The organism is Parasphingorhabdus sp. (assembly GCF_036963705.1).
Classification (GTDB): domain Bacteria; phylum Pseudomonadota; class Alphaproteobacteria; order Sphingomonadales; family Sphingomonadaceae; genus Parasphingorhabdus.
Window position 1 is genome coordinate 1 of sequence record NZ_JBALUT010000010.1, and the last position, 57,671, is coordinate 57,671.

Annotated in this window: 44 protein-coding genes and 2 tRNA genes (1 of these 46 running past the window's edge); 15 read left to right on the forward strand and 31 right to left on the reverse strand. The window is 55.1% G+C overall.

Features of this window, described 5'->3' with window-relative positions; all coding sequences use genetic code 11:
- The first annotated feature begins 490 nt into the window (after positions 1-490).
- From V7680_RS03835 to V7680_RS03850, 4 genes are all read left to right on the forward strand, one after another.
- Positions 491-1,459 carry a hypothetical protein gene (locus V7680_RS03835; protein WP_335651972.1) on the forward strand — a complete coding sequence of 323 codons (969 nt, stop codon included), beginning with the start codon at positions 491-493 and terminating at the stop codon, positions 1,457-1,459.
- Between the two features lie 21 nt (positions 1,460-1,480).
- A complete protein-coding gene (locus V7680_RS03840; protein WP_335651973.1) occupies positions 1,481-1,945 on the forward strand; it encodes a hypothetical protein in 465 nt (154 codons plus the stop codon).
- Positions 1,946-2,009: 64 nt separating this feature from the next.
- Entirely contained in the window at positions 2,010-3,080 is a 1,071-nt protein-coding gene (locus tag V7680_RS03845) for a hypothetical protein (protein WP_335651974.1), read from the forward strand.
- Positions 3,081-3,221: 141 nt separating this feature from the next.
- Positions 3,222-8,258, forward strand: coding sequence for a hypothetical protein (locus tag V7680_RS03850; protein WP_335651975.1), 5,037 nt, complete (start codon positions 3,222-3,224; stop codon positions 8,256-8,258).
- Positions 8,259-8,314: 56 nt separating this feature from the next.
- On the opposite strand, the gene V7680_RS03855 is transcribed toward V7680_RS03850, so the two are convergent.
- From V7680_RS03855 to thyA, 5 genes are all read right to left on the reverse strand, one after another.
- Positions 8,315-9,634, reverse strand: a complete 1,320-nt coding sequence (locus V7680_RS03855; RefSeq protein WP_335651976.1) for a dihydrolipoamide acetyltransferase family protein — start codon at positions 9,632-9,634, stop codon at positions 8,315-8,317.
- Positions 9,631-10,653 carry an alpha-ketoacid dehydrogenase subunit beta gene (locus V7680_RS03860; protein WP_335651977.1) on the reverse strand — a complete coding sequence of 341 codons (1,023 nt, stop codon included), beginning with the start codon at positions 10,651-10,653 and terminating at the stop codon, positions 9,631-9,633. The genes V7680_RS03855 and V7680_RS03860 overlap by 4 nt, the downstream gene beginning before the upstream one ends.
- Positions 10,641-11,915, reverse strand: coding sequence for a 3-methyl-2-oxobutanoate dehydrogenase (2-methylpropanoyl-transferring) subunit alpha (locus tag V7680_RS03865; protein ID WP_335651978.1), 1,275 nt, complete (start codon positions 11,913-11,915; stop codon positions 10,641-10,643). Before V7680_RS03865 ends, V7680_RS03860 begins: the two co-directional genes overlap by 13 nt.
- A gap of 172 nt (positions 11,916-12,087) precedes the next feature.
- The gene (locus V7680_RS03870; RefSeq protein ID WP_335651979.1) at positions 12,088-15,339 is read right to left on the reverse strand and encodes an autotransporter domain-containing protein; all 3,252 of its coding nucleotides are present in this window, start codon (positions 15,337-15,339) and stop codon (positions 12,088-12,090) included.
- Between the two features lie 202 nt (positions 15,340-15,541).
- Entirely contained in the window at positions 15,542-16,474 is a 933-nt protein-coding gene (gene thyA / locus V7680_RS03875; RefSeq protein WP_442954963.1) for a thymidylate synthase, read from the reverse strand.
- Between the two features lie 186 nt (positions 16,475-16,660).
- Between thyA and V7680_RS03880 the strand changes: the two genes are divergently transcribed.
- Positions 16,661-16,737: transfer RNA gene (locus V7680_RS03880), tRNA-Pro, on the forward strand.
- A gap of 32 nt (positions 16,738-16,769) precedes the next feature.
- Here V7680_RS03880 and V7680_RS03885 read toward each other — a convergent pair.
- Positions 16,770-18,668: a caspase family protein gene (locus tag V7680_RS03885; RefSeq protein WP_335651980.1), complete on the reverse strand. Its 1,899-nt coding sequence runs from the start codon at positions 18,666-18,668 to the stop codon at positions 16,770-16,772.
- 477 nt (positions 18,669-19,145) lie between these two features.
- Here V7680_RS03885 and V7680_RS03890 point away from each other — a divergent pair, with 477 nt between their 5' ends.
- A complete protein-coding gene (locus V7680_RS03890) occupies positions 19,146-21,305 on the forward strand; it encodes a putative bifunctional diguanylate cyclase/phosphodiesterase (RefSeq protein ID WP_335651981.1) in 2,160 nt (719 codons plus the stop codon).
- A gap of 416 nt (positions 21,306-21,721) precedes the next feature.
- On the forward strand, positions 21,722-23,905 hold the full coding sequence (locus V7680_RS03900) for an ATP-binding response regulator (RefSeq protein ID WP_442954966.1): 2,184 nt from the start codon (positions 21,722-21,724) through the stop codon (positions 23,903-23,905).
- Here the strand turns inward: V7680_RS03900 and V7680_RS03905 are convergent.
- From V7680_RS03905 to V7680_RS03950, 10 genes are all read right to left on the reverse strand, one after another.
- The gene (locus V7680_RS03905; protein ID WP_335651982.1) at positions 23,881-24,834 is read right to left on the reverse strand and encodes a crotonase/enoyl-CoA hydratase family protein; all 954 of its coding nucleotides are present in this window, start codon (positions 24,832-24,834) and stop codon (positions 23,881-23,883) included. The two genes, V7680_RS03900 and V7680_RS03905, sit on opposite strands and share 25 nt — an antisense overlap.
- 285 nt (positions 24,835-25,119) lie before the next feature.
- Entirely contained in the window at positions 25,120-26,121 is a 1,002-nt protein-coding gene (locus V7680_RS03910) for an NAD(P)H-dependent glycerol-3-phosphate dehydrogenase (RefSeq protein WP_335651983.1), read from the reverse strand.
- A 62-nt stretch (positions 26,122-26,183) separates the two neighbouring features.
- Entirely contained in the window at positions 26,184-27,113 is a 930-nt protein-coding gene (locus V7680_RS03915) for an alpha/beta fold hydrolase (RefSeq protein WP_335651984.1), read from the reverse strand.
- Between the two features lie 9 nt (positions 27,114-27,122).
- On the reverse strand, positions 27,123-27,986 hold the full coding sequence (locus tag V7680_RS03920) for an alpha/beta hydrolase (protein WP_335651985.1): 864 nt from the start codon (positions 27,984-27,986) through the stop codon (positions 27,123-27,125).
- Positions 27,983-29,455 carry a DUF3336 domain-containing protein gene (locus tag V7680_RS03925; protein ID WP_335651986.1) on the reverse strand — a complete coding sequence of 491 codons (1,473 nt, stop codon included), beginning with the start codon at positions 29,453-29,455 and terminating at the stop codon, positions 27,983-27,985. The genes V7680_RS03920 and V7680_RS03925 overlap by 4 nt, the downstream gene beginning before the upstream one ends.
- Before the next feature lie 81 nt (positions 29,456-29,536).
- Positions 29,537-31,123: a WS/DGAT/MGAT family O-acyltransferase gene (locus V7680_RS03930; RefSeq protein WP_335651987.1), complete on the reverse strand. Its 1,587-nt coding sequence runs from the start codon at positions 31,121-31,123 to the stop codon at positions 29,537-29,539.
- 25 nt (positions 31,124-31,148) lie between these two features.
- On the reverse strand, positions 31,149-33,491 hold the full coding sequence (locus tag V7680_RS03935; protein ID WP_335651988.1) for a glycerol-3-phosphate 1-O-acyltransferase: 2,343 nt from the start codon (positions 33,489-33,491) through the stop codon (positions 31,149-31,151).
- Positions 33,492-33,511: 20 nt separating this feature from the next.
- On the reverse strand, positions 33,512-35,221 hold the full coding sequence (locus tag V7680_RS03940) for an HAD-IB family hydrolase (protein WP_335651989.1): 1,710 nt from the start codon (positions 35,219-35,221) through the stop codon (positions 33,512-33,514).
- Between the two features lie 207 nt (positions 35,222-35,428).
- Positions 35,429-36,289 carry a hypothetical protein gene (locus V7680_RS03945; protein WP_335651990.1) on the reverse strand — a complete coding sequence of 287 codons (861 nt, stop codon included), beginning with the start codon at positions 36,287-36,289 and terminating at the stop codon, positions 35,429-35,431.
- A 99-nt stretch (positions 36,290-36,388) separates the two neighbouring features.
- Positions 36,389-37,687, reverse strand: coding sequence for a S8 family serine peptidase (locus V7680_RS03950; protein WP_335651991.1), 1,299 nt, complete (start codon positions 37,685-37,687; stop codon positions 36,389-36,391).
- A gap of 130 nt (positions 37,688-37,817) precedes the next feature.
- Between V7680_RS03950 and V7680_RS03955 the strand changes: the two genes are divergently transcribed.
- Complete coding sequence (locus V7680_RS03955) at positions 37,818-38,306, forward strand: RNA polymerase sigma factor (RefSeq protein ID WP_335651992.1); 489 nt, start codon at positions 37,818-37,820, stop codon at positions 38,304-38,306.
- Positions 38,303-39,028: an anti-sigma factor family protein gene (locus V7680_RS03960; protein WP_335651993.1), complete on the forward strand. Its 726-nt coding sequence runs from the start codon at positions 38,303-38,305 to the stop codon at positions 39,026-39,028. The genes V7680_RS03955 and V7680_RS03960 overlap by 4 nt, the downstream gene beginning before the upstream one ends.
- 123 nt (positions 39,029-39,151) lie before the next feature.
- Here the strand turns inward: V7680_RS03960 and V7680_RS03965 are convergent, their stop codons facing one another.
- The gene (locus V7680_RS03965; RefSeq protein ID WP_335651994.1) at positions 39,152-39,457 is read right to left on the reverse strand and encodes a hypothetical protein; all 306 of its coding nucleotides are present in this window, start codon (positions 39,455-39,457) and stop codon (positions 39,152-39,154) included.
- Between the two features lie 104 nt (positions 39,458-39,561).
- On the reverse strand, positions 39,562-39,936 hold the full coding sequence (locus V7680_RS03970; protein WP_335651995.1) for a hypothetical protein: 375 nt from the start codon (positions 39,934-39,936) through the stop codon (positions 39,562-39,564).
- A 311-nt stretch (positions 39,937-40,247) separates the two neighbouring features.
- Here V7680_RS03970 and V7680_RS03975 point away from each other — a divergent pair.
- A tRNA-Ser gene (locus V7680_RS03975) sits at positions 40,248-40,337 on the forward strand.
- Positions 40,338-40,643: 306 nt separating this feature from the next.
- Here the strand turns inward: V7680_RS03975 and V7680_RS03980 are convergent.
- The gene (locus V7680_RS03980) at positions 40,644-41,582 is read right to left on the reverse strand and encodes a LysR family transcriptional regulator (protein ID WP_335651996.1); all 939 of its coding nucleotides are present in this window, start codon (positions 41,580-41,582) and stop codon (positions 40,644-40,646) included.
- 262 nt (positions 41,583-41,844) lie between these two features.
- Between V7680_RS03980 and V7680_RS03985 the strand changes: the two genes are divergently transcribed.
- The gene (locus V7680_RS03985; protein ID WP_335651997.1) at positions 41,845-42,348 is read left to right on the forward strand and encodes a hypothetical protein; all 504 of its coding nucleotides are present in this window, start codon (positions 41,845-41,847) and stop codon (positions 42,346-42,348) included.
- On the opposite strand, the gene V7680_RS03990 is transcribed toward V7680_RS03985, so the two are convergent.
- On the reverse strand, positions 42,345-42,527 hold the full coding sequence (locus V7680_RS03990; RefSeq protein WP_335651998.1) for a hypothetical protein: 183 nt from the start codon (positions 42,525-42,527) through the stop codon (positions 42,345-42,347). The genes V7680_RS03985 and V7680_RS03990 overlap by 4 nt on opposite strands.
- 222 nt (positions 42,528-42,749) lie before the next feature.
- On the opposite strand from V7680_RS03990, the gene hspQ reads away from it, so the two are divergent.
- Positions 42,750-43,130 carry a heat shock protein HspQ gene (gene hspQ / locus V7680_RS03995; RefSeq protein WP_335651999.1) on the forward strand — a complete coding sequence of 127 codons (381 nt, stop codon included), beginning with the start codon at positions 42,750-42,752 and terminating at the stop codon, positions 43,128-43,130.
- A 19-nt stretch (positions 43,131-43,149) separates the two neighbouring features.
- Here the strand turns inward: hspQ and V7680_RS04000 are convergent, their stop codons facing one another.
- Positions 43,150-44,007, reverse strand: coding sequence for an ABC transporter permease (locus V7680_RS04000; protein WP_442954964.1), 858 nt, complete (start codon positions 44,005-44,007; stop codon positions 43,150-43,152).
- A 142-nt stretch (positions 44,008-44,149) separates the two neighbouring features.
- Here V7680_RS04000 and V7680_RS04005 point away from each other — a divergent pair, with 142 nt between their 5' ends.
- The 3 genes from V7680_RS04005 (at position 44,150) to V7680_RS04015 (ending at position 48,244) form a co-directional block, all read left to right on the forward strand.
- Positions 44,150-44,824: a GcrA family cell cycle regulator gene (locus V7680_RS04005; RefSeq protein ID WP_335652000.1), complete on the forward strand. Its 675-nt coding sequence runs from the start codon at positions 44,150-44,152 to the stop codon at positions 44,822-44,824.
- A gap of 96 nt (positions 44,825-44,920) precedes the next feature.
- The gene (parE, locus tag V7680_RS04010) at positions 44,921-46,909 is read left to right on the forward strand and encodes a DNA topoisomerase IV subunit B (protein ID WP_335652001.1); all 1,989 of its coding nucleotides are present in this window, start codon (positions 44,921-44,923) and stop codon (positions 46,907-46,909) included.
- A 27-nt stretch (positions 46,910-46,936) separates the two neighbouring features.
- Positions 46,937-48,244 carry a serine hydrolase gene (locus V7680_RS04015; RefSeq protein ID WP_335652002.1) on the forward strand — a complete coding sequence of 436 codons (1,308 nt, stop codon included), beginning with the start codon at positions 46,937-46,939 and terminating at the stop codon, positions 48,242-48,244.
- 18 nt (positions 48,245-48,262) lie between these two features.
- Here the strand turns inward: V7680_RS04015 and V7680_RS04020 are convergent, their stop codons facing one another.
- The 10 genes from V7680_RS04020 to V7680_RS04065 form a co-directional block, all read right to left on the reverse strand.
- Positions 48,263-49,594, reverse strand: a complete 1,332-nt coding sequence (locus tag V7680_RS04020; protein ID WP_335652003.1) for a caspase family protein — start codon at positions 49,592-49,594, stop codon at positions 48,263-48,265.
- 55 nt (positions 49,595-49,649) lie between these two features.
- Positions 49,650-50,447, reverse strand: a complete 798-nt coding sequence (locus V7680_RS04025) for a LysR family transcriptional regulator (RefSeq protein ID WP_335652004.1) — start codon at positions 50,445-50,447, stop codon at positions 49,650-49,652.
- Positions 50,444-50,842 carry a Co2+/Mg2+ efflux protein ApaG gene (apaG, locus tag V7680_RS04030; RefSeq protein ID WP_335652028.1) on the reverse strand — a complete coding sequence of 133 codons (399 nt, stop codon included), beginning with the start codon at positions 50,840-50,842 and terminating at the stop codon, positions 50,444-50,446. Before apaG ends, V7680_RS04025 begins: the two co-directional genes overlap by 4 nt.
- A 15-nt stretch (positions 50,843-50,857) precedes the next feature.
- Positions 50,858-52,066: a trans-sulfuration enzyme family protein gene (locus V7680_RS04035; RefSeq protein ID WP_335652005.1), complete on the reverse strand. Its 1,209-nt coding sequence runs from the start codon at positions 52,064-52,066 to the stop codon at positions 50,858-50,860.
- Positions 52,067-52,093: 27 nt separating this feature from the next.
- Entirely contained in the window at positions 52,094-53,074 is a 981-nt protein-coding gene (locus V7680_RS04040) for a threonine dehydratase (RefSeq protein ID WP_335652006.1), read from the reverse strand.
- Positions 53,071-54,117 (reverse strand): 3-isopropylmalate dehydrogenase, encoded by a 1,047-nt coding sequence (gene leuB / locus V7680_RS04045; protein ID WP_335652007.1) that lies wholly within the window; start codon positions 54,115-54,117, stop codon positions 53,071-53,073. Before leuB ends, V7680_RS04040 begins: the two co-directional genes overlap by 4 nt.
- Before the next feature lie 46 nt (positions 54,118-54,163).
- Positions 54,164-54,898, reverse strand: a complete 735-nt coding sequence (gene recO, locus V7680_RS04050) for a DNA repair protein RecO (protein ID WP_335652008.1) — start codon at positions 54,896-54,898, stop codon at positions 54,164-54,166.
- The gene (gene uvrC, locus V7680_RS04055) at positions 54,891-56,828 is read right to left on the reverse strand and encodes an excinuclease ABC subunit UvrC (protein ID WP_335652009.1); all 1,938 of its coding nucleotides are present in this window, start codon (positions 56,826-56,828) and stop codon (positions 54,891-54,893) included. Before uvrC ends, recO begins: the two co-directional genes overlap by 8 nt.
- A 136-nt stretch (positions 56,829-56,964) precedes the next feature.
- Positions 56,965-57,492 (reverse strand): F0F1 ATP synthase subunit B family protein, encoded by a 528-nt coding sequence (locus V7680_RS04060; protein ID WP_335652010.1) that lies wholly within the window; start codon positions 57,490-57,492, stop codon positions 56,965-56,967.
- 23 nt (positions 57,493-57,515) lie between these two features.
- Positions 57,516-57,671 carry the 3' portion of a F0F1 ATP synthase subunit B family protein gene (locus V7680_RS04065; RefSeq protein ID WP_335652011.1) on the reverse strand. The gene runs 330 nt beyond the window's last position, so the window shows 156 of its 486 coding nt (coding positions 331-486); the start codon falls outside the window, past its right edge; its stop codon occupies positions 57,516-57,518.

Genomic DNA, 57,671 nt, shown 5'->3' on the forward strand with positions numbered 1-57,671 from the left:
ACTTGAACTCGCGACCTCCGGCGTGACAGGCCGGCGCTCTAACCAACTGAGCTACACCCGCTTATGTGCCTCTATAGGCGGTGGAGCAGCGCAAGTATAAGAGCGCTGCATCCCTGTCAACAACACTCTTTCGAATATTCCAGATAATTATCTTCATGGCGCGATTTGCCATGCCATTTGACGCACTCCGATCATGACGCCAGAAGCAGATTCAGCAAATCCCAAACCACTCTCGGGCCGTGGACAAACATCGATCTTTACAATTTGTTACACTTAACAAGGCGTTAATCACAATGAAACGACTTCTTAATTAACCAAAATTTTTGGCTGATTTGCGCTGTTTTCGACGGTAAGAACCGCATGACGTCATTTAGTGGCTGTTTACGAAATATTTTCCTTTCTTCGTCATATAGGCCGCATGAATTGTCCAAAAAAACAGATTTGCGAATATCGTGAGCACCCACATGCGGCGCTTTCCATCAGCCGACGTTTGTCGATTGCAGTTGGTGCTGCCGCCCTTTTTCTGGCGTCAACATCTGCTCATGCAGCGGGCACGATTGCCGGAACCGATATCATCAACGTTGCACAGGCGACCTATGACGGACCGCCAGGCGACCCTCCGGTCATAATTGATTCGAACATCGTCACGATCAAGGTCGACGAGCTGCTAGATGTCACGGTCGTTTCCACCGACCCGGGCGATGTTGCGACCTCACCCGGATCGACTGCCCAGGCTACAACCTATCAGGTCACCAATACCGGCAATGGGTCGGAGGCTTTTACCCTGTCCGCGGATACGGCGAAGCCCGGCGACGAATTTGATACGGCATTCGAGCAGATCATTCTCGATACCAATGCCAACGGAGTTTACGATCCGGGCGTCGACACTATCTATACGCCAGGCACCAATGATCCGGTGCTCGCGCCCGATGAAAGCGTCACGGTCTTCATCCTTTCCACTATTCCGGCCTCCGCCAATGACGCTGATCGCGCCGAAATCGAGCTTTCTGCCGTGGCCAACACCGGTAGCGGGACGCCCGGCGACATATTCGCGGGACAAGGCGACGGCGGCGGCGACGCGGTTGTCGGTTCAACCGGTGCAAGCGATGAAGATAGCGGGTTCTTCGTGATTCAGTCCGCAGAAGTCACTTTGGTAAAAAGCGCAACCATTACCGATCCGTTCGGCGGAACGACCGCCGTCCCGGGCTCGGTCATTTCCTATCAGCTGGTCGCAACCGTTGCCGGCACCGGTGATCTGACCAACCTGGCAATCTCCGACGATATTCCGGACGACACTACCTATAATGCCGGGAGCATCACCCTGGAGGGCGCAGCGCAGACCGACAATGCTGGCGACGCCGACGCCGGCTCATTCGACGGCAGTTCGATCGCCGTCTCTCTGGGCACGGTTCCGGGCGGGCAGACGCGCACCATCACATTCCAAGTAACCATCGACTGATAATAATCGGGGGACCAGACCATGTTCAAAAGATTTTTTGTCGCAATAGCACTGATGTTGCCGGGCACCGCCATGGCAGCCAACAATGTCAGCCTGTCGAGCGATGTGTTTATCGAACGCAAAGTGGCAAAGCCTAACGGCACCACCGCTGTGGTTCTAGAACAGCCAAAAACCGTCATTCCCGGCGACAATCTCGTGTTTGTCGTCAAATATAAGAATGTCGGCAGTGCGCCGGCATCCGATTTCTCTGTCACCAATCCGCTTCCAAAAGCGGTGGCGTTCAATGGAACGTCTGATGGCACCGAAATTGTCTCCGTTGACGGAGGCAAAACCTGGGGGCCACTTTCGGTCCTCACCTACCCGAGCGCGAATGGCGAAGTTCGCCCAGCACTCATGACCGATGTGACTCATGTAAAATGGAAATTCAATCGCTCCCTGTCCGCAGGATCGGAGGGGAAATTGGTTTTTCGTGGCACTGTGAAGTGACCAAAAACCGTACCGGATTGCCGCGGGGTTAGGCGATCCAAAAAGAGTAAAACAGGAGACAGTTATGACCAGTAAACTGAAACTTCTCGTTGCTACAAGTGCCCTCTCGATGGCGGCGCTGGGTGTAAACCCGGCGTTTGCTGCGGATCTGGGTACTGATGCCGGCACGAGCATTACCAACAACGTTAGCGTTGCGTTCAATGTGGGGGGGACTGCTCAGACCGCAGAAACCGACAGCGATACATTTGTCGTCGATAGGGTAGTCAACCTTGTCGTAACCAAAAGCGATGGGGTGAACACTTCCGTTGCCCCGGGTTCAACGCAACAAGCAGTGACCTACACGGTCAGCAACCAGACCAATGACACGATTGACGTGTTGTTGACGTCTGAGCAGCTCGGTGGAGACGATTTCAACGTCACCGGCACTGTCACTTATTATCTCGATGATGGCGACGGGATTTTCGATGCCGGCGACTCTATCATCACATCGGTCAACAATTTGGCGGAAGATGACACAGTTGTGGTGCACGCAGTCGCCAATATCCCGGGAACGGTTGTAACCGGCAATGTTGCAGACCTTGTTCTGATCGGCCAGGCTGCCGATGCGGCAACCGGCGTAGCCTTCGTTAATAACTCGGGTGATGCGGACGATGCCGCGGTTGTCCAGAACGTCTTTGCAGACGGCGCTGGTACGGCAACCGGCGACGTCGCAGGCGACGGTTATCACAGTGATACAGATCGCTACGAAGTTGCTGCCGCTGACATCACGGTGACCAAAATCAGCACCGTGCTGTGGGATCCGATCAACGGAAGCTCGAATCCGAAAGCGATTCCCGGTGCTGTTGTTGAATATTGTATCGCAGTGGCCAACGCTTCTGGCGGTGCTGCAGCAACAAGTGTCGCGATATCGGATACGATCCCGGCTAATCTGACCTACTACGACACGCTTGTCACAGGACCAGCCACTATTCCGGGTCTCATTGGCGTCGTAACCGAAGGTACAGTCACGGGAGCCGTCTGCAACGCTGATGGCGCAGGCACCGGCACGGAATCCGGCGGTGCCGTTTCCGGCAATCTTGGTACAGTAGCCTCGGGCGCGACAGAAACCCTGATCTTCCGCGTAACGGTAGACTAGAGGCTTTGAAATATGGCGGCAGACTGGCAATATTTGCCGGTTTGCCGCTGTCTTTCGGCATTATTTGTGGGTTTGCTTCCAAACTTTTTTAGGCCAATCGGCCTAGCACTTGCTGCAAGCGCGTTAACCGCGCCTGCCTCTATGGCACTCGCGCAACAAGAGTTTGCCGAGCAACAGCCGCAAGCGCAAAATCTTCCGCTGATCACCAATATCGCTCAGGCAGAATGGGATATCGGTGGTCAAAGGCTCCGGAAACCGTCCAATCGCATCGATATTCAGGTCGTTCCACCGCCCAATATACCGCCCAAGATCACGATTTTTCACCTTTCCGACCCGCCAGGAGCCGAACAGCTTCCGATCATGGGCACCACGTGCCGTGGTTCAGGCGGTAATGTCATGGTCGAACTCGGTGGTGTGTTCTCCAACACGCCCAATCCGGCTCCGGTTGTACCGACCGACAGTATCAGGGCTGGCGAACCGCTGATCATGTCACTTCTCGCGCCCGGCAGGAACCTTAATCCGCTGGCGATCGACAATTTCGATATAGTCCTGACGACGCCCAGCGGCGACCGGGAACAGTTGAATATTGTCGAAACCGCACCCGATAGTGGACGATTTGTCGGTATGATCAATACTGCGGCCGTGCCGCCTGCACCGGTGCAGGGTGATTGTATATTGTCGGTCAAACGCGGCGACACGGTCGACATCACTATCTACGAAATCAGCGGAAACCCGATAGGTACAGCGAATGTCGGAATCCTCGTGGATCCTTTCGGCGAAATCTTCGACAGCGGCGACGGCACCCCTGTTTCAGGCACTCGCGTGACCTTGATCGACGATGTGACCGGCCTGCCAGCGGACGTTTTCGGTGATGACGGCGTTTCAATCTATCCAAGCACGGTGATCGCGGGCGGAACCGTGACCGATAGCGGTGGGAACGTCTATGACTTCACCGACGGCTTTTATCGTTTCCCGTTCGCCAGACAGGGCCGTTATCGCCTGCTCATCGAGCCGCCGCAGCCTTATAGCTACCCGTCAGCGGCCACGCCCCAAAATCTGGCTAATTTCCGCCGGACAGACGGGCTTCCCTTCACCATTGTCGACGGATCTTACGGCGGCATTATCGTCCTGGATAACCCGGCCCCCGTGCGCGTAGACGTCCCGCTGGACCGGCCCGGGACACCTCTGGTGCTGACCAAGGCGGCTTCGGTTGCGCTAGCCGCTCCGGGAGACGCAATTCAATATCGGATCACGGTGCAAAACACCGATCCGGTCCGAAACACCGGCCAAATTACGATTTCTGATCAGCTACCGGGTGCGATGCGCCTGAAAACCGGCACCGTCCGCTATAATGGCGATCTGATCACACCCGTTATCGAGCCCAATGGCCAGAATTTCAGCGTTGAAGTGCCGCCCCTGCTCGCTGGCGGTAGAGGTCTGCTGACCTATATCGCGGAAGTGCGTCAGGATGCGCAGCCGGGAGACGCGCTCAACCTCGCTTCGGCCCGCGATGATCGCGGCGCATCCAGTGCGACCATCGACGCCCTGGTGACCATCGAACGCGACGGAATTTCCGAAAGATTCACGATTATCGGGCGAATTACCGACGGCGGCTGCAATGTCGACCCCCGGGAAGCCTCCGGGATTGCCGGTGTTCGCGTGATGCTGCAAGACGGTACCTACGCGGTCACCGACCGTGACGGTCGCTATCATTTCGAAGGCCGGCGCCCTGGCCTGCACGTGGTTCAGATCGACCCGTCGACCTTCCCTGCCGATCTCGCACCGGTCGACTGTGCACAGAATACACGGGCTGCCGGCAGCAATATCTCCCGCTTTGTCGAAGGCCGCGGCGGCGCGCTGAAACGCGCGGATTTCCGCGCCATAAAGGTTGCCCCGAGAGAAATGCGGGAGCACCATATCTACCAGAAACCAGAAGTCATGTCGGACCCGGAGGCTGCCGGAGCAGGTCGTGACTGGGTATCGAACCAGGGACCCGGCATCGCATGGCTCTTCCCCGAAGAAGACCATAACCCGCGCGTCAAAGCGCTGCGCGTAGCGATCAAGCATTACACCGGGCAGAGCGTCGAACTGTCGATCAATGGCAAAGCGGTTAACCCCCTCGCCTTTGACGGAACGAAAAAGAGCGCGAACGGCACAGTACAGGTCAGCACGTGGCGTGGCATCGAAATCGGCGACCGGACCAATGTCTTCGTCGCACGGGTTGTCGACCGCAACGGCAAACTGGTTCAGCAGCTTGAACGCAAAGTCCATTATGCCGGCAGCCCGCTCCACGCGGAATTGCTCAAGGAACGGTCGATCCTGATTGCCGACGGCGTGACCCGTCCGGTGATTGCAGTGAGGCTAACCGACCGTACCGGCAAGCCCGCCCGCAACGGCATGGTAGGCGACTTTAGCGTCCCTGCCCCTTATGCTCCGGCTATCGAAATCGATGCCCAGCAAGCCAATCAGCTCGCCGGTCTCGAACGCGGCGCGCCGGTATGGCGGGTCGAGGGCGAAGAAGGAATCGCCTATATCGAATTGGCGCCGACAACGGCTTCCGGCTCGCTGAGCATCACCTTTCCCTTCCGCGATGGCGAAGTAGAACGTTCGCAGCGCGTCGAAACCTGGCTTGATCCTGGCGACCGGCCATGGACCGTCGTCGGCTTTGCCGCCGGTACGTTTGGCTTCAACACGCTCGATGAACGGCTTGAAGACCTGGTCGAAGATGATGACAATATCAATGTTGACGGTCGTATCGCGCTTTACGCCAAGGGCCGTGTGACCGGCAAATGGCTGATGACCCTCGCTTATGACAGCGACAAGGAAGAAGACGAAACCCGCTTCCAGGGTGTTATCGATCCGCGCCGCTATTATACGGTTTACGCAGACCGCAGCGAGCAGCGCTATGACGCCGCTTCGGTGCGCCGCCTCTATATCAAACTGGAAAGACCGCAATTTTATGCGCTTTTCGGCGATTATGAAACCGGCATCAACGAGCCAGAACTGGCACGATATCAGCGCGCCTTCAATGGCATCAAGGCGGAATATAAAAGCGATCAAGTGCATCTCAACGCCTTTGGTGCAGATTCGCCCAACCGGTTCCGCCGCGAAGAAATCCAGGGCAACGGCCTGTCCGGCCCTTATGCCCTCGCCACCCGCGACATATTGGCCAATAGCGAACGCATCACGCTGGAAACGCGCGACCGCTTCCGTTCGGACCGGATTGTCGAACGGCGCGAGCTGACCCGTCATATCGATTATGATATCGATTATCTTGCGGGCACTTTGCGGTTCCGCGAACCGATTCTCAGCCGTGGCAGCGGTCTCGACCCGCAATTCATCATTGCCGAATATGAAGTTCTCGGCGTTGGTGATCGCAACATCAACGTTGGTGGCCGTGCTACCTATCAGACCACCGACGAAAAGCTGAAAATCGGCGCGACTGCGGTTCATGACGAGAATGAAAGCGTCAAGACCGACCTGCTTGGCGTCGACGTCCGCTATCGGCCGGATCTCAAAACCGAAATCCGTGCGGAACTTGCGGTAACCGACAATGAAGCAAAAACCGTCGCCACAACCGGCACCGGACGTGCAGCAACCGCCTGGCTGGTGGAAGCGGAACATCACGGTTCGAAATTCGACATTCTCGCTTATGTCCGTCGTCAGGCGACCGGCTATGGTCTGGGACAGCTCAATGCAGCCGAAACCGGTACCCGCAAGTTCGGTATCGACGCACGGGTAAGGGTTCGCAAGAATTTGTCCCTGGCAGTCACCAGCTATCAGGAAGACTTCCTGATGTCGGGCGCTCGTCGCCGCGCAGGTACCGCAGAACTCGAATATCGCGCCAAGGACACGTCGTTCCGCGCGGGTATCGTCTATGCCAATGACCGGCTGTCCGACGGTACGGTGAACGAATCCAAACTCGTCCGGCTGGGCGCAACCCATCGGCTCTTTGACGGCAAGCTGGAACTGGATGCCCAAACCGAATTTGCTATGGGTGGCCAGGATGAAAGCGTCGACTTCCCGGCCCGACACAGCTTCTCGGCTCGCTATGCGGTTACCAAGGATATCAAGGTCATCGGAACGTACGAGATAGCCGATGGCGAGAATATCGATGCCCGGACCGCACGGATTGGCGTCGACGTTACCCCGTGGGATGGCGGACGCATCGTCAGCAGCATGAACCAGCAGGAAATTACCGAATTTGGCCCACGTACCTTTGCCGCTTATGGCTTGACCCAGAGCATTCCGCTGGATGAAAAATGGACGATCGATTTCTCGCTCGACGGCAATGAAACCATCAGCGGATTTGATCGCGGTGACGTGATCAATGAACAGCAGCCTGTCGCATCAGGCGGTTTTCTCGGCAATGACACAACGCTGACCGAAGACTTCCTGGCGGTGACCGCCGGCTTTACCTTCCGCAGTGATGACTGGAGCTGGAACGGGCGCGCCGAATATCGCGACGGAGACGTCACCGAACGTTACGGCGTTACCACCGCGCTGCTCAAACAGATCGGCGAAGGCAGCGCCGTGGGTGCGCTGGCCAGTGTCTTTGTCGCCAAGGATCAGACCGGAATTAGTACGCGGGTGGTCGAGGCCGAAGCCAGTTGGGCCCATCGCCCGGCGGACAGCCAATGGTCGTGGCTCGAGAAGCTGGAATTCCGCGAAGATCGCGTCCGCAACGCCGTCGCCGGCGCATCCGGTCCGATCGGCGGCGCGCCGTTGCTAGTCGATGGGAACGTCACTTCACGTCGGATTATCAATAGCTTGAGCGTGAACTATACACCGATTGATGCCGACGATGGCACTTTCACCGAAGTCGGAGAATATGGTTTCTTCTGGGGCAGCCGCTACGTTTTCGACCGGTTCGGACCAGATGATGTCGAAGGCTGGAGCAATGTTGTCGGCGCCGACATCAAGTTCGACCTTTCCGACACGATCGACGTCGGCGGACAGGCCACCGCGCGGATCGGCAATGACTTTGACAGCATCGCCTATTCGGGCGGACCGAGCGTCGGCATCACCCCGTTCAAGAATGGCTATATCTCGGTTGGCTATAATGTCGTCGGCTTTGCAGATCGCGACTTTGAAGAAAGCCGCTACACCCGAGACGGTCCGTTCATCACCTTCCGCCTGAAATTCGATCAGGAAACTTTGGGAAGCCTGGGGCTCTAGAGGTCTGGGCCGCATTCAAATATCTTCTCCCGTGAGGGAGAAGGATATAGAGCTCTTCAGTCAGCGAACAGCAACACCGGCGTTTCCAGAAAATGCTTGAGCGCCTGCACATAGCTGGCAGCATCATAGCCGTCGACCACCCGGTGATCGCACGAGATCGACAGGTTCATCAGTTTGCGCGCATGGATTTCGCCGTCGATGATCATTGGCCGTTCGACAATCTTGTTCGGTCCGATAATCGCCACTTCGGGTCGGTTGATGACTGGCGTCGTGGCGATCCCGCCCAATGGTCCGAGCGAGGTCAATGTCAGCGTCGATCCGGATAATTCCTTCGCCGTCGCGCTACCATCGCGCGCGGCCGCTGCCAAGCGGGTGATTTCCGACGCCAGTTGCCAGATATTCATATCCTGCGCATCACGCAAAACCGGCACCATCAGACCTTGCGAAGTCTGCGTTGCCATGCCCAGATGAACCGCGCCATGGCGTGTCACAAAGCCGGCTTCGTCGTCATAGGTTGCATTGAGCATCGGAAATTCGCGCAGCGATTTGCAGATCGCGGAGATCATCAGCGGCAATATTGTGAGCTTCGCCCGCTCGCCGCGATTGGCGTTGAGGTCTTCGCGCATGTCCTCGATCTCGGTCATGTCGATTTCGTCGACATAGGAGAAATGCGGAATATTCCGTTTCGATTCTGCCATGTTCTGCGCAATTTTGCGGCGCATTCCGATGACTTTTATTGTCTCGTCGTTACGTTTTTGCGATGCGCCGGACGGACGATATCCCTGCCCGGATCCATAGTTCAAAAAGGCATCAAGATCACTGTGACGGATATGATCGCCCTGCGCTTTGACCTGACCGAGGTCGACACCGAGATCAGCCGCGCGCTTGCGAACGGCGGGCGTCGCGAGTGGTTTCGGCTGGTTGTCCGGCGTCTGATTGACGTCAGTTTCTGGCGTCTTTACCGACGAGTCTTCGGACTCTTTATCAAGAGTTGCATTTGCGGAATATTCTGAACTATCAGGTTTGTTTTCAATAACTTGCCGTGACGGCAAGCCATCATCCTCGGTGGAAGCAGGCGCATCGGCAACCGTACCAGATGCTTCCAACTCTTCCATTTTATCGGCGTCAATATCACCCTCGACTTCGATCTCGACCAGCATCGAACCGATAGCGATAATGTCGCCTTCTTCACCGGCAAGGCCAATGACCTTGCCCGAAACCGGCGCTTCCATTTCGACAGTCGCCTTGTCGGTCATGACGTCGGCAATCTGGTCATCTTCGGTAACAACGTCACCGATTTTGACATGCCATTTGACGATTTCCGCTTCGGCGATACCCTCGCCAATGTCAGGAAGGTTGAATATATATTTGCTCATGATTTCAAGTCCCCGACAATTTTTTCCAGCGCTTCACCGATCCGCACCGGTCCTGGGAAATAGGCCCATTCCAGACTATGCGGATAAGGCGTATCAAATCCCGTGACCCGTTCAATCGGTGCCTCAAGATGATAGAAACAGCGTTCCTGTACCAGAGCCGACAGCTCCGCACCAAATCCGCTGGTCCGCGTTGCTTCGTGCACGATCAGGCAGCGACCGGTTTTTTTGACCGACTCCTCGATCGTTTCGATGTCGAGCGGTACCAGGGTGCGTAGATCGATGACCTCGGCGCTGATACCATGTTCCTCGACCACCGCCTTGGCGACATGGACCATCGTGCCATAAGCAAGAACCGTGACCGCGTCGCCTTCGCGCACGATTTTCGCCTTGCCCAGCGGCACCGTGTAATGGCCCTCCGGTACTTCTGACTCGGCAAATTTGGACCAGGGCGAGACCGGATTGTCATAATAGCCGGTAAACGGACCATTGTAGATCCGCTTGGGCTCGAGAAAGAGCACTGGATCATTATCCTCGATCGAGGCAATCAGCAGGCCCTTGGCATCATAAGGCGTTGACGGGATGACCGTTTTCAAACCCGAAACATGGGTGAACATTGCTTCTGGAGACTGGCTGTGCGTCTGCCCACCAAAGATACCGCCACCGACCGGTGACCGGACGGTCATCGGCGCGGTATATTCGCCAGCAGAACGGTAGCGCAGCCGGGCAGCCTCTGAAATCAGCTGATCCATGCCCGGATAAATATAATCGGCAAACTGGATTTCCGGCACCGGCCGCAAGCCATAAGCGCACATGCCCACCGCTGCACCGATGATCCCGCATTCGGAAATCGGCGTATCGAAACAGCGGGTCTTGCCGAACTTTTCCTGAAGACCGGCAGTCGCGCGGAATACCCCGCCGAAATAGCCAACATCTTCGCCCATGATCACGACATTGTCGTCGCGTTCCATCATTGTCGCGAGGCCGCTGTTGATGGCCTCTATCATGTTCATGACGGCCATTTGATTTCCCGTTCCTTATTGGCTTGCGCTGCCTGTTCCTTGAGATGCCAGGGCATTTCTTCAAACACATCCTGAAACATGGTTTCAAAAGGCTGGTGCAGGCCGTGACCCAAAATGCCGTTCTTGGCTGCTTCCTTGACCGCTTCCTTGACCGCTTCGAGACATTCTGCGTCCAGCGCTTCCTGTTGCTCGACGCTCCAGATACCGCGATGGATCAAATGCCGCTTGAGCCGCATGATCGGGTCACCCAGCGGCCATTCTTCCCGTTCCTGCGCGCTCCGGTAGGCGGTAGGATCATCCGAAGTACTGTGCGCCTCGGAACGATAGGTGAAATGTTCTATCAGTGTCGGCCCCTGGTTGGTTCGCGCCCGTTCCGCTGCCCAACTGGTTGCGGCATAGACAGCCAGTGGATCATTGCCGTCGACCCGTAGAGCAGCGATGCCATAGCCAGCTCCGCGAGCAGCGAAAGTAGCACGCTCTGCACCAGCGAAACCGGAGAAGGAGGATATGGCCCACTGGTTGTTGACAACATTCATGATCACCGGCGCGTTATAGACTGCGGCAAAGGTCATCGCCGCGTGGAAATCTCCCTCGGCAGTAGACCCCTCGCCGCACCACACAGCAGCAATCCGGCTGTCGCCTTTGCTGGCGCTGGCCATCGCCCAACCCACGGCTTGCGGATATTGGGTGGTCAGATTCCCCGATACAGTGAAGAAGTTCAGTTCCCGCGAACTATACATGATCGGCAGCTGGCGCCCCTTGAGCTTGTCCGCCTTGTTCGAGAAAATCTGATTGACCATCTCGGTCAGCGGATAGCCGCGAACGAACAATATGCCTTGCTGGCGATAGCTGGGGAAGCACATGTCATCCGCGTGCAATGCCATGGCGGCGGCAACCGATGTCGCCTCCTCGCCAGTGCATTTCATGTAGAAGCTGGTTTTTCCTTGGCGTTGCTGCCGGTGCAACCGGTCATCGAATGTGCGCACCTGCACCATTGTCCGGAGCATCTTGAGCAAAATTTCGTCGTCCAGCTTTGGATCCCAGGGGCCGACCGCGACATGATCGTCATCGAGCACGCGGATCATATCATCCACCATATCGCGCATTTCTTTGGGCGCGGTATTTATGTCCGGACGCGCCTGGGCGCCTGCCGGGGGAATGTCGAGATTGCTATAGTCAACCGTGTCACCCGGACGGAAATTGGGCTCTGGTATGTGCAGAGTCAGGCGTGGCAAATTGCTTTTGGGTTTTTCGTCAGCCATCCAAACTCTCCTGCTGCAACGCAACGTTGCAGTGCAATATTTATTTCACTCGGTTGTTATATTATTTCATCTGCTCATAAAGGTCAATGTCTCTGTCCTATGCCGATACATAAAAAAAGGGGGAGCGAAACAATGCCCCCCCGTTTCTTATTCTGTCGGAAGATGTCGATATCTAGAAGCGCAGGGCCATATTCATCATCGCTCGATCATCACGATAGATTTGTTGCCCAATCCGGCTTTCAACCGCAGCACCAAAGCTCAAATCACCCTTCGCAAAACTGAACCCGCCTTTTATTTCTCCATAAGACGCGTCCTGCAGACCGATGGGCAATAGCAGTGATACATTTTCAGCATCCAGGAAGCGAACCCGGAAGTTCGTGTCATTCCCGATGATCCGGTTCACATAGTCGAGCTTCATTGATGGCTGGAACGACCATCCCGATGCGAAACTCAATTTGGTGCTGCCAGATAATTTCAATCCAACCTTGGCTTCCATACCCGAGCGGCTGATCTCATCCACCGCCAGCGCCAAACTACCGGCGCTGTCACGGAAACCGTCAACATTATAGGAGGAGTAACCGATGCTGGCCCGCGGTGTCAGCATCAGACCATCAACATCGATATTATAGCCAGCTTCGATCTCACTCGCAAACGCCATCGAATTGGTATTCAGGTTGCTGGATGAAAGCCCAGCCGCGATCCGGCTATTGGAGTCCATCTGTGAATAAGACATGGAAGCCTGACCGCCGATGTAGAAATTGCCACCAAGACGATAATTACCGTAAACCGATGCCTGACTTGTTTCTACATTGGCAACGCTGCCGCCGACCTCTTGCACACCATTGGCATAACCGAAGGCCGTACCGAATGTCGTGCGCTCGTTCAGGCCGAATTCCAGCCCCATCGCGATATGCCAACTATTTTGCTCTACCCCGCTATTATTGTCAGAGAATGCCAGCGATGACTGCTCAAATCCAGCAGACATGAAACCGCTCATATTCTCCGGCAGTGTCACAGCGTTCCAACTGGAAGACTGATAGTTTTTGGCAAAACTGATCTGCGACGCAGCGCTGCCAGTCAACTGGCTGCGCCCATCGAAGACCTCGGGCGCACCCACAATCTGGATTTTACCCGCAACGCCCGGTCCCGAACCGAGCAATGAAAGGCGATCGGAAACCAAAGTCCGCATTGTCGAGCTTTGCCTTTCGTCCAGAGTGGTTGTCCGACCAGCTTGCGAGGCTGACAGACTCTGGAAGGTCGCGTTCAGTTCAGGTGCTTCCATGACATCAATCAGACCGTAGACATTGGCGAGATCGGTATAGGAGTGACCGCGCGCACTATCTAGCGCATTGCCGAACGCCAGCGAGAACGGGTTGGTAATACCGCTGCTTCCGAAGAAATCGGAGAAACGAATAGCCCGCATCCTCGCGATAACATTATTCGATCCGTAGCTCAGCTCCGGATAGAGAACGCCGATCCTGCCTACAACATTGTCGAAGGTGTTTTCGACGCCGCCTTCAGCCGTGATTATCTCAAAAGTCTGGCCATAGCGGGCACTGCGACGGCCAAATGCATTGATCACGGCAGCAGTACCACCCAGTGAAATAATACCGAGATTGTCGGCATCCCCAACCACAGCCAACTGGTCATTGCCATAACGATTAACATCAAAAAGTGACAATGTACCGGATGCCAGGATGACATCACCAGCGATTGTCAATGTTCCGGTATCGCCGAAGTTATCACCGGGCGCTATAGAACCGTTGACCGACGTCAGATATGTCGGATCAAAGAAACCGTTACCCGTCAAAAGTCCGGAACCGATGAAAGCTTCGCCGGTTGTCAGACTACCCTGAAGGTCGAGCCATCCGCCGGTCTGGGTATAGTCACCCCATACTTTGAGATTGCCGTGGCGGCGAATATCAAGCCGCGCGGCTCCTTCCAGGTTAAGCCGATCAATCGTAACGTCATCGCGCAATCTTGTCGTTCCGTGCGCAGCGAGCGTTACTTCATAGTATCGCGCTTTTATGCCAGCTGATGGATCAGCAACGATGTTGTTCGGGACGAAATAACGGCTGCCGGGACCACCCTCGATAGGGACACTATTCGGCGTTCCTTCATCAAATTCGACGCTTAAAGTCGACAGGTCGAGACAGTCATCCAGGAAACAGACATTGCCAAATTTCGGTGTATCTCCGGTAATACCAGGCGCTTCAAATCCTGGAAGTGCGTTGACGAGTTCACCATCAACACTAATGCCGTAATTGGGGTCCATATCCTGCACCCAGTGGCGCGGATTCATCCAATCACGTTTGCCGGCGCGGCTCGAAGCATAAACATAGCTGTTATTTGCCACGATCTCATCCCAGAACAGATAAAGGGGCTGATAGAAGCTTTGAGTTCCGTAGGATGAAAATGGCTGGAAGGTCAGCGGGTCTGCCGGATTATTTCCAAAGAACCTTGAACCGCCAGACAATACCGCCGTGACCACCGGTCTGTCGAACAGCTCGTCCGCAACCAATGCGCTTCCGGAATCGCCCCCTGCAGTAGTGCCTTCCCGCGGCAATGCGGCACCGTCATAAAGATCGAAATCAAACATGCCGTTCGTTTCATCAAAGGCATCCTGACCAGCCGGACTGTCAAAGTCTGTATTATACAATGTCTGCGGCAACCCGTAGTCGTCCGGGCCGAAGAGAAAATTATTTCGATCATTGAGAGAACTTGCGGACGAGATCATATTCTCTGCAATGCGGCGCCGAAAATCAATGCCGAGATTTGAACCATCAGGCCCTAGGCCCCTCGCGCCGTAGCCGTTTATAATACCATGTGTTTCGGCCGTTAACGGCGAGAACAACATAGTCCAGGTCGGAACTCCATCGGCATGGGTATCAAGCGTTGCCAACGCAACGTCCGCTTCAAGAAAACCGGTTGGAAGAGAGCGTTCGTCATACCAGACTTGCTCGACATTATAGATGTTGAAATCCACGTCGGTCTGGTTTGCTATCCCACCGTCAAGCCCAACCCAGCGACGTACCGCGGGAAGATTGTTCGCACTGAATCCGAAGGCAATTGCCGTTCCTCCTGTCGCGAAACCATATGTGTTGGCAGCTTGGTCATTCACGCAGTGAGCCGCAAAAATAACCGTGCGTGGATTGATCAGGGTTCCGGTGCACAGCCCTAGAGACGTAGTGCTCTGATCAGGCCTTACGGTCATCTGCCCCACACCGGTGACATCCACAATATTGTCAAAGACACCAACCGGAGGCGGATCGTTCAAAGTCAGGTCATCTCGAATAACAATAGCAGGAGCATCTTCTACCATGGTGGGCCCGGTTTGGGCGTGGGCCGCTACCGATAATCCCGAGATACAGGCTGCTGAAGACGCCGTGACTAATAGTGAACGGCTGATGGAACGAAATGACATTCTATGATCTCCCCAAAGAGTTGGTTGGAATACTCCTTAACTACTAGTTAATTACTACAAGAACAAAGCGCGCGACTCAGCGGCACCTTATTGGTATCATATTTTACTAGAAATATAAATTGCCTCCCAAAACAAAGTTTGGAGAACCAGGCTTTGCGGCCACCATCGCACCTGATATTGGCGCGTTCCTGTGACTTTGAGCCTAGACGGCTACAGGCGCAGCAATATGAGGTTGCGGGGAATAATCTTCCACCTCGAAGTCGGCAATTTGATAGTCAAAAATCGACTCAGGATTGCCAAGTATTTTTAATTTCGGCGCTCCCGAAGGCTCGCGCGAGATCTGTTCTTCTACCAGATCAGCGTGGTTGAGGTAGAGATGGACATCGCCGCCGTTCCACACCAGCTCACCCGGCTCGAGATCACATTGCTGTGCGATCATCCGGATCAACAATGCTGCGGAGAAAATATTGAACGCAAAGCCGAGCCCCAGGTCGCAACTGCGTTGATAAAGGATACCGGACAGTTTGCCGTCCGATACGTAAAATTGATAGGTCTTGTGGCAGGGTGGCAAAGCCATCTGATCGAGTTCGGCAACATTCCAGCCGGTAAAAATATGACGCCGCGAACCCGGGTTATTCTTGATCCCGTCGATCAGCAGCTTGATCTGGTTGATGCCTTTTTCTTCCCGGCGGAACAGCCCCTCGCCAACCGGTGTATAACGCGGCCAGTCGACCCATTGCTTGCCGTAAACCGGCCCAAGGTCGCCCCATTTGGCAGCGAACATATCATCCTCGATGATCCGCTGCTCAAACGCGTCGCGGTCAATTTCCTCGCCGGTTTCCTTGCGATATTTATCGAGCGGCCAGTCTGTCCAGATATGAACTTTCTGCTTCACCAGCTCGCGAATATTGGTATTCCCGGTGAGAAACCAGAGCATTTCCCGCGTTGCCGTTTTCCAGAATACCCGCTTGGTCGTCAGCAGCGGAATGGCATCCTCGGCGAGATCGAAGCGCATCGTCACGCCGAATGTCGCCCGCGTACCCACGCCGGTGCGATCAACACGCTCGTCTCCGTGCGTCCAGATTTGCCGCATCAAGTCGAGATATTGCTGCTCATAATGTTGTCCGGGAATCAAACCATCATCCTCCATCCAGTTGTTGTGCAAACGCTAGACCGCTCTGCTCATATCCTCAACCAAATCCGGTTGGCACACGATCAAGATCGAGAATTTCCAGGCGCCATGGTGATTGCTTGAAGCGAAAACCGGATTGGCATATTATCTGCCGATCTTTTTCGCCGATGCGGAAAAGAAGCAACGGATCGGGAAGTAGCTCAGTCTGGTAGAGTATTGCGTTCGGGACGCAAGGGCCGGAGGTTCGAATCCTCTCTTCCCGACCAATAGTTTTCCGAAACCTCGAGCCGAACCAATGCTAGGCCATGAGCGTATAATTTTTCTCTCCGGCACCACGGCACATTTGCTTGGCTATTTTTGTTTCCTCGCCATCGATGATCGCGACATCGGTGATATTCAGACATTTCCGACCATCGGGTTCGGCAGTCAATGCGGTAATTGTCGACGAACCTGAAACATCGGCGCGGGTCGGGCTCTGCCATTTTGCAACGGCCCCAACCTCTTCTTTTTCTACGATAGCCAGTGTGGCTTCCGCTGCCTTTTCCTGTTCTTTTTCGTCAAGCTGGCAAGCGATTTCCGCACCGATGACTCCACCCACACCACTCGCGATCAATGTTCCAACCTGACCGAGACCTGCTGCATTTCCTAGCGCACCGCCGAGTAGCCCACCAATCAAACCACCCCCGGTTCTGGCGCCCTTGCATTTTTTTGAATTGGATTTCTTTTTCTTTTTTCTAGACTTATCGGAGCCATTGTCTGCTTTGCCTATTTGCGTACTATCTTCCATGGTCCCAGCCGATCGGTCCATTCTTAGCTTCGGCCGAGCGAGCGCCAGTTCCACGTCAAACTCGGGTACCGGATAACCGCCGCAGCCGGTGTTGAAACAGAAGCGATCCTGGAGATACTCGCGATCCTTTTGATATTGCGCCTCTGCCGTGCGATATTCAGCCAGATTGATTCCGTCGGGATCGGAATCGGCATGTTCTTTCATCATCATCGCGTAAAAGCCGTCCTGGCTCTTGGGCGAATATTGCATATTTCCACCGACCTTATCGACATAGAGTTCGGAGATGGATTTCTGATGCTCGATCATCCGTTCTCGAAACGGGGTGAGGACCTCACTATAATATTTGTCCAGCTTGACCGTGCACTCGTTGATGTCATCCGCTTTATCGAACGGCATTTCGAAAACTTGATGGCTCTCCCGGCAATCGGGATAGCCATTTTTGGCCAGCAATGGTGTTGGCGGCAAAGCGGGCAAGTCTGGCTCTGTCGTTGTCGGTGGAACATAAGCCAACTCGGCTGAAGACCTCTCAGCCGGAGCGATTGACTCCCCGGAAAATTCCGGCACGCTCGGTTTCGTACTACCGGGTTCAGGAACGGAAGATTGAACAGGGCTGGATTGATTGGTTGCCGCGATCTCGGTCGGCCGCTCAATTTCCTTCGGTGTCGCTCGAACAAGATAGATTGGCGTACCAGTTATACCGACGCTCACAAACGGACGCTGCGCTCCTCCGGTGAACTCCGCCACATCATCCCGAACCATACCACCCAACATCTGAAGCGGCAGATCTTGCTGCGGCAGTCGTCTGGCTAGAGATTTGGCGAACGGACTATTAAACTCGCTTCCTTCAATTGATATTTGTTCAGGAGCTGCCGCATAAATGACCAACACGCCGTCGGCATCACGTTCCGCTAACCCTTGTGCGACAGTACGTGTTCCAGGAGCCCAAGCATTACCAAACCGATTTTTACGCGACGCATCCAGTATGACCATCCTGATCTTGGCCCCGGAAACCGAGTCCATCAATCCGTCCAGGCTGATCGATTCAGAGGTCAGGTCATCGACCGCGTCAAGCTTGGCATCAATTGGTATGAGCCAGTTATTCCCCTGTGCCTCCATGCCGTGACCGGCATAGTAAATCATTGCCACATCCGCGCCGTTGGCTTGTTCGCGGAATGTAAGAAGCGCGCGCTGGAAGCTACTGATCGTAAGATCCAGCGCAACGACCACATCGTCAAAGCCCGATTTCCGGGCTGAATCAGCAACAACGTTCGCATCATTGACCGGATTGGAAAGCGCGTTCGTGTTGACATAAGCAGAATTGCCAATGACCAGCGCAACGCGTTTCGCATCGACCATTGCTGGCCAGATTGAAGCTGTGAATATGACTAACAAGATCCCTAGTCGGATCATCGTATTCCCCTCATGGTCCCACCGTAACGAGCAAGCGGGCATTCGCCTATTGCGCAACGATGAGCGGCCGTTGTGAAGAGCGGCCCCCTCCTCCACAAAATGCTAGGCCGCTTTAGCCAATAATTGCAGCAAATAGCAACGCCGGTAACCAGAAACGCAGTTGAACCGCCATTATGCGACAGCAGCTAACGACCCGCTTGGGCTAATGTCGGCGAGATATTAATTCGCGGCGCAATTCGGCTGAAAAGGAAAGGCCGATCATTCCTGGGCTGAGGGTCGAAGGTAAGGCTAACCGATTCGTCAGCGGTATGTCACGACGTGTAAAGTCGGTGCAGCGAGTCGGGATACACCCCGGCCAAGCCCTTGAGACGGATTTCGGTCACTATGCAGACGTTATAACATGCTGAGATGTATAGCTATTGACTCGTAATTGGGCGTTAACCTTATCTTGAGCATCGACCTGTAGTGCATATCAACATGAACACGTGCGTTTTGATAGTCGATGACCGACCAACCAATCTGAGAATCTATGCTCAGTTCGTGACCTTAATGGGGGAACGATATTCCGCCGTCACATATGCTGACCCGGTAGAAGCGTTGCATTGGCTACGCGACAACCAGGCCGATTTGATGGTGGTCGATTACCGCATGCCGCAAATGAACGGTGCGGAATTTATCCGGAAAGTCCGGATGATGCCTGGCACTAGCGAGATCCCAGCAATCGTCATCACCGCGCATCAGGACCGCGAATGTCGTCTTGCTGCTCTTGATGCCGGTGCCACGGATTTCCTGCAAAGCCCTGTTTCGCACGTTGAATTCTGCAGTCGTGCATTGTCACTACTGACGAAAAGCAAGAAGAGTGTGACACTGCGCCAACGTGCATCGGAAACCGAGCGCAAGCATGCGAAGGTTGGTGAAACGACTTCAACCGACGGCCCCTCGGGCAAAAGCATGCTCGAGCAGATTATCGATACGATCCCGATCATGATCAATGCGACAGATCGTTCCGGGAATTGCCTGTTCACCAACGCCTATCAATCGGCTTTGTTTGACAAAGATCCCGATGAAATGGTGGGCGCGGATTTTGCGAATTTTTTCGAGCCTGCTTTGGCCGCCAATTCGCGGCGCAGAAATGAACTTGTGCTCAAATCCGGGCTCGCGATTCCGCATTATGAAGAGAAGATCACCAGCGATGGAGTTGACCTGATCTTTCATTGCAATAAATCGCCCCTGCTCAACCACAAGGGTGAAGCCATTGGTGTTTTGACTACAGCGGTTGATATAACCGCCCGGAAATTTGCAGAAGAACATAGAACCCACTTGGCGCTGCATGACATGCTGACCGGGCTACCAAACCGGGTACTGCTTGCCGAAAACGTCAAATCCACGATCGATCATTGCAAGAAATCAAATAGCGAAGCAGCGCTTCTACTGCTTGATCTGGATCGTTTCAAAATCATCAACGACACCCGCGGCCACCACAGCGGCGATGCGCTTTTACGAGAGGTCGCTGACCGCATTTCAAGGGTTATCGGTTCTGAAGATTTCGCGGCGCGCATCGGTGGCGACGAATTTGCGATTATCCTGAACAAGTTTGACAGCGTTGATTCGATCAACTCTCGCTGCACTAAAATTCTTAACGCCATCAACGAGCCCTACGCAATCAGTGGCGTAGGCCAGGTTATCAGTGCATCTATCGGCGTCAGCCTTATCCCTGGCGACGGGGATGAATATGAGGAAGTTCTGCGTATGGCAGATCTTGCTATGTATGATGCCAAGGCCAACGGCCGCAATTGTCATCGTTTCTTCTCGGAAGACATGAATGAAATCGCGCAAGCCGATGCCGCTCTTGAAAACGAACTGCGCGATGCGCTTAACGAGAACCAATTCTCGCTCGAATATCAGCCCATCGTTGACGCACAAACGCTCGAATATGTCGGTTTGGAAGCTCTCATCAGATGGGATCATCCCGTCCGGGGACGGCTGTTGCCGATCCAGTTCATCCGGGTTGCCGATGACAGCGGACTTATGGACCTCTTGGGCAATTGGGTGATTGGCGAAGTATGCCGTGAGATCAAGGCCCATGCCGACGACGGCATCGATCTGCCGCGCGTTGCGATCAACGTTTCACCGAGGCAGTTTCAGAACCATAATCTTTGCGAAGAATTGCTGGCCTGTATCGAAGCCAACGGGATTGAACCTTCCAAAATTACCATCGAGATCACCGAAGAACTGCTGATCGACAATAACGAAGAAGTCAGAGCGACGCTCGAACGTATCCGCAGCCATGGCGTAGGAATTTCGATTGACGATTTCGGTACCGGCTATTCATCGCTGCAATATTTGCGAGATCTGCCGGCTAACTGCCTTAAAATCGATCGTACTTTTATATCACGCATCGAACATAGCGCAGCGGACCGCGCCATCATTGGTACCATTGCCCATCTGGCCCATGCTCTGGGAATGCGCGTCGTCGCGGAAGGCGTCGAAAATGATGCGCAATTGGATCTGCTGCGGATTTCCGGATGCGATGAGATCCAAGGATTCCAGATTGCACGTCCGCAGCGGGCGGAAAATCTCCGCAAATTATTCGATGGGCGAAAGGTTCATCAGCCCAGCCGATCGGCCGAAGGCTAACCAAAGTGTTACCTCGAAGATCCAGCGCTTCCCCAAAATCGCATAACCATCACATAGACTCTCCCTATGGCATGGATGGCCAAGCGCGGGATCGTGAACATGAGATGATCAAAAACCGGATCATTTTGATCATTCTGGCTTGGTCAGCCTGCGCTATTCTGGGTGCACCTTCCGGATTAATCATCGGCTTCGGCGTCTATTTCGTCATCGGCATCACTATCGCGATCGCCTATCACGTTGATCGAAAATCTTCGAATGTGCGACGGTTCATTGGCCTTTGTACCGATTTTGGTGCAGCAGCCTTCATATTCCAGATCGGCGGAGCAAGCGTCGCTGCCCTTTATCCGCTGATGCTGTGGGTCATTCTCGGAAATGGCTTTCGCTTCGGGGTGACCTGGCTCTTTCTGGCTTCGGCTATGGCCGCTATCGCCTTTGGGTTTACCATCTATACCGTCGACTTCTGGCGTAACAGCCCCTCTCTCTCGATCGGCCTTCTTGTAGGACTGTTGGTAATACCAGCCTATTGCTCGACGCTGATTACCAAAATCTCCCAAGCCAAGGAAGAAGCCGAGGAAGCGAGCAAGGCCAAAAGCTTGTTCCTCGCGAGCATTAGCCATGAATTGCGCACGCCGTTGAACGCAATCATTGGCTATGGCACGCACCTCCTTGACATGAAGATGCCGGAGAAACAGCATCAGATGATTGCGACGAGCGTATCTGCCGGCCGCCATTTGCTTCATTTGATCAATCAATTGTTGAACTTTGCGCAATCCGACTCCCGCGATGAACTGCCTGAACCAAAAGATTTTTCCCTTGTCGAGGTTCTTTCCGAAGTTCGCGAGATCATGCAAATTGCAGCCGATGAAAAAAATCTGAAGATCATTCTTCAGGCGGATCCATGCAGCGACCAGATTATCTGTGGCCAGCTAGATTATGTCCGCAACATTCTTATCAACCTTACTAGCAACGCGGTAAAATTTACCAAATCTGGATCGATCACCCTGCGATGCGGCTTCGGGATGGAGGATCACCACCAGAATGACTGGATGTGGATGTCTGTGACCGATACAGGCCCCGGAATTCCGGGAGAAGCCCATCAGAAGATATTTGATGTTTTCCATCAAGCAAATGATACGATCGCGAGCGAATTCGGTGGAACCGGGCTGGGACTGGCAATTTGCCACAAGCTAGCCATTCAGATGGGCGGGCATATTTCAGTAGAGAGTGAACTTGGCTCGGGCAGCACTTTTACCCTGGCTTTCCCGACCGGAGTGCCAAAGGCCGATACTCATAACCCTGATCCGAATACTGTCAGAATATTATCGCTGACGAGAGATAAACATGCGCCGATCATTTGCAACGACGATAATCAATCGATTATCATCGACCACATCCAATGCCGCCGTTCAGACAATATCCTAGAAATTCTCGAGCAACGAAATACTCGAGACTATGACATAGCGCTGCTGGATGAGGCCATCGCGGACGATCATGGTGACGAATCTCCATTATGGGCCGCATTCCGCGAAGCCAAGCTTCCTCCGGTTTTGTTTGCGCAAGGCAAGGAGAAAAACCTTAAAGACCTGCAACTGCGCGCGGCCTTCGCTACGCTTCTCCCCGCGGGTTCAGACTTTAGCACCATCCGTAGTGCAGTTCAGATTGGTTGTTCTTTTGCGGATACGGGCTCTCAACACAAGTCAGATCCGATAGATGATAGCTCGCCAGCCAATGTTGCGCCTGTTCGCGTCCTGATAGCTGACGACAACCGCACAAACCAGATGGTGCTTGAGACGATTTTGTCCAACGCGGGTCATGAAGTCACCGTGGTGGCAGACGGAGAGAAAGCGCTGGTTGAGCTCGAGCAAGGGTCCTTTGATATTGTGTTTCTGGATGTCAACATGCCGATCATGGGAGGCATCGAATGCTGCCAGCTGTGGCGTCAGATCGAGGGCCCGAGGAAACATATCCCGATCATAGGTTTGACCGCGGATTCAACCGAGGAAACCGAAAAGAAATGTCTTGATGCGGGCATGGACCTTCGGATGACAAAGCCAATCGAGGCAAGAGAGTTGATCGAAGTTATAGCCTCCCAGACGGCCAATGCTGTCGGTCAGGCGAATGACAATATCGGCTCCGATCCATTGGGGGTTGTGAGCAATCTCGATGGTAAAAAGCATCTGCTGGAGTTACCCGCGATTGATCAGACCCAGCTGGATTATCTTCTTTCGATCGGAGACGAAGCCTTTGTCCAATCGATTATCGAGACCTATCTCGAAGATGCCAGTGAAATCCTGATTGCATTCAAAAAGTCAGTCGATGACGATTCTGTTGAAGATTTCCGGTTCCACGCTCACGCATTCAAGAGCGGAGCCGCCAATGTCGGCGCCACATATCTTGTAGAGACTTGTGCGAAGCTAGAGGTCATCAGCGAACCAGAATTCAAGAGTCGACGGTTCATCTATCTGGCAAAAGTCGAACAGCTAGTGACCGACATCCGTAATTGTCTGGATAATTCTTCTGCAAAAGATCACGACGCTATGACTACCGGCGACACGACCGTTGATCCGCTTAATCGTCAAACCGCCCGCAACGACCGCTGAATGCGGCGATCCTGTGCCGTAGCCAGCCGCTCCATCTTCCGGACATCTGCCTCTTCCAGATAAAGCGCGGTTTCCGCCCATGTATCGGTAATCTCAAGCAGTTCTTCGAGACTGACCGGGCTCGCGATTTTCCTTGCACGATAGACGGCTCGTTCGGCGTGGAACCGTTTACGATTTTCCTTGGTATATTCGATTATCGCCGCTTCGCCCATGCCATCTTCGGCCAAAATGTCGACCACGCCCATATCATATAGCTCGGTAGCGGTGAAAAGCTTGCCCTCGAGAATGAAACGCTCGGTATCTTTGCGACCAAGACGCTGTCGCAGAAAGCTATAGGCACCCATGCCCGGGAAGAGATTGAATAATATTTCCGGCAGTCCCAGTCGCGCGCTTTTTTCCGCGACAAGAATGTCGAAAGCCAGTGCGTGCTCGAAGCCACCACCCAATGCGTCTCCCTGCACCAGAGCCATGGTTATGATGGGCGCGCCAAAGCCCGTGCTATTTTCATATTGCATATGAACGCAGGTGCGGGCGTATTTCTTCAATGCGCCCAGATCACGTCGCCGGATACAGGCCGCAAAATGTTTAAGATCCCCACCGAGATTGTAAATACCAGGAGTGCGTGAGCCACAGACAAAATAACGCAAGGGATCTTCGCTTTTTGCACCATCCATCGCATAGTTGGAATGGATCCAGTCCTGGACCTGCTGGATCTCGTCTCCCAATTCGTAGGTATAGCTTGGACGTGATTTCTGGTTCATGTAGCACCAGAAAATCTCGTCGGAGCGATCAAATCGCAGTTCGATTTCCTTGAACTGTTTTTGAAAAATATCCCGTTCGGAGGTAGATGCGGTCTGGTCCAGCAAATCGTTCGCCTCGATCCGCAGACTCTCTTCCGCATCATTGGCCGCCTGGCTGCGAAATTCCATACTCTACTCCTCGGGTGGAAAACGTGTTTGACAGTATTTAGTCTAACTAATTTCTCAGCCTACAGTATCGAATTTTATGATATGCCCCATTTCAAAGCAAGTAAAACAAAGAAGATTTCCTAACATGCTTAATTGACTCGGAAATTTGCTTATCTTTGAGTCGCTTGAGACAAATTGGGCGGATAAATATCGTCAATAGCTGCACAAAATGTCACAGTTTTTTCGTCCCGCCATTCCGACCAGAGGTCATTTGCGGATGTTTGAATTGCCTGAAGCCAGGAACCATCATCCCGCGTCGGACTCCGCTCCGGCTGATTGATTTACCAATCCACGAAACGCGCGGGCAGCAGAACGATTGCCTTTGGTGACTTCAAACACATCCTCGGCTATCGGCATCTCGACGCCATATTTCTTGGCCAGTGCGATCACCGTCGGCGCACTCTTGACACCCTCAGCGACCATCAGCATTTCGTCGATAATTTCATCGATATGACGCCCCTTGCCCAGCTCGACACCGACATGACGATTGCGGCTGAGCGGACTGGTACAGGTGGCGATCATATCTCCCATGCCGGTCAGGCCGGAGAATGTTTCCGGTTTGCCGCCCATGGCGACGCCGAGCCGGGTGATTTCGGCCAACCCCCTGGTAATCAATGCTGATCGGGTATTATCCCCTGCCCCGAGACCGTCACCCATGCCGACCGCGATCGCGATTATATTCTTGAGAACACCGCCCAGTTCGCAACCGAGCAGATCGGTATTGGTGTAAACCCGAAACACGCCCGAGTGAAAAAGTTGCTGCAGCTGTTTCACGATAATCTCGTCTTCCATCGAGATCACGCTGGCTGCAGCCTGCCCTGCCATGATTTCGCGCGCAAGATTGGGGCCGGTCAGGACGCCTACCGGGTGACCGGGGAGAACTTCCTCGATAACTTCGGTCATCCGTTTGCTGGTTGCAAGTTCCAGGCCTTTGGTCAGGCTGATAACAGGAACCCACGGCCGAAGATGGGGCTTGGCTTGCTCCAGCACATTGCGGAAATTGCTCGATGGAATTGCCATGACGAGCACGTCAGCACCCGAAACAGCCTCGCCAATTTCAGATGTTGCAGTCAGAGCTGGTGGTAATTTTATGTCCGGGAGATATTTGCTGTTGCAATGATTGTCATTGATGTCGCTGACCGTCTCCGGATCCCGCGCCCAAAGCTTGATCGGTGCGTTACGGGACACCAAAGATGCCACCGTGGTTCCCCAAGACCCGCCGCCAAGCAGTCCAACTTTCAACTCCATAAACACCCCTTTTTCAGCGACTCCTCTTCCGGAAGTCCGTCCTGACTAAACTGGAGGGATTCTCAGTGTTTGGCAAGGAACTCGAGATGATGCCTAGCGGTCCCCTTGGGGTTTTCGATCATCGGAATATGGCCGACGTCTTCGAACACCACGGATTCTGCGTTGGCGATACCGTTTTTGAGTACATCGACGCAGCTGACATCAATCAACTGGTCATGGCGCCCCCATATGATCAGCGTCGGCGTCTTCACCTGATCAAGCTGGTCATTCAAAGGCTTAACGGTACCATCTTCGACCAGGGTCCAGAATATCTTGTCGAGCAAATCACGGTGCACCGCAAAATCCTCGTAGAAAATTTTCCGGAACTGTCCGGGAACCTTCATCGGTTTATGGGCTACAAATGCAAGCATCCGCTTCACATCGTCCGGGCTGTGGATCTCAAGCGGGTTCCTCCCGTCCTGCGCTTCCTGCTGCAGTTTGCTTTCATTGGCTCCAACGACCCCGGCATTGTTGAACAAGGTCATCGAGATCAGCCGTTCCGGGAAATCGAGCGCAAAGCGTAAAGATACAAATCCACCCATGCTGTTCCCGCCGATATGACATTTTTCAATACCCATCGCATCGAGGAAGTCGCGCACCCGCGAAGCCTGTGTCGCCATGTCATAATCGCGATTAATATCTCGGATATTCTCTCCAAAACCCGGAAGATCAGGAGAGATGAGCCGGTATTTTCCTACAATTTCCGGCGCATACGCAGCCCAATTATCCTTGTCGCCGCCAAAACCGTGGAGAAGCACCAGAGGTTCTGCATCGGGAGAGCCACCTTCCAGATAGGGCCAGATCATATCACCCACTCTGATCGACTTTACCGTCAACTTGCCTTTTTTACGCAGCGCATCCCGGAAAAATCCGAACAGGGTCCGGGGAAATAAAACGTATAGGGCAATCAGAGCCACCATTATGATGCCCAAAACCGTGATGAATATCTCCATGGCTCGTCGCTATCCTTTTTTTGCCAACAGCTGTTTATCCAGCCAGTCGGTCATATCGTTCAAGACTTCGTCTTTTTCCGGTTCATTGAAAATCTCGTGAAAGAGTTCCGGGTAAATCTTCAACATCTTGGTGGTTGAAGATACATGGGCGTCCAGAAAGCTCGATCCTTCTGCAGCGGCCAAACTGTCTTTTCCACCATGGAGCATGAGCAATGGCAGTGAAATCTGTCCGGCATTTTCCTGGATCCTGGTCATATTGCCAAGCATCTCGGCAGCAAGCCTTGCCCCCATTTTGCCATTATAGACCAGCGGATCGGCGAGATAGTCGGCGACCACCTGCGGATCACGGCTGACGCCATTCGGATCGAGTTCGAGCACACCCAATTTGGGGAAGAAGCGGGATAGGAATCCGCTGATTATCTTCAAGAATGCGGAGGGTTCCTCGGCCGCTTTAACCGCCGGACCGGAGAGCACACAGGCCGCAAATTTGTCCTGCTTCTCGAGCAGATAAGTGGCGCTGATCAAGCCACCCATACTATGGCCGACAAGCATGACAGGCAAACCGGGAAAATCCTGTTTGGCGCGGACGAGCAACTGGTCAACACCATCGTGGAATACCGAGAAATCGGGTACAAATCCGGGTGTGCCGTCCGATTGGCCATGTCCCCAATGGTCCATCGCATAGACAGCATAGCCTTTGTTTAGGCAGTGTTCGGCGAAATATTGATAGCGGCCAGAATGTTCGGCATAGCCATGAACAAGCAATATCAGGGCTTTGGGCTCAGCTTCAGGCGACCATTTCTGCCAGAATAATTGTGCACCCGCCGCTTTTGATTTCGGTCCAAGCGAGAGGGTTGCTGCTTCGTGCTTCAAGCGATTTTCCTTTTGACGACCAGTTCATGATCATGTGTCAGTTCATTTTCATATTTGAACAAGATCCGGTCCAGCGTCTGACTGATCTTGGTCTGGGTGCGGACCATCTCGATTTTCGGCCATGCCATGCGCTCGCCAAGCTGGATCAGTTCGGCAACATCCTCGATAGGAAGATTGCTCAAAATCTTGGATGGTCCCCAGAACATTGTCGGACGGATAATGTTGATATCGCCGGTATAATCCTGATTGATCACCGATAGCGCCATATTGGCCATGCTGTTCAAACGCGGAAAATAAGACAACGGCTTCTGCATCATTTCGACATTGGCGTTGAACCAGGCTTTCATGGTCGCCGTCGACGCGTTGCGTATAGACGAAAGCGGGTTGCGCTTCTGGCTGAAATCGGTGGCAAATGGCGTAACCAACGGGTTCGCCTGACTAACGATGTGGTGGTTAACCCCGTAAAGCCGGGCGAGCCGTTTGACCGGCAAATCATGGGTAACCGATCCGTCGACCCATTTGCGATTGGGTAGATAGGGCACGCGTTCGCCGCGATGGTCTTTCGCGGCCAATGTCACTGGTGGATAAATACCCGGAACCGCACAAGAGGCCAGAACCGCTTCGCGAATATAGACATTGGGCGATGCGATGGCATTCAGCAGACGCGATGTTTGGTGCTTTTCAGCCGGCGCGATCGAAACGTTTAGATGGCGACCGGTGAGCTCATAGGCTTCCTGGAAAGTCAGATCGGGAAGCATTTCTGTCAGACGCTTACGAATTTCATCTGCTCGCAACCGTCTGCTGCCGCCGAGGAACCCGCCCTGCTCGTCATCACCATCTTCCGCACCCATAACCAGATTCTCGGGTTTAAAAAATGGCGGTATGTCCTTGTCGGTATGCGTGCTGATCAAAGCGCCGACGACCGAGCCGCCGCTGGAACCGGACATGATGTCGGGCAGCAAGCCTTCTTCCCACAGCGCCTTCGCAACGCCGACGTGGAAATAGAGATAGGCGCCGGAACCGCTCATCAGAAACGCCGAACGTCCGTAGCAATGCTGTGCCCTGCGGAAGAAATCGAGTTTCTCCTCGAACGGGATGTCGGTAACCTTGTCGCTCGCTAGATATTCTAGCGAGTTGGCGATTGCGTCGACATAGTCCTGAATAAGCTGTTTGGTACCGAATTTTGCTTTCTGGTGGAGCCGGGCATGGCCCATGCCGTCCATATTCCCGTGAATGCCCTCATTCAACGCGTAAAGAAGTCCTGCATTGTCCTGCGACTTCCACAGCTTGGAGAGCCGCTTGAGACGGCGGCGGATGGACATATGATCGAAATGCTTGCTTTCGTCAGCGGCCTTCCACTTGTCGACCCCGGTCGATTTGTCGTGCGCTTTCGCGGCTTTCGACCATTCGGAATAGCTCTTGGCTTGAGCCATTTCCTTTTCCATCTTCAACGTCGTGTTCAGGATCATCTTCGGTTCACTCTTTCACCAAAATTGCGCATAATATCGGCCGTCGCCCGGGAATCGGACGGCGTGCAATCTATCCGCTCCTTATTTCACTTTCGGCTTGCCTCGGCCTATCGCTTTTGATGCGACCGTTCTGGGTTTTTTGGCAACCCGTCGATACATCACCGAACCGTCGTTTGACGTCACCGGTTTTTTTGATACCACCGCCGTTTTTTCAGCCTGACGTTTAGCAGTGCTTGGCTTGGCATCGCGCAGTTCGTTAAACGCCCTTTGCAGGCATTCCCGAAAAAATTCAACATCCGGCATCATTTTTCGGTCGGAGATGATGTTGAAGGAGATCCTTCCATTATAGCTTGGGGTAGCAATGAATAGCCCCATCCCATGCGCGAGAGGTGCCAAACCATATTGATGGGTCAGCTTGGCTCCGTTCATGAATAGCTGCATTTGCGGGCCGGGCACGTTGGAAACCATCAAATTGCTCATTTTCGGAGCGAAACGTTCGTCGGTCAGAATTTTCGCAACACCCGCCATGGTAACACCCGGGATATGTTTGGTTAAGTCGGTCATGATCCGCGCGCTAAGACCGGACTTTGCTGCCTTGGTATCGCGTGTAGTATCTTTGATTGCCTCAAGGCGCTTGACCGGATCGGCAATATTCGACCAGATCTTGATCGTCATCGCCGATATATTATTGCCCGGATTGGTCTCGTCACCGGAGCGGCTACGCGCGTTGACCGGAGCCACCGCAATAAGTGAGTCTTTTGGCAATTCCTTATGTTTGGTCAAATAATGGCGCAATCCTCCGCTGCAGATCGCAAGCACCACATCATTTATGGTCGCATCATTCACTTTGAGGCGCATCTTTTTCAGTTCGTCGAGATCGAAAGTGATCGCGTCGAACATCTTGTGCGGCGTAACAGGACCGTTGAATCTGGTCTCCGGTACACCGGCTTCGGTTTTCTCTTCGCTTCCAGCCAGATTTTCCTGCGCCGATGACAGAAGCGCGGGCGCGAATTTCAGCATGGCCTGAGCCATTTTTACGGGCGAAGTCACCGTACTGTTGATCGCGCGATTCAAAATATCGGATATTGACGGCAAGTCATTATCCACCGGTTTGCCTTCCGGCAAAGGTATCGCTGGCGTACCTTTGGCGTCTTTGTCCGATACGGCAGCGAAAAAATGCGCGCCGGACACGCCGTCGATGGTCGAATGATGGATCCGCGTCAAAATGGCATAGCTGCCTTTGGCAAAGCCGGGAATATTGTCGAGCCCTTCAAGCACATACATGTCCCAGAGTGGCCGGGTCATATCCATGGGCTTGCTGTGATGACGAGCCACGTGAATGCAAAATTGCCGCCAGTCACCCGGCTCGGGCAGCCGGCCGTGCGTTATATGCGCCTCCAGATCGAAATGCTCGTCCCTGACCCAATAAGGGTGATCGATATCCATCGGTAAACGATATAATTTGCGTTTGAACATTGGCGAAATGTCCATTCGCTTGCGCATATGTCCGATAATATCCTTGAAACGCACTTTCCCGCCCGGCGCGGTGGACGGATCATAGATATAGACCGCCATTATATGGGTCAGATTGGTTGCCGACTGAATATAGAGAAATTGGGCATCCTGCGCGCTCAACTGGCTAATATTGCTATTGCTTGGCTCGGTCATTTGGATGCCCTTTCGGCGGCGCTGTTCATTCGAATATCCTGTCGGCCAATGCCAGCACTTCTAGGCGGGATTTTTCCATCCGTCTGGAAAGCGCCCTGAACTTGCGCAGCAGCGCCTTGCGCTCCGCTATCATTTCGACGGTAGTTTCCCCGGTCAGACCGAGGCCAGTCGCCATTTTGAAGCCATTTTCGAACAGGATTTTACCGATCGAGGATTCACTTGTGATCCTGCGGAGAAGATAGGCCTGACGCCCTTCTTTCAACGCCAGAGCGACGCAGCTTTTCTTGTCAATCGCCTGGCCAGGTTCGAGCCGCGACAACATGTCCAGAACGATAGTATAGGCCTCGACAAAAGGCAGGAACACCGCATGACCGATCAGCGGCTGAAAGCGGTTGGTGAGACTGGCCAGCATGGCGCCCCCTTCTTCCAGTTTCGCTTTCCATTCAGGGTCCACTCTTTGCAACTCTGCTTCTATATTCTCGCGATATTGCTGTTTTTCGGGGTAGAAAAACTCGAACTTGAACAGATCACGAAGACGGTCGGTCTCCTCCCAGAATATTTCGACAGCCTTGCGGTCATCGACCTCCCGCGCTTTCAAAATGGACAATTCGATAATCGCCTTGTCGAGAAAGTGATGGATGATCGAATTGCGGTAATAGCTCGCGATCGGATGCTGGTCTGGCTCGATCGCGTAGACCAGCGTCGAACCTTTGTCATAGCGGACCAGTAGTCCATTATTCACCAAAGTCTCGATAACGCGCTGCACACCTTCGAGATTCTGGTCGGTCAGATCCTCGCTCATCCGGATGTTCCGTTCCCGGGCCCAGCCGCTCAGATATTTTATGATCGCGCGCAGTTCATCTTCCGTCATTGCCCGCGGGGCCGTGCTGAGCAGGCACAGGCACATCAGCGAAGTCAACGTCAACGGCGTCGCACGATTGGCCTCGACCGCAACTTCGAAAGCCATTTTCGAGAGGGCCAGACGATTGTTCGGATCGGGTGCCTTTTTGACAATGACCGGCTCGCCGAAATCGACATAGACCTTGCCCATCGGTTCACGCAGGCTGCGAAGATAGCCGATGAACCAGCTCAGGGACTCCGGCTTCTTGATCCGGCCTGTCTGTTCGCTGGCATATTCTTCAACATCGCGGATCAGATCAAAACTCGTGACAACCGGAATGATGTGGACATTTTCGATATCGTTGGCGTGCGCGCTATCCATGACATATTTGAGCAAGCCATAGCGCGGTGGCATCAGCTTGCCGAGCCGTGAACGCGTGCCTTCAAACGCCCAGGTCATCGGAAAGCGTTTCTCGAGCAGATAGCTGACATAATAACGCAGAACGAGCTTGTAGACGGGATTATTCTCAAAGCTCCGGCGGATGAAGATCGTGCCGGCGCGGCGCAGCATGAAACCGAGACCGAAAAAATCAAGATTGATGCCGCCGAACAAATGGATAAGCGGCAAGTCGTTCTGATAGGCCAGATCGGTAGCTGTCACACCATCGATATAGGTTTTGTGGGTGAACAGCAGCAATGTCGGATGTTCCCGCATGGTCTTACGCAATCGGGTCAGTTCCTTGCGATCAAAGACCACATCGTCCTCATAGCCCTGCGACAACATGAACCGGTCGAGCTTCGCCTTCATGTCGATAAACATCGGGCTGGGCCGGGCGATCAGCTCTTTCATGTATTTTGCCGCTTGTTCGTACAGCTCCACTTCGCTCTTTCCGAGATCACCAGAAAGTTTGGTCATCGCCGCGCGGAACCGTGCATCGCTACGTAGACCGTCAGCCACATGCCGGGGCACCTTGTAGCGCCGCCCGCGCAATCCGCGCTCGGCGATATCGAGCACCAGTCCCGCTTGCCGAACCACAAAGGCAGCCAGTTCCGTATTGTCAGTCTGGTTGTAATCCTTGCTGAGTTCGGAGAATCTTTGCTTGAGTTCACCGATCGTGGCGGGTTGTCCGGTCAGACAATGGGCGCGGCGCTTGTTGCGCCACAATATGGACCGGGCGCGAAAACTGCCCGGGTTGCGCGGATCTCCGAAAATGACATGGCGCATTTTAACGGCACGGCTTTTTTCGAAATTGGGAATTCGCCAGGCAATGCGTACCGGTACCACCAGAGTATCGGGATGTTCTTTGAGTTTCTCTTCCAGCGGAGCAAGGCGCAATTTCGCTCGTTCATCCGATATCGGCAAGGCAACCCAATTGAGCTTTCCGCCCGGCCCGCCCTCGGCGATGGATGTGTGGAGCCAGTCGAGCAAATAGCGGCGCTCGACACCATTGCGCGCATCAATCACAAATAGCTTCGGACCTTTCGCCAGTAGCGATCCGGAATTTGCTATCTGTATCGCTTCGTCCATCCTCGTTCCTTGCTTTTAACCTATTCTGCTGCTTGCATTTTTATTGGCTTCGCTGCAGCTGGCTTCTTTGGTCTCGTAGATCGACTTGCAGTCTTTTTGGCAACGGGTTTTTTCACCGCCGCTTTTTTGACACCCGTTTTACGCGCGGCAGGTTTCTTCGGCGTCGTTACCTTCACTGCTGCTGATTTCTTCCCGACTGCAGATGGTTTGCGGGACCGCTTTGCCGCGGCTGTCTTTGGTACCGGTGCCTGGTCCTCGTCGATCAGCGCAGCAAGGGCTTCTTCTTCCTCTGCTTGACCAAGAGCCTCGAGAAACATGCCCCGCACCTCGGCAACATGCTTGGTCATCGTCCGTACCGACCATTTGCTGGTATCCACGGCAGGCAGAACATCGACCCTGACTTTGGCCGGGCGCATCAAGAATTCGTTCTTGGGCGCAATATCTCCGGCGTTGTGGATGACGATCGGCACCATCGGCACACCGGCCTGGATCGCCATATGAAAGGCACCCTTTTTGAACGGACCGAGCTTCGGCGATAGGGTTCGCGTGCCTTCGGGCGCGATGACGATCGATTTACCATCGATCTTGATCGCATCAATCAATGGCGCCATTGCCTTGATCGCGCTCCGTGCATTGGCACGGTCAATGAACACTGTTCCGGCCAGTTCCATCAGCTTGCCGATCACCGGCGTATCCCGAACCTCCTTCTTGGCCACCCCGCCCATGTCCTTGCGGATAAGTTTTGCGAGGATCATCACATCCGCTTTACTCTGATGGTTGAAGACAAAAATGCAGGGCCGCGAGGTCCACAGATTCTCTTCACCGGTCACTTCCAGCTCGCAGCCGGTCAGCGCGGTGGCCAGGTCACCGAACAGGCCGGTCGAAAAATTCATCGCTTCACGCTGAGATCCCGTAAGCGCCCAGATTGGCAGCGACGCGATTGCCGATCCGATCAGCGAACCGGTGGCGTAGATGGTCCGGACATAATCTACCGGCTTGCCCTGCCCGCGGCTGTCATATTTCTCGAGCGGCCAGTCGTTTTTCTGTGCAGCTTCGCGCAATTTTCCATTGGGGTTCAACGGCCGCGGCTTTCCAACCCGCTCGAGCAGTTCGATATCATCGTAGCTGTCCGAATAGAAATAGCTGTTGTCGAGATCGAGGTCGAAGTCTGCGGCCAGATTTTCTGCCGCGATCACCTTGCCTTCACCAAAGCATAAGGGACGGATGATATCACCGGTGAACTCGCCATTCTCGACTTCATATTGCGAGCAAAGTACATGCTCGATGTCGAGATCGCGGGCGGTCGGCTCGATCTGGTAGATGGTGGCGGACGATATGATCGCGATCGTGTGGCCCTTGGCACGATGGGCCTCGATCAGCGCCCGCGCCTCGGGATAGACTTTGCGCGCGATATATTTTTCATAAAGCTCTTCGCCAAATTCGAAATAGCTTTCTTCGGTCACGCCTTTCATGAATTTCGCAGCGCCGGTCATCAGCCCGGAAAAGCCCATATTTCCGGTGCTATATTGCGCCATCACATTGATCGTTTCGACCAGTTGTTCCGCGGTCATTTCCCGCCGCTTGATTTTCTCCCACAGCATCGAAGTCGCCGAATAGCCAGCGATGATAGTGCCGTCGAAATCGAACAGAGCGCCGATATGCGGCCCCTCTGGAGCGTCCAGGACGTCTTGCAAATGGGATTGATATTCGGTCATTTTGTTTCCGGTCATTCAAACGTCCTTCGCTCAAATGCCATCGTGCCAAAAAACCGGACATTTTCCCAGCTAATATTGGTGATAACTTGGATTCACTCGGTGACAAGGCGATCCGGGCAAACAAAAAGGCGCGCTGGATAATGTTCCAGCGCGCCTCTTGGGTGAATTGGGGCGATGATCGGGGTTACGCGACTAGATCAGCACCCCTATTTCCACGACTGCTTATTGGCTTGCTTCACCGTCAGATGAGCGGGCTTGCTCTTTCGATGCCTTTTTCACTTCGCCTTTGGTCATGCCGGTAACCAGGACATCGCCTGATCCCGCAAAATTGGCAGCAGGCAATTCAGCAGTGCGATTTCCGCTTTCGACGATCACTGTCTGAACGACGCCGCCGCCCGACTGCTTGACCGATTGGACATAACCAACAACCCGGCCTTTTGGATCTTCAATCGGCATGCCTGGCGCTACGGCGAACATTCCGCCGGCATTGGCAGCCGAGCTTCCCGAAGCCGCGAGCTGGCCAAGGTTACCCATTGCCATGCCGTTTCCGCTACCAGCGGCGCTGCCGGTAATCGAGCCGAGACCCGATGCGCGGCTAACAGCGCTAGATGCGGCGCCTCCTGCGGCAGACTTCGCACTGCCCGCAGCGTTGCGAGCGGTGCCAGCGACTTGGCCTGCAGTCGAACGGATGGCATCGGTTCCGATCAGGCTAGCGTTCGCGCCGCCATTGGCAGAACCCGAAGCCGAACCGTTGGCGGAGCCGTCAACAGCATTGTTCGGAAGGTCAGCAGCACCGATCAGCGAACCGTTGGCGCTTGAGCTGCTATCCGTATCGGCAGCAACCTTACCGGTGCGGGTATCGACCGAACGATCGATCCGGGTGGAGTTGGTCAACCCGCCATTGCCGGTAAGTGTGCCGGTGGTCCGGCCGATTGTATCGGAACCAAGCGTGCTGCCCATGGAGCCGCCCAGTCCGCCACCTAGTCCACCACCCAATCCGCCGCTGCCGCCGAGCAATTGTGCCGACGCCGGTGCTGCGGTGATCAATGCGAGAGTCATTGTGCTGATAATAAGTTTTTTCATGTTCTTTCTCCTTGCAGGGCGATGATATTTTCGCCGTCTGTATGGAGAACGATGCGGCTTTTGGTTTTAATCCATCATTCGCAAATTAATTTGAAAAAACTAGCGGAGGCCGCAGTTTCCGCAGACCAGGCCATGGCCATAAACTTTATCCGCACCCTTTTTCCCGAGATCCTTGGCTTCGTTGATCAAGCCTCTCACTGCTGAATCGATCTGGCTGATATTTGCGGCCGGATAATGGAAGAGCAAACGCGCGGCGACGAGCGGCGCGGCAAAAGAGGTGCCGCGCAGTGAGACCAGCTTCCCATCGGTTGATGCGCCCTTCATCCCTGCACCGGGTGCGGCGAAATCAATCGGCGTTGCGCTGCCTGCTTCGGGCAGCGCGCGCTCGCGATGATCGACGCCGGTAACACCGATCACCCCTTTATAGGCTGCCGGATAGCGTGCTGGCGCGGCCGGACCATCATTTCCGACAGCAGCGACGATCAGCATTCCTTTCTGCTGTGCCGCTTTGATAGCTCGGCCCAGCAAGCCATTGTCTGGCCCAACCAGACTGATCGTTACCACCGGCACATCCCGTTGCGCCATCCAGCCCAGGGCGCGGGCAATGGCGGTTGCATTGCCACCAGCCGGATCGCTGCCATAAATATCGGCGGCCAGCAGACCGCGAGAACGGGGCTTGAGACTACTGGAGATCAGGGAAGCGATTGCGGTGCCATGGCCACTCGCCATGGGTGCACCCTTGGCGAAGCCGCGCTGCTCAACCGGCATGGCTATCGCGCTATGACGAGCAACTCCACCATCGATCAGCCCCATTGCGCCCGATGAGGCCTTGCCACTGGCCAATGTCGCGGAACTGGCCGCCATCGTGACCGCAGTGCTGGTGAAATAGATATTGTCGGCGCTGACCTCGGCTTCGCGGGCAAGCTTTTGCAGCTGCTTCTGTTCGGATTTGAGCTGCTGGTCCGGCCGGGTCGCGAATTTGACATAGCTAAGATCCAGCCCGTCGATTTCGTTGCGCTCCAATATCTGGAAGCCCTCTTGCCGGGCACGCTCGAGAGATGCCGCTGATATGCCGGTCGCAACCAGAACGCCGCGAACCGCGGGATCGCCATTGCTGTCGCGCTCGACATGATCGCGGTTCTGGCGCACGAACTGGTCAACCCGTTCTATTCTCAGCCGGTTTAACAACGTTCTGAGCTCGGACTTGCTCAAACGATCAAGAACACCCGCGTTCACTATCCCGCTCACGGGATCAATCAATGGCTCGGTTATATTACTCAGTGAACTGTCCGGAAACGGCAACGCCGACCCAACATTCGGCAAAGCAAGCTGCGGCAAGGCAGCGGAAGGGGCAAGCAACAACAATGTCGCGGCGACCCATTTTGCTGTGCTTCTCATATCTGCTTCCTTGTCCACCGGTTGCGGTTTGGCAATCCCAGAAAGATTGCATTTATTTTGCATTCATGGATTAAACGAACCAGGTCCGTCGTTTCATCCATAGACAATGAATAAAGGATATCCGCACTGAATGGCCTTTGAACAGGATCTGCTGGAGTTACTCCCGCGACTGCGACGCTTTGCCCGCAGCCTGACGCGCGATATCAATGATGCAGATGACCTGTGTCAGATGGCCCTTGAGCGCGCCCTGAACAAGCGCGACCAGTGGCAGGTTGGAACAAGACTGGATAGCTGGATGTATAGAATTACCCGTAATATTTGGATCGACACGGTGCGCGCGGCGGGCCGTCATAAACATGTCGCCAACGACGATGACGCGATGGAGAATATTGCGGGCGATGATCATCAGAGGATGGAAAGCCGGATGGAATTAAACGACGTCGACCGGGCGATGGACCGCTTGCCGATCGAGCAGCGCGAAGCAGTGTCTCTCGTTCTGGTAGAAGGTTTTGCCTATAAGGAAGCTGCGGCTTTGCTCGACATCCCGATCGGGACCTTGACCTCTCGACTGGTGCGGGGCCGCGAAGCCCTGCAACGCAAATTGGGAGAAGCGGCATGACCTTTGATGAAGCAACGATCATGGCTTATGTCGATGGCGAGTGTGATGCGGTGACCGTCAAGCGGATCGAGAAGGCGATGGAAACCGATCCCGCCTTGGCCAAGCAGATAGAACAGGAGCAAGCGCTGCGCGACAAGCTGTCCGCCCATTATGATCCGGTGGCCGAAGAAGCGGTTCCCGATCGCCTGACCGCGATGCTCAACGCTTCTGCGGCATCCAATGTCGACAGCAGTTTCACCGTACGCAAAGCCGAACAGGACGAAAGCAAGCAACGACGCCGCAGCATGGGCATCGCCCAATGGGGCGCAATGGCGGCGACTCTGGCTCTGGGTGTCGTGGTCGGCCAATATGGACTGGGAGGCGGCTCGGACGCTCCCTTTGCCCAGCAAGACGGCGCGCTGGTCGCCAGTGGTCCTCTTGAAGATGCGCTTGAAACCCAGCTTGCATCGATGCAGCCTGACGACAGCGACTATCGCATTGGCCTGACCTTCCGCGCCAAGACCGGCAACATCTGCCGCAGCTTTACCGGCGAGGCGGTGTCGGGCATCGGCTGCCGCGACGGACAGCAATGGAAGATGCACAGCACCCTGCCCGGCGGCACAGAGGGCGACTATCGTCAGGCATCCAGCAGCAAAATCAACGCGATCGCCGCCGAGATGATGGTGGACGCACCGGTTGATGCCGATACCGAACGCAAGCTGCTGGAAACAGGCTGGAAATAGCTTTCGATGTAGCCCCGCTATTTCATCCCGATCAAAATATTCCCCCGTCCTTTGCCAATTCCTGCTCGACCAGTCGCGACAGGACAGGATCAACCTGCCCTGTCGCCTGAGCCGATCAATTCCCTAATAGGTTCCGGCGTCCCACATATAATAAACCGCGAAAGCGACAAAACCCAATATGATCGCCAGGATCATCCAGTTTACGGGGGTAAAGCCAAACTGCTTGCGGTTATCCTGCCTGAACGCCTTGAGATTGTCCGCTATCGCCTCGTTGCAGGTCAGCAAGGCGGTCTCCAGTGCCGATGATGTGTTCAGGAAGCCGACTATCGTCTGCTTTTCAACTTCGGTTATCGATGGATATCTTGCCAGCAGATCTTCAACGTACAGGCGTCCATTTTCTGCCGTTCCCACGGCAGTTTTGTTGATCATTTCGTTCATTATCGTGCATTTCAATTTCAGTCACCGCCAGCACTCTGCAAAGGCAGGCTGTCGAGTGATATTGCCAGGAGGCTCCTCGGGAGCCCGGTTATTTTCTAGACTGAATAATGCCGCGGAGGCGCGCGGGGAGATATGCTGCGGGCCCCGCTTCGAAACAAAATATGCACCGGATCATATCCGGAATATCCTTGGTGAGCGGCCAGCCCGCTCCCCTCGTCCGGGATCGGAAAATTGCCAGTGACCGGTATTTTGGACGCCTTGTCCGTGCCGCTGTCTTTTCCGATCTGCTTTCGGGCAAGCTGTATCGTCTGGGACGTCTTCCCGACAATGAAAGGTACGGAGCCCGCAGTGGTTGCCAGCAAAAGCTGACCCTGGCCATCTTCGGAGCCGACGCGATCCGAAACGGGATGCTGCACCACAAGCGACAAGCTCGCAATGACGAGCAGGCCGCTCATCAACAGCCTGATCATCCAGTGCGGATGTCCCCGTGGGGCCGTCTCCAAAGCTAAATTGGACAAATCCGAAAACTCTCACTTACGCTATCACAAGCACCAGATTGAATTGCACCTGACGGAACAGGATTTCAAGCCAGATTCAGCGTCACCCGACGAAAAACCCTATTTGGAAAATTCACGGATTTCCCCGTCGAGAAGGGATGTCAGGCGGCGAAAGCGACCTGTTTTACCGGATCGAAAGACCGAATGGCGACGGGAATGCTTTTCATGCCCTGATATGGGTTGCAGGCCAGCACTATCATCGCTAGATGCTGCCCCGTCTATGAGGTGCGTTGGCTGAGTGGTCGAAAGCGCCGCACTCGAAATGCGGTATGCCAGCAATGGTATCTAGGGTTCGAATCCCTAACGCACCTCCACAGACAAACAGGTTCCGCTAGCAACCCGTTGCGGGTCAATATGACCGCCTATCGCCAACATCCCACAACCTACCTCCACAATGATTGTTAACGCCTGAACACACCCTCAAAGCGGGTTTCGGATTATGTTCGGGACTGCGGCCAAAGCCCAAAGTTAGTCAAAGTTAGGGCCAAGGACGCGCGATTTTGCGTCATGTTGGATGGATTGTTGCCAATGTAGGAAATTTTGTTTCGGATGGCCCGGCGATGCAATTCCGGCGTAAGCGCGCTTGAAGTCCTAACAGCCTGAACCACGCGGGAGCGTGGCTAAATCGGGCCTCTGGCAATCTCCATTAGCGAACCGATATTTATCAGATAATCGCAAAAGCGCATCACCGCAGTCGACTGGTTCTTGTCCTTGGCAGTAACCAGACCGAAAGAACGCGTGAGTTTACAGTCATCGATCTTCGTCATCCCGATCCCTTGCTGAAACGTCTCGGGAATAAATTTGGCTGATGTGATCGCGACCCCGAGATTGGACGAAGCCATTGCAACCAAAGACATATGACTGGTCACCTCCGCAGCGGCTGCCACAAATGAAATCTTGATATTCCGCTTGTCGGCTTCACGCAGCAATTTTTCCCTTATCTCAACATGGGTATTCGGACATAATATCGGATATTTCAAAATGTCCGCGATGCTAGCGGATATTTTCTGCGTCAACGGATGGTCAGGGGCCGATATGACTTTACAGATGTCGGTAAATACCAGCCTAAAATCTGCTTCTGGCGGCAGATCGATAATCGGAATGACAGCAACATCGCTTTTGCCATTGAGAACACGCTGAACACAATTATCCGGCGTATCATCGGCAAATTCCAACAAGATTCCAGGATTATATTCCTGAAACTGATCGGTGCTAACCCTTACGATTGTCGAACCAATCATGATCGGGGAACAAACCCTGACAACAGGCTTCCGCCTTTCGCCTTTCTCGTGATATTTGTCGTAGAACTCCGCCATCTCGTCGACCAGTTTCAGGGCGTCACGTTGGAATTCCTTCCCCTCTTCGCTGAGCCGAACAGAATTTGCGTCGCGCACAAATAATGGAATTTGCAGCCTTTCTTCGAGCTTTTTGATCCGGCTGCTGACTGATGGCTGAGATTTGCCCACCAGTTTTGCGGCTCCGCTGAAGCTCAGGCATTCGGCAACAGCCAAAAATACCTGCAGATCCTGAATGGTAATATCAAACTGATGAAAGTGCATATGATCCAATAGTCCTTGTCGCCAATTTCACCGCAAGAGAAATAGTCGCAATTGAAATGGTGAGAGTTCGTATATTTTTAGCGATTGAAGCTTATTATATTCATTTATTATCAAAAGCTTAAGAGAGGTATAATGAAATCCTATAGGGCTATTTGATATTACAATTAGGAGATTTGAATCGTGAGTTCAATAACCTGACAGGACGAATTGAAACGAAAAGCCGCCCCAGGTGTTAATAGACACAACAGATGGATTGGCATAGATGTTGAAAAAAAATAACAAGGGTAACGAGTTCCAAAGGGCTGAGGAATTCAAGAAAGACGAAACCGGAGCAAAACACCAAATCCAGCATTCGAAAGAGTTCGCGAATGATTGGAAAAAGACCCCTGAATGGGCGGTCAACCATGTCAAGACAGCAGCTGCGGTTTCCGAGCCTATATCACTGGCCAGGAAAATAGAGCGACTGCAGCAGATCAAAGAAAAAAACCTGGGTGGCGACTTGTCGAGCTTGGGCGATTCGGCTTGGAAAATTCTGATTCAGTTGGTTATCGCGACCGAAGAAGGGAAAAGCATTTCGCTGATCGACCTATCCCGCCGAGTATCTCTCCCGGAAACAATTGCCATTCGTTACGTAAATATGCTCGAGGATCGGGGACATATCGCCCGGTCGCGACAGCCTGGCGACCGGATTAACGATCAGCTTCAGTTAACCGGCGAAGGCCAGGCTATCATGCGAAAGACGCTGTGCGAGCTCGATACAATTTAGAACGGCTGACCGGTGTCCTGAAAATCATGATCGCGTGCACCTGCTGGATCAATTTTTGATAAATCACATATCGCTTCCGCAATTTTTATCGCCACAATATCCTGATTCATTTCGTCTAACTCAGACAATATTTTTCCGAGAGATCCGATAATCTCTTGAGTCTTTACGTTTTTATCCATTTTTCTCGCTCCCAATCGAACCCAAGCAATGGTTCGGAGCAACCGACCAATTGGTTACACAAAGTCGGACAGCTTGTTATAATAAACATCAGAGCCGATCCAATTTGCATCGACACATCACATGGATTGTTGCGAAAGTACCGCCATGGGACAGTGCGCTCGATCGAACCTATTCGCACTTGCAGCGCTTGCATCTGATCACAAAACGCCTAAATTGCGACCATGAATTCATTAGATCCGTTCAAATCCGCAAATCCCTTGCCCGCCAACACGCCGGACATCCTTGATGCGCGCTTCGCGATTGGCGATGTCGTGCGCCATCGGATATTCGATTTTCGCGGCGTGATCTATGATATCGATCCGGTTTTCGCCAATAGCGAAGAATGGTATGAAGCGATCCCAAAGGACCTGCAGCCGCCGAGAGACCAGCCTTTTTACCATTTGTTCGCGGAAAATGCCGACAGCAATTATGTCGCCTATGTCAGCCAGCAGAATCTATTGCCCGACGATAGCGGCGAACCGATCAGTCACCCTGACGTTGCCAGACTGTTTCAGGCAACGGAGAGCGGCCAATATCTGCTGCACCGCATCCACCGGCACTAAAGCCACAGGGTTTAGGTGGTCAGGACTTGATCTTCCAACCCGATTTCAGCAGAAAATAGCACAATGTCGCGAGGCCGATGTTGATCGCCAGCAATATCAGTGCGCCCTGCACAACCGGCGAATCCGCTTCGCCGAGAAAGCCATAGCGGAACCCCGAAATCGCGTAGAAAAACGGATTGGCGTGGCTTACGGCCTGGAACATCGGCGAGAGACGGTCGATCGAATAAAATGTCCCGGACAGCAGCGCCAATGGCGCGACTACGAAATTGGTGACCGCAGCCGCATGATCGAATTTTTCCGCCCAGATTGAAGTCAGCACGCCGAGGAAGGACAGCATCGCTGCGCCCATGATCCCGAACCACAGCACCGCCCACCAATGGCTGACGCTGACGTCGACACCTGGCCACAGGAACATCGCCAGCCACACCGCAAAGCCGACCAGCGCGGCCCTCGTCATCGAGGCTCCGACCAGAGCCGCGAGCAATTCCCCGACCGACAATGGCGGGGTCAGATAGTCGATGATCGTGCCCTGGATCTTGCCGACCAGCATCGAAAAGCTGCTGTTGGCAAAGGCATTTTGCAACATGCCCATGCAGATCAGGCCCGGCGCGATAAAGTCGGCAAACGGAGCGCCCAATATTGTGCGGTCGCCGCGGCCCATGGCAACGGTGAATATGACCAGAAACAGCAATGTGGTGATCGAAGGGGCCCAGACCGTCTGCAGCTGAACCTTGAAAAACCGCCGCACCTCTTTCCAGTAGAGCGCCAGAAAACCGGCCCAATTGATGCCACGGATCACCGGTACGCCCGGCTCCGCGAAGTGCATGGCGTTCAACGGTTGTTTCATTTTCGGATCTTTTTCGGGTTGGTCGAGCATATTCCCTCCGCCTATCGGCTCCCTCTGCCAATCACAACCCCATTTCGCCCTGCTGTCGCGCCGGGATCGCAGCATTATCGTGGTTGTATATTAACCCCGGCATCCCTATATCGCCCCGAACTCGAGAAGATTAGGACTTTGCATGGCTTGGACGGATGAGCGGATCGATTCGCTGAAGAATATGTGGGAAAAAGGCCTGACTGCCAGCCAGATCGCGGAAGAACTGGGCGGCGTCAGTCGTAACGCTGTGATCGGCAAGGCCCATCGCCTTGGCCTGAAATCACGCCCGTCTCCGGTAAAAGCGAAGCCCAAAGCAAAGAAAGATCCCAAGCCGGCAGCCAAGCCGAAAAAACCGCCGGCAAAAAGCGGTGCGGTTGCCAAGCCCAAGGAAGAACATGTTGCACGGCGCGCGATGCCGCCGCCAACACCGGCAGCGCGTACCCATGCTGCCCAACAGGCCCGTCAGCCCAAGCATGACGGCCCGAAGATCGTTTCTGTCGGCCCCGGCGGCTTCTTGCGTCAGGGTCCCGGCGACCAGCAGGCTCCGATTCCACCAGCGCCTCCGCGCCGGCTGGTTCCGGCCAAGCCTAGCGAAGAAATTGCCGACAAGACCAGCCTGCTTGATCTCAGCGACAAAATCTGCCGCTGGCCGATCAACCATCCGGGCGAACCCGACTTCCATTTCTGTGGTCAGGAAGTGAACCCGGGCTTCCCTTATTGCGTCGAACATTGCGGCCGCGCGTTTCAGGCGCAATTGCCGCGTGGTACCCGTCGTCCTCCTCCGCCGCTGCCATTTGGCGGACCACGAGTCCGATAGGCGCAACGGGCGGGATATCGTGATTTTTCAATCGATTGGCAGATGAGCTCATAAGGCTCTTGCCAGTGTGACTCCTGCGCTCTTATAGAGTCGAACATGTCTGATGATCTGTTCGGCTCTAACCCGCCAACCCAATCCAAAACCGGTGACTATGACGCTTCGGCAATCGAGGTTCTCGAAGGCCTTGAACCTGTCCGCAAGCGGCCCGGCATGTATATCGGCGGCGTCGATGAACGCGCGCTCCACCATCTTGCTGCCGAAGTCATCGACAATAGTATGGACGAAGCGGTTGCCGGCCACGCCAGCCGCATAGAAATCACTCTGGATTCGGAGAATCGCCTGACCGTGACCGACAATGGTCGCGGCATCCCGGTCGATCCCCACCCTAAATTTCCCGGCAAGTCGGCGCTGGAAGTGATCATGACGACGCTCCACTCGGGCGGTAAATTCTCCGACAAGGCTTATGCCACCTCCGGCGGCCTCCACGGCGTCGGTGTATCGGTCGTCAACGCCCTGTCCTCCGACACCGTCGTCGAGGTAGCGCGCAACAAGACCATCTACCGACAAACCTTTTCCCAGGGTCTCGCAACGTCGAAACTCGAGGAAGTCGGCACCGCCCCCAACCGTCGCGGCACCAGCATATCCTTCGTTCCCGATATCGAGATTTTTGGCGAAGGAAACCGCTTCAAGGCGTCGCGGCTGTTCAAACTCGCGCGCTCCAAAGCCTATCTCTATGCGGGTGTCGAAATCCGCTGGAAGTGCGACGAGAGCCAGGCCAGCGATGATGTGCCGGCCGAAGCTGTTTTCCAGTTCCCCGGCGGTCTCTCCGACCACCTGCGCGAACAATTGTCCGGGCGCGAATGCGTCACCACCGACTTTTTTGCCGGCAATCAGGATTTCCCCGACAAGCAGGGACGGGTCGAATGGGCGATCACCTGGCCGATCTGGACCGATGGCAGCTATAGCTGGTATTGTAACACTATTCCGACGCCCAATGGCGGCACCCATGAAACCGGCCTGCGCAACGCTCTCGTAAAAGGATTGCGCGCGTTCGGCGAACTCGTGCAAATCAAGAAGGCTTCCCAGCTGACGGCGGACGACATAATCTCCGGTGGCGAAATGATGCTCTCGGTGTTCATCCGCGATCCGCAATTTCAAAGCCAGACCAAGGACCGGCTAACTTCTCCGGAGGCTTCAAAGCTGGTCGAGAATGCTGTGCGCGACCATTTCGACCATTTCCTCACCGACAATATGGATCGCGGCAAGGCGTTGCTCGGCTTTGTCATGGAGCGGATGGACGAGCGTCTGAAGCGCAAGGCCGAACGCGAGGTCAAACGCAAGACCGCAACATCGGGCCGCAAGGTCCGTCTGCCCGGCAAGCTGACCGATTGTTCGATCGGCGATCCTGAGGGCACCGAATTGTTCATCGTCGAAGGCGACAGTGCTGGCGGATCTGCCAAACAGGCGCGTGAACGCAAGACCCAGGCGATCCTGCCGATCCGTGGTAAAATTCTCAACGTGGCATCGGCCAATAATGCCAAGATCATGGCCAACAGCGAAATTGCCGATCTGATTCTCGCTCTCGGTTGCGGCACCCGCAAGGATTGCGAGCCCGATAATCTGCGCTACGAGCGGGTGATCATCATGACCGACGCCGATGTCGACGGTGCCCATATCGCGACTTTGCTGATGACCTTCTTCTTCCAGGAAATGCCCGAGCTCGTTCGCCGCGGACATCTCTACCTCGCCCGCCCGCCGCTCTATCGTATCACCGCCGGCGGCAAAAGCCATTATGCACAGGATGATGCGGCCCGCACTAAGATCGAAAATGGTCCGTTCAAGGGCAAGAAGGTCGATGTCAGCCGCTTCAAAGGTCTTGGTGAAATGAACCCGTCGCAGTTGCGCGAAACCACGATGGACCCGAAAACCCGCTCGATGTTCAAGGTGACCCTGCCTCAGGAATATGAGCAGCGCGCCAGCGTCAAGGATCTGGTCGACCGCTTGATGGGCAAAAATCCCGAGCATCGCTTCAACTTCATCCAGCAAAATGCCGCCAGTCTTGATGAAGATGTGATCGACGCCTAAGCCGAACCCAGGTTTCGGGAGATTTCGGTGCGGTTTTCAAATATTTTCGCTCTGCTGCTGCTGTTCTGCTCCAGCATATTTGCAACAGATCAGGCCCGCGCGCAGGCCGAGGTCAGCGTCTCCGGACAGCTTTCCCAACGCGCCAATGACGTGCTGCGCCTGCTTCGCGGCGAAGCGATCGAAGACCAGGTTTTCGACGAGAATTTCCGCAACGCGGTGCCTGCTGAGCAGTTTCGCTCGCTCACCCGGCAAGTCGTGACCCAGCACGGGCAACCGCTTGAAATCGGGTCCATCGCCCCACGCAGCGCAAATTCTGCTATCCTCAAGGTCCGCTTCGAAAAGGCGATCGGGACGATCAATATCGACCTTGAAAACGCCCCTCCCCACCGCTTGTCCGGCCTGCTCCTGACCGGTTTCGAAGCGGGAGGCAATTCGCTCGATGAAGTGATGGCAGCGATCGACTCGCTGCCGGGCCGTCAGGGCGTGCTGGTGCAGCCACTGAATGGCGGAGACCGTACTCCGCTGGCAGCAATCGATCCCGCCGGACGCTATGCCATCGCTTCGAGTTTCAAACTCTATATCCTGGCAGAACTGGACCGGGCTGTCCGGTTAGGCGAGCGACAATGGTCCGATGTCGTGCGACTGGGGCCGAAATCCCATCCCTCGGGGATAAGCCAGAACTGGCCCGACGGTTCACCCGCCACGCTCCACACACTCGCGACGCTGATGATCTCGATCAGCGACAATAGCGCCACCGACACGTTGATCCGCGTCATCGGACAGGACAGACTGGCCAGGATCGTGAAAGCGACCGGCCATCACAATCCGGACGAACTGCGCCCCTTCCTGATGACGCGTCAGGCCTCCGCCTTGAAAATGCCTGAGCATGCGATCCGAAGAGCAGAGTTTCTTGCCGCCAGTCCGGCCGAGCGCAAAAAACTGTTGACGGAATTTGACCGTGCATTGACGCTCGACAGCATCGATCCGCGCATCCTGACCAGCAAGCCCAATCATATCGATCAGCTGGAATGGTTTGCCAGCCCTGCGGATATGATCAAATTGCTCGCCTATCTTCACAAGACAGCGAGCGCAGAAAGCCGCGCAATCCTGGCAATCAATCCCGGCATTGGCCCGGATGCAGCCGGAAAATGGCGCTATTTCGGCTATAAGGGCGGATCGGAACCCGGGGTGTTGTCCTATAATTTTCTGCTGCGGTCCAGGACGGGGAAAGATTACGCCGTCTCGGTCAACTGGAATGATTCAGAGCAATCTTTACAGGAGAGCGAACTGCTTGCGCTGACGACACGGTTGATCAACCTGCTCGCGGAGCAATGATCAGCCCGGCAGCTGCGGCTATTCGACAGCACTCACGTCATAGATGATGATATATTCGCTGCTGTCGCCATCCATCGCCTGCGTATAGGTGCCCGGGGTCGCGCTAACCGCAACCGTGCCAATCGTATCATGACCGCCGATCATGTCATGCTCCATCACCTTGAAGACTACCGGATCACCGAGTTCAAACGTCTCGCTGATCACCCAATTGTCGCCCTTGTTGAAGCGTTGGTTCTTGCTACCGCCATCCGGGAAACGGTCGCCATTGTTGAAGCGAAGATAAACATCATCGGCGCCAATCCCCAGACGCCCGGTCAAATCCACATTCTGGATCGAGACGTTGGAGATTCTGACGGTCTTGCCAGATTTCACAACCGCGGTTCCACTTGGTTTTGCAAGCGTCACGGGTGAAGCCAGAAGCGCGGAGATCTTTTGTGCTGCCAATGGTGCATTCGCGCCGCTCGGGAACAAGGACAAATAGGTGCTGAACGCGCTGACGCTGTCGGTTGCGAGCGCGCCCCGCCAGGTAATGCCTTCCAGTTCGGCCTGATTGACACCGGCGGAAGGAGCAACGCCGGGTGCAGTAGCTACTTCCTGGACCGGTGTTCTCGGCGCGAGATAGATCGGCGTGCCGGTGATGCTCGCACTGATGAACGGGCGTTGCTTGCCGCCAGTGGCTTTCAATACGTCATCACGCACCGATCCGCCGAGCAATTGCAGAGGCAAATCGGCTTCCGGCAAACGCGCGGCCAGTGAAATCGCAAATGGAGAATTGACCCCGTCGCCATCGCTGGCAGTCTGGCCCGGAGCAGCCGCATAGATAACCAGAACATCGTCTACATCGATACCGGCGAGGCCGCGACCGACTGCCCGCGAACCGGCGCGCCAGCTATTGGAAAAAGGATTGTTGCGACACGCATCGAGCACAACCACACGAACCTGAGCGCCGGAAACGGTTTCCATCAGACGATTGAGGTTGATCGTTTCAAAGGGCAGATCAAAACTGGAATTCAGTTCCGCATCCGTGGGAACGAGCCAGTTTTCACCCTGCCCTTCCAGACCATGACCGGCATAATAGACCATCGCGACATCGGCACCATCAGCCTGTTCACGAAAGCGGCGCAGCGTCTGGCGGAAATCGTCAACCGATTGATCGAGAGCGACGATGACCTCGTCAAAGCCTGCCTTTTTGGCGGCCTCGGCGACCAGATTGGCGTCATTGCCGGCATTTTCGAGAGGGCTGGTATTTTGATATTCGGCATTGCCGATGATCAGCGCGACTTTTTTGGCCTCGACGCTGCTCCCCGCGAAGGAAAGTGCCGCAGCCAGAAAAAACAAAACTCTAATCATGAAAATCCCCTAATCCCGTCCTGTTCATTAGGCCGGAAAGCGGGCGCGCACAAGGCTATGCTCCGGCTAGAGCCTCAACCAAGGCTTTGACTTTTTGCTGCCGCCACTGCGGGAGCGGTGCCATCAGCCAGTAACCGCGAGATGACACGCTGTCTTCGCCGATAATCTCGATCCGCCCGGATGCCAGATCACGCTGGGCCAGCATTTTGGGAACCCAGGCATAGCCAAAGCCGTTGACTGCGGCCTCTATGGCAAGACCGCCATCGGCGACGCGCATAAGGGTTTCTTCGCCTTCGGATATCGGGCAGCCCGGCCAGTCAATCTTGTTGCCGCCCTTCTGACCCGGAGCCGCCACCTTCACAAACACCGTATCGCCCAGCATCTTGCCTTCATGCTGGCCCGGGCCGTCACCCAGCCAGATTGCAACATCAAGATTGGCTTCGGTAAAATCAACTTCGGCATCCGCTGCGACCAGCGCAAAACTGGTATCCGGATGGTCGGCGGAGAATACAGACAATCGCTCATTCAGCCATTTCTGGGTGAAATCGCGCGGTGCGGCGATCGTCAACTTGTGCGAGGACTGGCCCGATTGCATTGCGCGGACAGCCTCTTCAAATTGCAGAAATCCGGAACGCAGCGCATCCAGACCTGCCGCTGCTTCGTCGGTCAATTCAAGACCCTTGGGCGTGCGGCGAAACATCACCACGCCGAGCATATCCTCGAGCGCGCGGATTTGTTGTCCGACCGCAGCAGGCGTCACCGCCAGCTCGTCGGCTGCTTTGGTGAAGCTGAGGTGCCGTGCGGCAGCATCGAGCACCCGCAATCCGTTCAATGGCAAATGAGTGCGCTTCATTGTTCGACCGTCGGTTCGGTAAGAAGGAAACGGGGAATACGCACTTCAAAGGCCGGAGGCGTGCTGCCAACCATGACAAAGTGACCTTCCATCGAACCTCTGGGTGTATTCAGCGGGCAACCCGAAACATAGTCATGGGATTTGCCCGGCTGGATGATCGGCTGTTCGCCAACCACGCCGTCACCATCGACCATTTGCAGTCCGCCGCGCTCGTCGTTGATCCGCCAGTGGCGCGTCAACAGCTGTACTGCGGTGTCGCGATGATTCTCGATCCGGACATGATAAGCCCAGAACCAGCGCTTGCTGTCTATGTCGGATTGTTCCGGCAGGAAGGTCACCGAGACGCGCACGGTGACCCCGTCGGTGGTTTCGGCAAACGGGAAGAATGATTCCATGGACATGATATAGAGTTAAAGCCCCACAGACGAAAGGGCCTGATCCAGGTCTTTGATCAGATCGATCGGATCTTCGAGCCCGACATTGATCCGCAACATGTCTTCGGTAATACCGATCTCCAGCCTGGCGTCCTCCCCGAGCCCGTGATGGGTAGTCGATGACGGGTGGCACATCAGCGAACGGCTATCCCCGATATTGTTGGAAATATCGACCAGGTTCAGCCCGTTAAGCAGGCCATGCGCGCGGGCACGACCGCCGCCGACATAGAGCGAGAAGATCGGGCCGGCGGCCTCCATCTGGCTCATCGCCAGATTGTGCTGCGGGTGGCTAGGCAGGCCCGGGTGCAAGACTTTCTCTACCCGCTGTTCCAGAAACTTACCGATTTCGAGCGCATTGTCGCTCTGCCGGCGGATCCGCAGGTCGAGCGTCTCCAGTCCCTTGAGCACAACCCACGCGTTGAATGCGCTGAGCGTGGGCCCGGTGTTGCGGATGAAGGCGAGCAATGGCCCTTCGATAAATTCTTCGGTACCACAAACCGCTCCGGCCAAGACCCGGCCCTGGCCGTCCATCATCTTGGTCGCGCTATAGGCGACCACGTCGGCGCCAAATTCCATCGGCCGCTGGAGCATGTTGGTGGCGAACGCATTATCGACCACGCTGGTGATGCCTTTGGCCCGGGCCAGATCGCAAACGCTGCGGATGTCGATCACATCCATGGTCGGATTCGCCGGCGTTTCAAAGAAGAACACTTTGGTTTTCGGCGTGACCGCCCGTTCCCAATTTTCAATCTCGCGGCCGTCTACCACGGTCGTCTCGATCCCGAATTTAGGGAGCAAGCTGTCGGTCAGCCAGCGGCAGGAGCCGAATAATGCGCGGCTGGCCACCACATGGTCGCCCGCTTCCAGCTGGCACAGCAAGGCTGCGGTCATCGCCGCCATTCCCGATGCGGTGGCTCGGCAGGCTTCCGCGCCTTCCATCGTCGCAATCCGTTCTTCGAGCATCTGCACGGTCGGATTTTGCAGGCGGCTGTAGGTCATGCCGTCCTGCTCGCCAGCAAAGCGCGCAGCGGCATCCTCGGCGCAATCGTAGCTATATCCCGAGGTCAGGAACAGCGCTTCGGATGTCTCACCAAATTCGCTGCGCATCGTACCACTGCGAATTGCCTGGGTAGCAGGACGCCAGTTCTTGGTGATATTGCGATCTTGGCCAGTGTTTCTTTTCATTCGATCCGTTCCGATTCTAGACTATATTTAGCTTAGCGGGGTTTGCCCTGCCAGAACAGCAGCAACCATCGACTGATCGATATTCCCGCCGGTCAATATGGCCGCGACTCTTTTGCCCGCAATCTGTTCTTTCTCCGCGATCATCCCTGCCAGCGCAACCGCTCCGGCTCCTTCGGCGAGATTGTGGGTGTCCTGCCAGATGACCCGGATTGCTTCGGCAATCGCGTCGTCGTCGACCATCACGATATGATCGACACCCTTGCTGTACATCTCGAATGCTTCTGTATCCGGGGTGCGAACGGCGACACCGTCGGCGAACGTATTGGCCTTGCCGGCAGAGGAAATTTGTCCCGCTTCGAAGCCCAGTTTTGCAGCTGGTGCGCGGTCAGAAACGACGCCGATCACTCTGGTTGGCAATCCCAGCGCCTCGCGCGCGGCGATCGTCCCGCAAACACCAGATCCATTGCCAATCGGGACATAGACCGCATCGAGAGCCCCTGCTTCGTCAAACAGTTCAAGGCCGTAGCTTGCCACACCCTGGACAATTGCCGGATGAAATGCCGACACAAGCTTTAGATTACGCTCAATTGCCAGTTGGCTGGCATAATCGGCTGCTTCGTTATAATCCTGACCATATTCGATCAGCTCGGCTCCGAACCCCTGCATCGCTGTGTTTTTCTCGGCCGAGTTTCCATGAGGCACAACAATGACCGCCTGCAGGCCAGCATTCCGGGCCGCCCGTGCCTGCGCCTGACCATGGTTGCCGCGGGTCGCAGTGACGATTCCCGAGACGTCAGGATGCGCGCGAACCAGCCAGTCCATATAGGTGATGCCGCCACGAACCTTGAACGCACCGGTCGGCGTATGATTTTCATGCTTCAACCAGATTTCTGCGCCAAATCTATCCTGGAGCAATGGCCAGGCATATTGCGGAGTGGGCGGCATCTCCCGATAGATGCGCGCGGCAGCGCTTCGCAGCGCCACCAGAGAAAATAGTGGCTCGCTCATCTCAGCTGGGCGACAATCGCATCACCGATCTCGCTGGTCGATGCATTGCCGCCGAGATCATGGCCGAGAACCCCTTGCGCGAGCACGGCAGCAACCGCCGCTTCGATCCGGCTCGCTTCTGCCTCCATGCCGAAACTGTGCCGCAACATCATCGCAGCGGACAATATCATCGCCGAGGGATTGGCGATCCCCTGCCCGGCAATATCCGGCGCGCTGCCGTGGATCGGTTCGTAGAGGCCCTTTGTGCCTTCCCCCAGCGAAGCCGACGCCAGCAGCCCGATCGATCCGACGCACATACTCGCCTGATCGGAGAGAATATCTCCGAACAAATTGCCGGTTACGACGACATCGAACTGGCCAGGATTGCGCACCAGCTGCATCGCGGCATTGTCGACATACATATGGCTGAGTTCGACTTCGGGATACTCGGCAGAGACCTCGATCACGACATCACGCCACAATTGCGATGTTTCCAGCACATTGGCTTTATCCACCGAACAAAGCCGTTTGCCGCGCACCATCGCGGTCTTGAAAGCGACATGGGCGATCCGCCGGACTTCGCTCTCGTTGTAAGACATGACATCATAGCCCTCGCGCAGGCCATCAGCTGTCTTGCGCATACCCTTTTCACCGAAATAGACATCGCCGTTGAGTTCGCGGACAATCACAACATCGATGGTGCGTGCGATTTCGGGCTTGAGGCCGGAGGCATCTTCCATGCCCGGGAACATTTTTGCGGGACGGAGATTGGCAAATGTCTGCATTTCCTTGCGCAGACCGAGCACCGCCTGTTCGGGGCGCAAATGTCGTTCCAGATTGTCGCAGGACGGATCGCCGACCGCGCCGAACAGAACAGCATCGGCCGATTGCACCAGCGCGAGTGTTTCGGGCGGCAAGGGATGGCCGTGGTTGCGATAGGCAATGCCGCCGACATCCGCATGATCAAGGCGCAAGTCCGGCAAGTCCATCACCTCCAGCACGCGCAGCGCCTCGACCATGATTTCCTGACCAATACCGTCGCCGGCAAGCACCGCAATATGCATGACATTTCCTTCTTGTAAGCGCCGCTTCCTGCCGATAATCGAACGCTTAGGCAACCATCCTTTTCAGGCGATCGACCAATACCGTCCGCGCCGCCATCACATCCTTGCGGCGGTCTTCGAAGAAATGGCGTTTCAGGAAGAATCCGGTGACCCGCAATCCGTCGAAAATATCATCCCATTCCGGGCTAACGGCTTCCTTGAAGAACTGCGGCAGCGGCAACAGCCGCTCCTTATATTCCCTTCCGGCGAAAGCGCTGACGGCAGTGGAACTTCTGGGGCTGATATAGACCAGATCATCTTTCGAACCGGTAACCGCGCACCGGTCCAGCGCCAGTCCAAAGCCCAGTTCAGAGAGCAACAGCAGCTCATAACGCACCAGAGCCACGGCCCATCCCTGTGCAGAGGGCGCACTGCAAATCGCATCGAGCAAAGCCGATAGAGCGGAATGGATCTGCGGATAGCTATGCTCTTCCGGGAGGGTCGCGGCGGTCAGTGCGGTTACCCAGTCGAGCGCAGCGCTGGCGAGCGGTTCGCCGAGAAACGGGCCCCTGCTCTGCTGCAATTCTGCGGTCATGGACGCCAGCTGATCTTCGGTTCGCGCGCGATAATCGGCTTGCACAATATTAGAAGGTATCAGAACCGGACGCATCGTCCGCGAATGCGCACCCCGGACATAGCCGGAGACCAGACCATTTTCCGGTGTCAGGGAGCGGACAACCGCACCATGCTCGCCGTGGGAGCGGACAGAGCAGATAATGGCGGTGGTCCGCAGGCTACCCATGGAAGTAATCGTAGATTTTCTGCGCCACGGTAGCCGACACACCCGGCGCGCCCTGCAGGTCATCGAGCGAGGCGTTCTTGACCGCTCGAGCCGTTCCAAAGTGCAGCAACAACGCCTTCTTCCGGGACGGCCCAATGCCCGGCACGTCGTCAAGCGAACTATGGCCGACCGATTTGGCTCGTCTCGTCCGGTGCGCGCCAATCGCGAAGCGGTGGGCTTCGTCTCTCAGGCGCTGGAGATAGAAGAGTACCGGGCTGTTCATCGGGAGGTTGATCTGGCGGCCGTCTGGAAGGTGGAATGTCTCGCGTCCGGCATTGCGGTCCGGTCCCTTGGAAACGCCGATCATCACAACATCCTCGACGCCGATTTCGGCGAGAGCCCCGCGTGCCGCGCTCATCTGGCCCTTGCCGCCGTCGATCAGGACGAGATCGGGCCACTCGCCCTTGTCGCGATCGGGGTCTTCCTTTTGCGCCCGCGCAAACCGCCGCTCGAGCACTTCGCGCATCATCGCAAAGTCGTCGCCCGGCACGATGTCCGGATTCTTGATGTTGAACTTGCGATAGGCGTTTTTGCGGAAACCCTCAGGCCCGGCAACGACCATGCCGCCGACCATATTGGTCCCCTGGATATGGCTGTTATCATAAATTTCGATCCGGTCTGGCACCGCGTCCAGTTCAAGGAGATCGACCATCTCGCGCATGATCTTCGCCTGGGTCGAGGTTTCTGCCAGACGACGGTCAAGAGCATCTTCGGCATTGCGGCTGGCTTGCGTCAGCAATTTCCGTCGATCACCACGCTGCGGCTTTGAAACGCTCACCTTATAGTCGGCCTTGGTGCTCAGCGCCTCGGCCAGCAGTTCGGCATCGGGCAATTCGCGGTCGAGCAAGACCAGTTTCGGCGGCGGCATCTGTTCGTAAAATTGCATCAGGAAGCTGGAGAAGACTTCTTCGATCTCGACATTGGTGGTGTGCGCGGGGAAGAAACTGCGATGACCCCAATTCTGGCCGCCGCGAATGAAGAAGGCCTGGACACAGACGGTCGAGCCCTTCGCTGCCAGCGCGAAGATATCGGCATCCGGCAGTCCCTGCGCGTTGATTGCCTGACTGCCCTGGATGAAGGTCAGTGCCTTCAGCCGGTCTCGATAGACCGCGGCCATTTCGAAATCGAGACTCTCGGACGCCTTTTCCATCGCGCCACCCAGCTTGTGCTGCACATCGGTAGACTTGCCCGAGAGGAAATCGCGCGCGTCCTCGACCAGCTCGGCATAATCGTCCTTGCCGATCCGGCCGACGCACGGCGCCGAACAGCGTTTGATTTGATAAAGCAGACAGGGACGCGAGCGGTTGTTGAAGAAACTGTCGGTGCAGGATCGAAGCAGGAATAGCTTTTGCAGCGCGTTGATCGTCCGGTTGACCGAGCCAGCGCTGGCAAACGGCCCGAAATATTGCCCCTTCATCCGCTGCGCGCCACGATGCTTGGTAATCCGCGGAAAGTCATGGTCGTCGCGCATCAGGATGAACGGAAAGCTCTTATCATCGCGCAGCAACACGTTGTAAGCAGGCCGGAATTTCTTGATCAGCTGGGCTTCGAGCAGCAAAGCCTCGGCTTCGCTGCCGGTGGTGACAATGGTCATCGATCGGGTCTGCGCGACCATCCGCATCAAGCGCTGCGGCAACCGGTTGATCTGGACATAAGCGCCGACACGGGATTTTAACGAGCGCGCCTTGCCGACATAGAGCACGTCGCCGCGCTTGTCCTGCATCCGGTAAACGCCCGGCCTTGTCGGGAGCGTGTTCAAAACCTCGCGGATAGCCGCCATTCCGGCCTCGAGATCGGGCGTATCACCCTCCCCGCGCACGGCATAGGTCGCTTTATCCTCGTTGAAACGGGACGCGGCATTGGGATGATCGGGACGGTCGGCTTTGGACATGAGCCATATCTAGGGCGGCATTGAACGCAATGCCAGAATCAATCGTTCCGGCATTCCCGCAAAAGCAGAAATCCGGAAGGATGATGTGAAATCGGATTTGAAAACCGGTTCTCCGCCTGAGCGGAGACGCGTCGGTCTAGTTCAGCGCCTTGCCGATATCGCCAATGGCTTTGTCGACCAGAGCCTTGTCGGCAGCTGCATCATGGCGTGCAGCAATTAAAGCCTGCGCTGCCTGGGTTGCTGCTGTCGCCGCCTTGGCGCGAACTTCGGCGATCGCAGAACGTTCTGCCGCGCCGATTTTTTCTTCGGCCATTTTCTTCCGGCGGGCGAGCAATGCCTTGGTATCGACCTCTGCCTGTTTGACCAGTGCAGCGGCTTCTCTTTCGGCACCTTCCATCAACGCTTCGGCTTCCGCCTGCGCGCCTGCGGTCTTCGCTTCATATTCCGCTTTCAAAGCCTCGGCTTCCTTGCGGAGATTGGCGGCTTCGTCGAGAGTCTTCTTGATCTCGGCGATCTGCTTGTCCAGCATCGCGCCAATGATTTTAGGGACTTTCGCCCACAGCATGACACCGAAAACGATCAACATACCGACGGCGACCCAAGCGGTTGCATTCAGTCCGAGTGCGGTTGGCTCTGCGCCTTCTGCCAAAATCGTCAATAGCATATTCTATCTCCTTCAGCAGGCGCTCAGAAAGCGGCCTTGACCGCCTTCTTTGCATCGGCTGCCGAAACCTTGGCACCGGAAACCGTCGCGACAATCGCCTGAGCGGCTTCGGCGGCCACGGTTTCGATTTCCTTGAGCGCCGAAGTCTTGGCGGCTTTCAAAGCGGCATCCGCTTCGTC

Bases quoted from the DNA above. Each gene is read 5' to 3' on its own strand.
- V7680_RS03840 (WP_335651973.1), top strand. From the start codon at position 1,481: ATGTTCAAAAGATTTTTTGTCGCAATAGCACTGATGTTGCCGGGCACC.
- V7680_RS03845 (WP_335651974.1), top strand. From the start codon at position 2,010: ATGACCAGTAAACTGAAACTTCTCGTTGCTACAAGTGCCCTCTCGATG.
- V7680_RS03850 (WP_335651975.1), top strand. From the start codon at position 3,222: ATGGCACTCGCGCAACAAGAGTTTGCCGAGCAACAGCCGCAAGCGCAA.
- V7680_RS03855 (WP_335651976.1), bottom strand. From the start codon at position 9,634: ATGAGCAAATATATATTCAACCTTCCTGACATTGGCGAGGGTATCGCC.
- V7680_RS03860 (WP_335651977.1), bottom strand. From the start codon at position 10,653: ATGGCCGTCATGAACATGATAGAGGCCATCAACAGCGGCCTCGCGACA.
- V7680_RS03865 (WP_335651978.1), bottom strand. From the start codon at position 11,915: ATGGCTGACGAAAAACCCAAAAGCAATTTGCCACGCCTGACTCTGCAC.
- V7680_RS03870 (WP_335651979.1), bottom strand. From the start codon at position 15,339: ATGTCATTTCGTTCCATCAGCCGTTCACTATTAGTCACGGCGTCTTCA.
- V7680_RS03885 (WP_335651980.1), bottom strand. From the start codon at position 18,668: ATGATCCGACTAGGGATCTTGTTAGTCATATTCACAGCTTCAATCTGG.
- V7680_RS03890 (WP_335651981.1), top strand. From the start codon at position 19,146: ATGAACACGTGCGTTTTGATAGTCGATGACCGACCAACCAATCTGAGA.
- V7680_RS03900 (WP_442954966.1), top strand. From the start codon at position 21,722: ATGGCCGCTATCGCCTTTGGGTTTACCATCTATACCGTCGACTTCTGG.
- V7680_RS03905 (WP_335651982.1), bottom strand. From the start codon at position 24,834: ATGGAATTTCGCAGCCAGGCGGCCAATGATGCGGAAGAGAGTCTGCGG.
- V7680_RS03910 (WP_335651983.1), bottom strand. From the start codon at position 26,121: ATGGAGTTGAAAGTTGGACTGCTTGGCGGCGGGTCTTGGGGAACCACG.
- V7680_RS03915 (WP_335651984.1), bottom strand. From the start codon at position 27,113: ATGGAGATATTCATCACGGTTTTGGGCATCATAATGGTGGCTCTGATT.
- V7680_RS03925 (WP_335651986.1), bottom strand. From the start codon at position 29,455: ATGATCCTGAACACGACGTTGAAGATGGAAAAGGAAATGGCTCAAGCC.
- V7680_RS03930 (WP_335651987.1), bottom strand. From the start codon at position 31,123: ATGACCGAGCCAAGCAATAGCAATATTAGCCAGTTGAGCGCGCAGGAT.
- V7680_RS03935 (WP_335651988.1), bottom strand. From the start codon at position 33,491: ATGGACGAAGCGATACAGATAGCAAATTCCGGATCGCTACTGGCGAAA.
- V7680_RS03940 (WP_335651989.1), bottom strand. From the start codon at position 35,221: ATGACCGGAAACAAAATGACCGAATATCAATCCCATTTGCAAGACGTC.
- V7680_RS03945 (WP_335651990.1), bottom strand. From the start codon at position 36,289: ATGAAAAAACTTATTATCAGCACAATGACTCTCGCATTGATCACCGCA.
- V7680_RS03950 (WP_335651991.1), bottom strand. From the start codon at position 37,687: ATGAGAAGCACAGCAAAATGGGTCGCCGCGACATTGTTGTTGCTTGCC.
- V7680_RS03955 (WP_335651992.1), top strand. From the start codon at position 37,818: ATGGCCTTTGAACAGGATCTGCTGGAGTTACTCCCGCGACTGCGACGC.
- V7680_RS03960 (WP_335651993.1), top strand. From the start codon at position 38,303: ATGACCTTTGATGAAGCAACGATCATGGCTTATGTCGATGGCGAGTGT.
- V7680_RS03965 (WP_335651994.1), bottom strand. From the start codon at position 39,457: ATGATCAACAAAACTGCCGTGGGAACGGCAGAAAATGGACGCCTGTAC.
- V7680_RS03970 (WP_335651995.1), bottom strand. From the start codon at position 39,936: ATGATCAGGCTGTTGATGAGCGGCCTGCTCGTCATTGCGAGCTTGTCG.
- V7680_RS03980 (WP_335651996.1), bottom strand. From the start codon at position 41,582: ATGCACTTTCATCAGTTTGATATTACCATTCAGGATCTGCAGGTATTT.
- V7680_RS03985 (WP_335651997.1), top strand. From the start codon at position 41,845: ATGTTGAAAAAAAATAACAAGGGTAACGAGTTCCAAAGGGCTGAGGAA.
- V7680_RS03990 (WP_335651998.1), bottom strand. From the start codon at position 42,527: ATGGATAAAAACGTAAAGACTCAAGAGATTATCGGATCTCTCGGAAAA.
- hspQ (WP_335651999.1), top strand. From the start codon at position 42,750: ATGAATTCATTAGATCCGTTCAAATCCGCAAATCCCTTGCCCGCCAAC.
- V7680_RS04000 (WP_442954964.1), bottom strand. From the start codon at position 44,007: ATGCTCGACCAACCCGAAAAAGATCCGAAAATGAAACAACCGTTGAAC.
- V7680_RS04005 (WP_335652000.1), top strand. From the start codon at position 44,150: ATGGCTTGGACGGATGAGCGGATCGATTCGCTGAAGAATATGTGGGAA.
- parE (WP_335652001.1), top strand. From the start codon at position 44,921: ATGTCTGATGATCTGTTCGGCTCTAACCCGCCAACCCAATCCAAAACC.
- V7680_RS04020 (WP_335652003.1), bottom strand. From the start codon at position 49,594: ATGATTAGAGTTTTGTTTTTTCTGGCTGCGGCACTTTCCTTCGCGGGG.
- V7680_RS04025 (WP_335652004.1), bottom strand. From the start codon at position 50,447: ATGAAGCGCACTCATTTGCCATTGAACGGATTGCGGGTGCTCGATGCT.
- apaG (WP_335652028.1), bottom strand. From the start codon at position 50,842: ATGGAATCATTCTTCCCGTTTGCCGAAACCACCGACGGGGTCACCGTG.
- V7680_RS04035 (WP_335652005.1), bottom strand. From the start codon at position 52,066: ATGAAAAGAAACACTGGCCAAGATCGCAATATCACCAAGAACTGGCGT.
- V7680_RS04040 (WP_335652006.1), bottom strand. From the start codon at position 53,074: ATGAGCGAGCCACTATTTTCTCTGGTGGCGCTGCGAAGCGCTGCCGCG.
- leuB (WP_335652007.1), bottom strand. From the start codon at position 54,117: ATGCATATTGCGGTGCTTGCCGGCGACGGTATTGGTCAGGAAATCATG.
- recO (WP_335652008.1), bottom strand. From the start codon at position 54,898: ATGGGTAGCCTGCGGACCACCGCCATTATCTGCTCTGTCCGCTCCCAC.
- uvrC (WP_335652009.1), bottom strand. From the start codon at position 56,828: ATGTCCAAAGCCGACCGTCCCGATCATCCCAATGCCGCGTCCCGTTTC.
- V7680_RS04060 (WP_335652010.1), bottom strand. From the start codon at position 57,492: ATGCTATTGACGATTTTGGCAGAAGGCGCAGAGCCAACCGCACTCGGA.